The sequence below is a fragment of the Actinomadura sp. NPDC023710 genome, from assembly GCF_040639875.1.
Classification (GTDB): domain Bacteria; phylum Actinomycetota; class Actinomycetes; order Streptosporangiales; family Streptosporangiaceae; genus Spirillospora; species Spirillospora citrea.
On record NZ_JBFAGB010000018.1, the window covers coordinates 115344 to 171661 of the forward strand.

51 protein-coding genes (2 of these 51 cut by a window edge) are annotated in these 56318 nt (G+C 74.8%); 22 read left to right on the forward strand and 29 right to left on the reverse strand.

The window, feature by feature from the left end; genetic code table 11:
* The 4 genes in view from AB0H37_RS22020 to AB0H37_RS22035 are tightly spaced (at most 57 nt apart) and all read left to right on the forward strand, a layout consistent with a single transcriptional unit that may run on beyond the window.
* Positions 1-1206: the 3' portion of a fibronectin type III domain-containing protein gene (locus tag AB0H37_RS22020; RefSeq protein ID WP_360614754.1), read on the forward strand. The gene continues 936 nt to the left of window position 1, outside the view; only the last 1206 of its 2142 coding nucleotides appear in the window; its start codon lies off the left edge, out of view; it ends in the stop codon at positions 1204-1206.
* A gap of 57 nt (positions 1207-1263) precedes the next feature.
* Positions 1264-2247 carry a MoxR family ATPase gene (locus AB0H37_RS22025; protein WP_179836063.1) on the forward strand — a complete coding sequence of 328 codons (984 nt, stop codon included), beginning with the start codon at positions 1264-1266 and terminating at the stop codon, positions 2245-2247.
* Between the two features lies 1 nt (position 2248).
* Entirely contained in the window at positions 2249-3379 is a 1131-nt protein-coding gene (locus AB0H37_RS22030; protein ID WP_360614756.1) for a DUF58 domain-containing protein, read from the forward strand.
* Complete coding sequence (locus tag AB0H37_RS22035) at positions 3376-5562, forward strand: DUF3488 and transglutaminase-like domain-containing protein (RefSeq protein WP_360614758.1); 2187 nt, start codon at positions 3376-3378, stop codon at positions 5560-5562. The genes AB0H37_RS22030 and AB0H37_RS22035 overlap by 4 nt, the downstream gene beginning before the upstream one ends.
* Here the strand turns inward: AB0H37_RS22035 and AB0H37_RS22040 are convergent.
* Positions 5543-6181, reverse strand: a complete 639-nt coding sequence (locus AB0H37_RS22040) for a hypothetical protein (protein WP_179836060.1) — start codon at positions 6179-6181, stop codon at positions 5543-5545. The genes AB0H37_RS22035 and AB0H37_RS22040 overlap by 20 nt on opposite strands.
* Here AB0H37_RS22040 and AB0H37_RS22045 point away from each other — a divergent pair.
* From AB0H37_RS22045 to AB0H37_RS22060, 4 genes are all read left to right on the forward strand, one after another.
* The gene (locus AB0H37_RS22045) at positions 6171-6905 is read left to right on the forward strand and encodes a transposase (protein ID WP_360614760.1); all 735 of its coding nucleotides are present in this window, start codon (positions 6171-6173) and stop codon (positions 6903-6905) included. The genes AB0H37_RS22040 and AB0H37_RS22045 overlap by 11 nt on opposite strands.
* Positions 6906-6973: 68 nt before the next feature.
* Positions 6974-7144: a hypothetical protein gene (locus AB0H37_RS22050; RefSeq protein WP_360614762.1), complete on the forward strand. Its 171-nt coding sequence runs from the start codon at positions 6974-6976 to the stop codon at positions 7142-7144.
* A complete protein-coding gene (locus tag AB0H37_RS22055; RefSeq protein ID WP_360614764.1) occupies positions 7141-8076 on the forward strand; it encodes a pyridoxal-phosphate dependent enzyme in 936 nt (311 codons plus the stop codon). Before AB0H37_RS22050 ends, AB0H37_RS22055 begins: the two co-directional genes overlap by 4 nt.
* An 87-nt stretch (positions 8077-8163) precedes the next feature.
* Positions 8164-10248, forward strand: a complete 2085-nt coding sequence (locus AB0H37_RS22060) for a fibronectin type III domain-containing protein (protein WP_360614766.1) — start codon at positions 8164-8166, stop codon at positions 10246-10248.
* Between the two features lie 21 nt (positions 10249-10269).
* On the opposite strand, the gene AB0H37_RS22065 is transcribed toward AB0H37_RS22060, so the two are convergent.
* Positions 10270-11991, reverse strand: a complete 1722-nt coding sequence (locus tag AB0H37_RS22065) for a serine/threonine-protein kinase (protein WP_360614768.1) — start codon at positions 11989-11991, stop codon at positions 10270-10272.
* 374 nt (positions 11992-12365) lie between these two features.
* On the opposite strand from AB0H37_RS22065, the gene AB0H37_RS22070 reads away from it, so the two are divergent.
* Together AB0H37_RS22070 and AB0H37_RS22075 are read left to right on the forward strand one after the other, a co-directional pair.
* On the forward strand, positions 12366-13853 hold the full coding sequence (locus AB0H37_RS22070; RefSeq protein ID WP_360614770.1) for a hypothetical protein: 1488 nt from the start codon (positions 12366-12368) through the stop codon (positions 13851-13853).
* A 77-nt stretch (positions 13854-13930) separates the two neighbouring features.
* Positions 13931-15076 carry a CaiB/BaiF CoA-transferase family protein gene (locus AB0H37_RS22075; RefSeq protein WP_329088516.1) on the forward strand — a complete coding sequence of 382 codons (1146 nt, stop codon included), beginning with the start codon at positions 13931-13933 and terminating at the stop codon, positions 15074-15076.
* 47 nt (positions 15077-15123) lie between these two features.
* Here AB0H37_RS22075 and AB0H37_RS22080 read toward each other — a convergent pair whose 3' ends face one another.
* Together AB0H37_RS22080 and AB0H37_RS22085 are read right to left on the reverse strand one after the other, a co-directional pair.
* On the reverse strand, positions 15124-15504 hold the full coding sequence (locus tag AB0H37_RS22080; protein WP_360614772.1) for a cupin domain-containing protein: 381 nt from the start codon (positions 15502-15504) through the stop codon (positions 15124-15126).
* Positions 15501-16928, reverse strand: a complete 1428-nt coding sequence (locus tag AB0H37_RS22085) for an MFS transporter (protein ID WP_360614774.1) — start codon at positions 16926-16928, stop codon at positions 15501-15503. The genes AB0H37_RS22080 and AB0H37_RS22085 overlap by 4 nt, the downstream gene beginning before the upstream one ends.
* Before the next feature lie 70 nt (positions 16929-16998).
* On the opposite strand from AB0H37_RS22085, the gene AB0H37_RS22090 reads away from it, so the two are divergent.
* Both AB0H37_RS22090 and AB0H37_RS22095 read left to right on the forward strand, forming a co-directional pair.
* Positions 16999-17658: a TetR/AcrR family transcriptional regulator gene (locus AB0H37_RS22090; RefSeq protein ID WP_179836051.1), complete on the forward strand. Its 660-nt coding sequence runs from the start codon at positions 16999-17001 to the stop codon at positions 17656-17658.
* 193 nt (positions 17659-17851) lie between these two features.
* Positions 17852-18709, forward strand: coding sequence for an alpha/beta fold hydrolase (locus AB0H37_RS22095; RefSeq protein WP_360614776.1), 858 nt, complete (start codon positions 17852-17854; stop codon positions 18707-18709).
* A 66-nt stretch (positions 18710-18775) separates the two neighbouring features.
* On the opposite strand, the gene AB0H37_RS22100 is transcribed toward AB0H37_RS22095, so the two are convergent.
* Positions 18776-19915, reverse strand: a complete 1140-nt coding sequence (locus AB0H37_RS22100) for an acyl-CoA dehydrogenase family protein (protein ID WP_360614778.1) — start codon at positions 19913-19915, stop codon at positions 18776-18778.
* Positions 19916-19962: 47 nt separating this feature from the next.
* Complete coding sequence (locus AB0H37_RS22105) at positions 19963-20640, reverse strand: TetR family transcriptional regulator C-terminal domain-containing protein (RefSeq protein ID WP_360614780.1); 678 nt, start codon at positions 20638-20640, stop codon at positions 19963-19965.
* Positions 20641-20720: 80 nt separating this feature from the next.
* On the opposite strand from AB0H37_RS22105, the gene AB0H37_RS22110 reads away from it, so the two are divergent.
* Positions 20721-21032 carry a hypothetical protein gene (locus AB0H37_RS22110; RefSeq protein WP_329088533.1) on the forward strand — a complete coding sequence of 104 codons (312 nt, stop codon included), beginning with the start codon at positions 20721-20723 and terminating at the stop codon, positions 21030-21032.
* On the forward strand, positions 21029-21178 hold the full coding sequence (locus tag AB0H37_RS22115) for a hypothetical protein (RefSeq protein ID WP_329088535.1): 150 nt from the start codon (positions 21029-21031) through the stop codon (positions 21176-21178). Before AB0H37_RS22110 ends, AB0H37_RS22115 begins: the two co-directional genes overlap by 4 nt.
* 10 nt (positions 21179-21188) lie before the next feature.
* Here AB0H37_RS22115 and AB0H37_RS22120 read toward each other — a convergent pair whose 3' ends face one another.
* The 5 genes from AB0H37_RS22120 to AB0H37_RS22140 all read right to left on the reverse strand — a co-directional run bounded on the left by AB0H37_RS22120 (position 21189) and on the right by AB0H37_RS22140 (position 25287).
* Entirely contained in the window at positions 21189-22442 is a 1254-nt protein-coding gene (locus AB0H37_RS22120) for an aminotransferase class III-fold pyridoxal phosphate-dependent enzyme (RefSeq protein ID WP_179836045.1), read from the reverse strand.
* 94 nt (positions 22443-22536) lie between these two features.
* On the reverse strand, positions 22537-23196 hold the full coding sequence (locus AB0H37_RS22125) for a GntR family transcriptional regulator (RefSeq protein ID WP_329088538.1): 660 nt from the start codon (positions 23194-23196) through the stop codon (positions 22537-22539).
* A gap of 21 nt (positions 23197-23217) precedes the next feature.
* Positions 23218-23991 (reverse strand): aspartate/glutamate racemase family protein, encoded by a 774-nt coding sequence (locus AB0H37_RS22130; RefSeq protein ID WP_179836043.1) that lies wholly within the window; start codon positions 23989-23991, stop codon positions 23218-23220.
* 35 nt (positions 23992-24026) lie between these two features.
* A complete protein-coding gene (locus AB0H37_RS22135) occupies positions 24027-24788 on the reverse strand; it encodes an Asp/Glu racemase (RefSeq protein WP_179836042.1) in 762 nt (253 codons plus the stop codon).
* Positions 24789-24804: 16 nt separating this feature from the next.
* The gene (locus AB0H37_RS22140) at positions 24805-25287 is read right to left on the reverse strand and encodes a DUF3830 family protein (protein WP_218936144.1); all 483 of its coding nucleotides are present in this window, start codon (positions 25285-25287) and stop codon (positions 24805-24807) included.
* A gap of 380 nt (positions 25288-25667) precedes the next feature.
* Between AB0H37_RS22140 and AB0H37_RS22145 the strand changes: the two genes are divergently transcribed.
* Together AB0H37_RS22145 and AB0H37_RS22150 are read left to right on the forward strand one after the other, a co-directional pair.
* Complete coding sequence (locus tag AB0H37_RS22145) at positions 25668-26606, forward strand: D-2-hydroxyacid dehydrogenase (protein ID WP_360614822.1); 939 nt, start codon at positions 25668-25670, stop codon at positions 26604-26606.
* A 2-nt stretch (positions 26607-26608) separates the two neighbouring features.
* Positions 26609-28018: an amidase gene (locus AB0H37_RS22150; RefSeq protein WP_360614784.1), complete on the forward strand. Its 1410-nt coding sequence runs from the start codon at positions 26609-26611 to the stop codon at positions 28016-28018.
* Here AB0H37_RS22150 and AB0H37_RS22155 read toward each other — a convergent pair.
* Entirely contained in the window at positions 28005-29018 is a 1014-nt protein-coding gene (locus AB0H37_RS22155; RefSeq protein ID WP_329088544.1) for an alcohol dehydrogenase catalytic domain-containing protein, read from the reverse strand. The genes AB0H37_RS22150 and AB0H37_RS22155 overlap by 14 nt on opposite strands.
* 126 nt (positions 29019-29144) lie before the next feature.
* Here AB0H37_RS22155 and AB0H37_RS22160 point away from each other — a divergent pair, with 126 nt between their 5' ends.
* Positions 29145-29852 (forward strand): TetR/AcrR family transcriptional regulator, encoded by a 708-nt coding sequence (locus AB0H37_RS22160; protein WP_329088546.1) that lies wholly within the window; start codon positions 29145-29147, stop codon positions 29850-29852.
* 81 nt (positions 29853-29933) lie between these two features.
* Here AB0H37_RS22160 and AB0H37_RS22165 read toward each other — a convergent pair whose 3' ends face one another.
* From AB0H37_RS22165 to AB0H37_RS22185, 5 genes are all read right to left on the reverse strand, one after another.
* A complete protein-coding gene (locus AB0H37_RS22165) occupies positions 29934-30587 on the reverse strand; it encodes a DUF1707 domain-containing protein (protein WP_360614786.1) in 654 nt (217 codons plus the stop codon).
* Positions 30588-30695: 108 nt separating this feature from the next.
* Positions 30696-32150, reverse strand: a complete 1455-nt coding sequence (locus AB0H37_RS22170) for a DUF6882 domain-containing protein (RefSeq protein WP_360614787.1) — start codon at positions 32148-32150, stop codon at positions 30696-30698.
* 55 nt (positions 32151-32205) lie between these two features.
* Positions 32206-34500: an FdhF/YdeP family oxidoreductase gene (locus AB0H37_RS22175; protein ID WP_360614789.1), complete on the reverse strand. Its 2295-nt coding sequence runs from the start codon at positions 34498-34500 to the stop codon at positions 32206-32208.
* A gap of 62 nt (positions 34501-34562) precedes the next feature.
* The gene (locus AB0H37_RS22180) at positions 34563-35648 is read right to left on the reverse strand and encodes a trypsin-like peptidase domain-containing protein (RefSeq protein WP_360614791.1); all 1086 of its coding nucleotides are present in this window, start codon (positions 35646-35648) and stop codon (positions 34563-34565) included.
* Between the two features lie 106 nt (positions 35649-35754).
* Complete coding sequence (locus AB0H37_RS22185; protein WP_179836034.1) at positions 35755-36735, reverse strand: phosphotriesterase; 981 nt, start codon at positions 36733-36735, stop codon at positions 35755-35757.
* A 135-nt stretch (positions 36736-36870) separates the two neighbouring features.
* On the opposite strand from AB0H37_RS22185, the gene AB0H37_RS22190 reads away from it, so the two are divergent.
* Entirely contained in the window at positions 36871-37506 is a 636-nt protein-coding gene (locus AB0H37_RS22190) for a TetR/AcrR family transcriptional regulator (RefSeq protein WP_229810599.1), read from the forward strand.
* 21 nt (positions 37507-37527) lie between these two features.
* On the opposite strand, the gene AB0H37_RS22195 is transcribed toward AB0H37_RS22190, so the two are convergent.
* The 8 genes from AB0H37_RS22195 to grpE form a co-directional block, all read right to left on the reverse strand.
* Positions 37528-38772 carry a multidrug effflux MFS transporter gene (locus AB0H37_RS22195; RefSeq protein WP_360614794.1) on the reverse strand — a complete coding sequence of 415 codons (1245 nt, stop codon included), beginning with the start codon at positions 38770-38772 and terminating at the stop codon, positions 37528-37530.
* Between the two features lie 28 nt (positions 38773-38800).
* Complete coding sequence (locus AB0H37_RS22200) at positions 38801-39412, reverse strand: malonic semialdehyde reductase (RefSeq protein ID WP_179836032.1); 612 nt, start codon at positions 39410-39412, stop codon at positions 38801-38803.
* 116 nt (positions 39413-39528) lie between these two features.
* Positions 39529-41250, reverse strand: coding sequence for a hypothetical protein (locus AB0H37_RS22205; protein WP_179836031.1), 1722 nt, complete (start codon positions 41248-41250; stop codon positions 39529-39531).
* Complete coding sequence (locus AB0H37_RS22210; protein ID WP_360614797.1) at positions 41247-43469, reverse strand: hypothetical protein; 2223 nt, start codon at positions 43467-43469, stop codon at positions 41247-41249. The genes AB0H37_RS22205 and AB0H37_RS22210 overlap by 4 nt, the downstream gene beginning before the upstream one ends.
* A 2-nt stretch (positions 43470-43471) precedes the next feature.
* A complete protein-coding gene (locus AB0H37_RS22215; RefSeq protein ID WP_360614799.1) occupies positions 43472-44716 on the reverse strand; it encodes a hypothetical protein in 1245 nt (414 codons plus the stop codon).
* A complete protein-coding gene (locus tag AB0H37_RS22220) occupies positions 44716-47382 on the reverse strand; it encodes a hypothetical protein (protein WP_360614801.1) in 2667 nt (888 codons plus the stop codon). Before AB0H37_RS22220 ends, AB0H37_RS22215 begins: the two co-directional genes overlap by 1 nt.
* A gap of 28 nt (positions 47383-47410) precedes the next feature.
* Positions 47411-48994: an Hsp70 family protein gene (locus AB0H37_RS22225; RefSeq protein ID WP_360614803.1), complete on the reverse strand. Its 1584-nt coding sequence runs from the start codon at positions 48992-48994 to the stop codon at positions 47411-47413.
* A 5-nt stretch (positions 48995-48999) separates the two neighbouring features.
* On the reverse strand, positions 49000-49653 hold the full coding sequence (gene grpE, locus AB0H37_RS22230) for a nucleotide exchange factor GrpE (RefSeq protein WP_329088568.1): 654 nt from the start codon (positions 49651-49653) through the stop codon (positions 49000-49002).
* 194 nt (positions 49654-49847) lie between these two features.
* Here grpE and AB0H37_RS22235 point away from each other — a divergent pair, with 194 nt between their 5' ends.
* A complete protein-coding gene (locus AB0H37_RS22235) occupies positions 49848-50489 on the forward strand; it encodes an ACT domain-containing protein (protein ID WP_360614824.1) in 642 nt (213 codons plus the stop codon).
* A gap of 25 nt (positions 50490-50514) precedes the next feature.
* Here the strand turns inward: AB0H37_RS22235 and AB0H37_RS22240 are convergent, their stop codons facing one another.
* Complete coding sequence (locus AB0H37_RS22240) at positions 50515-51432, reverse strand: carbohydrate kinase family protein (RefSeq protein WP_360614805.1); 918 nt, start codon at positions 51430-51432, stop codon at positions 50515-50517.
* 71 nt (positions 51433-51503) lie between these two features.
* On the opposite strand from AB0H37_RS22240, the gene AB0H37_RS22245 reads away from it, so the two are divergent.
* Positions 51504-52148: a class II aldolase/adducin family protein gene (locus AB0H37_RS22245; protein ID WP_360614807.1), complete on the forward strand. Its 645-nt coding sequence runs from the start codon at positions 51504-51506 to the stop codon at positions 52146-52148.
* Positions 52149-52183: 35 nt separating this feature from the next.
* Entirely contained in the window at positions 52184-52987 is an 804-nt protein-coding gene (locus AB0H37_RS22250) for an enoyl-CoA hydratase (RefSeq protein WP_179836024.1), read from the forward strand.
* Here the strand turns inward: AB0H37_RS22250 and AB0H37_RS22255 are convergent.
* The gene (locus tag AB0H37_RS22255; protein ID WP_360614810.1) at positions 52944-54017 is read right to left on the reverse strand and encodes a hypothetical protein; all 1074 of its coding nucleotides are present in this window, start codon (positions 54015-54017) and stop codon (positions 52944-52946) included. The genes AB0H37_RS22250 and AB0H37_RS22255 overlap by 44 nt on opposite strands.
* A 93-nt stretch (positions 54018-54110) precedes the next feature.
* On the opposite strand from AB0H37_RS22255, the gene AB0H37_RS22260 reads away from it, so the two are divergent.
* On the forward strand, positions 54111-54530 hold the full coding sequence (locus tag AB0H37_RS22260; RefSeq protein ID WP_360614812.1) for a TIGR03668 family PPOX class F420-dependent oxidoreductase: 420 nt from the start codon (positions 54111-54113) through the stop codon (positions 54528-54530).
* Here the strand turns inward: AB0H37_RS22260 and AB0H37_RS22265 are convergent.
* On the reverse strand, positions 54527-55324 hold the full coding sequence (locus AB0H37_RS22265) for an alpha/beta hydrolase (protein ID WP_329088581.1): 798 nt from the start codon (positions 55322-55324) through the stop codon (positions 54527-54529). The two genes, AB0H37_RS22260 and AB0H37_RS22265, sit on opposite strands and share 4 nt — an antisense overlap.
* A gap of 85 nt (positions 55325-55409) precedes the next feature.
* Positions 55410-56318, reverse strand: partial view of an ADP-ribosylglycohydrolase family protein gene (locus AB0H37_RS22270; protein WP_360614814.1) — the 3' portion only. The gene runs 90 nt beyond the window's last position; the window shows 909 of its 999 coding nt (coding positions 91-999); its start codon lies off the right edge, out of view — the gene reads right to left on this strand; it ends in the stop codon at positions 55410-55412.

Sequence of the window (56318 nt, forward strand, 5' to 3'; positions counted from 1 at the left end):
TACCTGCCCGACCGGACGTCCGGCCGGCTGCTGGTCTTCAACACCGAGCGCAACGCCTGGGAGCGGCCCATCGCCGCCACCCGCCCCGGCGGCGCGATCGAGATGCTCGTCCGCGACCACATGCTGTGGGTGAACGATCCCGACGGCCCCACCGCCCTCGCCTTCGGCCCGGACGGCGGCGTCAAGCGCATCAAGAAGTACGAGGACAAGGTCCCCGGCGGCGCGCGGCGCCCCCTGCCCGTCCAAACCAACCCGGGGGGCCAGGGCAACCGCAACGGCGGCGGCGGGGGCACCGGCGGCTCCACCACCGTCACGCCGCCGGCCAGGCCCGCCAAGCCGCCGGTGAAGAGGGACCCCACCGCGCCCGACCCGCCGACGCCCGCCGCGTCCGGCGACAACGGCTCGATCAAGGTGCGGTTCACGGCGGCCGCGCAGCCGCAGGGCGTCTACCCGGTGGCCCGGTTCGTCCTGCTCGGCCGGGACGGCAAGCCCGTCGCCGGCGCGAGCCCCGCCCGGTTCCCGGGCGGCAGCCAGGGCGGGACGTTCTCCGTCGGCGGCCTGACCTGCGACACGACCACCCACATCTACAAGGTGGCCGCCGAGTACAAGAGGAAGAACGGAAAGCCCGCCTACAGCGAGTCCGGCGAGGTCGGCGCCACCGCCTGCACCGCCCCCGGCCCGCCGACCAGCCTCACCGCCACCGCCGTCAACCACGGCGCGGATCTCCGATGGGCCCCCTCGTCCGGCTTCGACGTCACCTATGTCGTGACCTCGCCCAGCGGGACGCTCACGACCAAGAGCACCTCGCAGGCGGTTCGCGGACTGGCCAACGCGACGACTCACCAGGTGACCGTCAGGGCCCGCAATGGCGCCGGTGACTCCACCGAGCTGACGAAGACCGTGGATCTGGCGTATCCGACCCAGCAGATCCGCAACCAGAACAACGGCCAGACCAACACGCTGATCCGGTCGGCTCCGAACACCTCCGGTCCCACCACAGGCAAGATCCCCCAGGGGGAGATCATCACGATGACCGTGGTGTGCCAGGTCCAGGGATCGCCGTACCACGACGATGAGAGCAACACGTCCAGCACCGTCTGGAACCAGGTCCGGACGCAGTACGGCAACGGTTACCTCAACGACACGCTGGTGGCCACCTCCAAGAACGGCTATCCGTCGGACGGGCTCTTCGAATGCCAGACGTGAGCGGCCGAGGCCGGCCGAGGGCGAACGAACCATGTCGAGCGCGCGGGGATGCAGATCATGAGTGAGAACGCGGCGGTGGACGCGGACGCGCTGGCCGGGCGGTTCGCGCAGATGTTCGCGGCGCTGGCGGGCAACATCGAGCGGGTCGTGCGCGGCAAGCGGGAGAAGGTCGAGCTGGCGCTGACCTGCCTGCTGGCCGAGGGGCACCTGCTGGTCGAGGACGTCCCGGGCGTCGGCAAGACGACCCTGGCACGGGCGCTGGCGGCGTCCGTCGAGGCGAAGTGGGCCCGCATCCAGTTCACGCCCGACCTGCTGCCCAGCGACATCACCGGCGTGTCGATCTTCAACCAGGGGACGAGCGCGTTCGAGTTCCACCCCGGGCCGATCTTCGCGAACCTGGCCGTCGCGGACGAGATCAACCGCGGCTCGCCCAAGACGCAGTCGGCGCTGCTGGAGGTCATGGAGGAGCGCCGGGTCACCGTGGAGGGCGTCCCGCATCCGGTGCCGCGCCCGTTCATGGTGATCGCCACGCAGAACCCGGTCGACATGGACGGCACCTACCCGCTGCCGGAGGCGCAGCTCGACCGGTTCCTGATGCGGATCTCGATGGGCTACCCCGACCACCAGGCCGAGGTGGCGTTGCTCGCCGGGACCCCGACCGGAGTGACGCTCGACCAGATGCCGCCGGTGATGAGCCGCGAGGACCTCGCCCGCATGATCGACTTCGCGCAGCGGCTGCACGTCGCGCCGCCGCTGTACGACTACCTCGTGCGCGTCGTCGCCGCCACCCGCGAGCACCCGGACCTGCGGCTCGGCGCGAGCCCCCGGGCCAGCATCGCGCTGCTGCGCGCCGCGCGCGTGCGGGCGGCGGCGGACGGCCGTTCCTACATCGTTCCCGAGGACGTGAAGGCGCTCGCGGTCCCGGTCATCGCGCACCGGCTCATCGTCACGCCGGAGGCGGAGCTGCGGGGGCGCTCGGGCGCCGACGTGGTCGCCGAGGCGCTGGGGAACGTGCCGACGCCGCAGGCCGCCGGGGTGTGACGTGCTGACGCCGCTCGGGTGGGGGACGGCGGCCGGTTCGGTGCCGCTGTACGCGGCGGGCTGGTGGCTCGGCTATCCCGAGCCCGCCGTGCTGGCCGTCGCGGGCCTCGTCGCGGTGGGGGCGGCGGCGCTGTGGACGCTGCCGCGCCCGAAGCTGGAGGTCCGCCGGGAGATCGCGCCGGCGCGGGTCGAGCGCGGCGAGCCCGCCGTCGGGGTCCTGCACGTGACGAACAAGGGGCGCGGCGTCCGCGGGCTCAGCGCCGAGGACGCGGCGGGCTCCACTCCGGTCGCGGTCGACATCCCGCGGCTGCGCCCGGGCGGCGGCCGCACCGTGACCTACCGGCTGCCGACGTCCCGGCGCGGCGAGATCCCCGTGGGGCCGCTGCGGCTGGTGCGCGCCGACCCCCTCCGGCTGGCGCGCCGGGTGCGGGAGTACGGGACGCCGCGGGTCCTGCTCGTCCGGCCGAGGACGGTGCCGCTGGCGCTGCTGCCGTCCGGCCGCGCCTACCACCTGGAGGGTCCGACCAGCGACCGGTCCCCGGCGGGGACCGCGACGTTCCACGCGCTGCGCGAGTACGTGATCGGGGACGAGCTGCGCCACATCCACTGGAAGTCGTCGGCCCGCACCGGGACGCTGATGGTCCGCCAGCTCGTGGACGCCAGCCTGCCGACGACGACGGTCGTGCTGGAGGCGCGCCCCGGCTCGTGGCCGGAGCCCGACGACTTCGAGCTGGCCGTGGACGCGGCGGCGTCGGTCGCGGCCGGGGCGGCGTCGGCGAGCTTCCCCGTCCGGATCCTCACCGGCGACGGCCAGGTGGCCGACACGCGGGGCGGGCCGGACGACGTCGAGGTCCTCCTCGACCGGCTCACCTCCGTCCAGACGCGGGAGGGGCCGCGCTCGGTCGTGGACGCGGTGCGCCGCGTGCGCGCGGGCGGGTCCCTCGTCGTCATCACCCCGGACGCCGCCGAGATCGGGCGCATCGCGGCCGTCCGCAGCCGCTTCGACCGCATCGTCGTGCTGCGGGTCCGCCCGGACGGGCCCGCGGCGGCGCCGCCCGGCGTCCAGCTCGTCGACTTCGCCGACCTGGAGGGGCTGGCGGAGGCGTGGCGGCGGCTCGGGAGCACCCGGTGACCCGGTACGCGTCGATCGCCGTGACGGCCTGCCTGGTCGCCGTCGCCGGGCTGGCGTTCCAGCGGGTCTTCGGGCTCGGGCCGGTCGTCCCCGTCGCCGCCGCCGCGGCGGTGGTGCCGACGCTGCTGTGCGGGCTGCTGTCGGGGCCGCGCAAGGACAAGGGCCCATGGCCGCTGTGGATCTCGCTGGTGCTGACCGTCGTCGCCTGGGCGGGGACGGTCTCGGTCACCGTCCTGCGCCCCGCCCTCGGGGACGGGACGCTGCCGCAGACGCTGCGCGAGGGCGTGCTCGGCGCGTGGAAGTCGATCCTGACCACGCTGCTGCCCGCCCCCGCGAAGCCGGAGTACCTCGTCCTGGTCCACGTGGTGGTGTGGCTGGCGGCGTTCGCGGCGGCGGAGCTGGCGCTGCGCACCTCGCTGCGCGCCCTGCCGTGCGTGCCGGCGCTCGGCGTGTGGGCGGTCGCGCTGCTGCTCGGGGTGGACGGCCCCGGATCCAACCTGCCGCTCGCCGCCGCGACCGTCGTGCTCACCGCCGTGCTGGTCCTCGTCCGCGCGGACGGGCCGGGCTCGGGCGTCGCGTGGCGGCCCCTCCTGATCGGCGTCCCCGCCGCGGCCGTCCTCGGGGCGCTGGCGTTCGCCGCCGGCCCCGTCGTCCCCGTCAGCGCGGACCCCTACGACCCGCGCGAGCAGGTGCAGGCGCCGCCGCCGCAGCAGCGCGACGGCGTCAGCCCGCTGGACCGCGTCGGCGGCTGGCTGCTCAGCCCCGACCAGGTGATGTTCACGGTCCAGTCGAAGCGGAACGAGATCGAGCGGCTCGCCGTCCTGGACCGGTTCGACGGCGTGACCTGGTCGTCCACGGCCCGCTTCGTCCCGACCGGGAGCCGCGTGCCGCAGGGGCCGGACCCGGGCCGCGAGCACGAGGTCGCGCAGCGCATCACCATCCACGACCTGCCGGGCGTGTGGGTGCCCGCCGCCGACCGCCCGCGGGAGGTCACCGGGCTCCCCGTCGTCGTCGACCCCGGCAGCGGCGCGCTGGCCGCCGCGCAGCCGCTGCGCCCCGGCCAGACCTACCGCGTCGGCTCCGTCGTCCCGGAATGGACGGCCGACGACCTCGCCGGGGCGGCCGTCGCCGGCGACGCCGAGGCCCGGGCCGCGCGGGAGCTGCCGTGGGGGCCCGGCGCGAAGGAGCCGCCCGTCCAGATCGCCGAGTTCCGCAGGTTCGCCCGGGCCGCGACGCAGGGCGCCGTGTCGCCCATCCAGAAGGCCGCGATGCTCGCCGAGTACCTCAAGCGCTACGCCAGGTACGACGTCACCGCCCCGCCGGGGCACGGCTACCGGCAGCTCGACTACTTCCTCGGCGAGGGCAGGCGCGGCACGCCCGAGCACTTCGCGACCGCCTACGCCCTGCTCGCCCGGACGATCGGCCTGCCGTCCCGCGTCATCGTGGGCTTCGACGGCGGCGACCGCGCGGGCGACACCGTCCAGGTCCGGTCCGGGGACGTGATGGTGTGGCCGGAGATCAAGTTCGACCGGCTCGGCTGGATCCGGTTCAACCCGCTCCCCGACAGCGCGCGGCGGTCCAAGAAGAACGACTCCGTCGCGGCGGGGGAGACCGAGCAGAAGCTGGAGCAGGCCCAGAAGAACGCGGCCTCGCAGCAGCGCGGCCAGGGCCCGGGCGACACGACGCAGAAGGGCTCGCAGAAGCCGGCCGCCGACGACGGCCGGCCCACGCCGTGGTGGGTGTTCGCCTCGATCGCGGTGGGCGCGCTCGTCATCGCCTACCTGGGCGCCGTCCTCCTCGCCCCCGCCCTGCGAAGACGGCGCCGGAGGGCGGGGCCGCCCGCCGCCCGCATCACCGGCGCATGGCACCAGGCGCTCGACCACCTCGCCGACGTCGGCCTGTCCACGGCCCGGACGCTGACCGCGCACGAGGTCGCCCGCTTCGGCGCGTCGGCCGTCGGAGACGACGCCCACGGCCATCTCGGGCCGCTCGCCGACCTCGTCAACCGCAGCCGCTTCGCCGCGTCCCACCCCGACCCCGGAGCCGCCGACCGGGCGTGGGGGCACACCGACGAGCTCGGCCGCCTCGTCACCGCCAGGGCCGGGCGGCTGCGCCGGTTCCGGCGGCGCCTGCACCCGCGGTCGCTGCGGGACCGCCGGGCCGTCAGGACGCGGGGACGCTGACCGCGATCTCGCCGCCGAGCACCGCGCCCGTCTCCAGCTCCAGGTCGTCCCCGCTCCAGAACCGCCCCGGGTCGAACCAGTTCGGGCGGCGCCCCTTCGGCAGCAGCCCCATCGACTGGTACGTCACCGCGACGATCTCCGCGCAGAACGCCGTCTCCAGGTTCGCGTCCCGCTCGGCCGGCCGCCGGATCGGCACCCGCCCGCGCAGCCACCGCGTCGCCAGCTTCGACGTCGAGGGGAACGGCGTGCCGTCCAGCCGCGCCACCGCGCGCAGCGCCGCGTCCTCCATCGCCCCGGTCGGCGGCGGGTCGAGCTGCCGCAGCCAGGCCCGCTGGCCGTAGCGGTTCCCCCAGGCCAGCACCGCGTCCCGCAGGTCGTGCAGCTGCGCGCCGCGGTGGTGCCCGCCGGTCCACATGTCCCGCAGCGAACGGCCGAGCTCGGCGTGCCACATCAGCGGCGGCAGGTCGTCGATCACCACCGCCATGCCGACGTGGTTGACGGGACTGTTGGTCGTCATCTGGATGGCGCGGTCGGCGACCGTCCGGCCGCGGAACAGCCACACGTCCCCGGTGCGGGTCAGCTCGACGGCCTCGGCGAGGGAGATGCTCGTGCCCGGCATAGCCCGCCAACTGTACCGTCGGCAAGGCTCCGGCCGTCAGGCTGGGAGTGAAGCCGACTCGCCCGCTTGCGCGCTGGCGCACTTCGCGGTGCTGTCGGACGGCACGAAGGTGACCGCGCCGAAGTTCCTGCGGCGTGCCGCCCGCAAACTCAAGCGGCTGCAGCAGGATCTGTCCCGCAAGCAGAAAGGCTCGGCCAACCGCGCCAAGGCCGTCAGGAAGGTGGCGCGCGCTCATGCGCGGGTGGCCGACACCCGGCGAGACTGGCAGCACAAGCTGTCCACGGCGATCATCCGCGACAGCCAAGCGGTGTACGTCGAGGACCTGTGCGTGGCCGGGCTTTCCCGGACGCGGCTGGCCAAGAGCCTCCATGACGCCGGGTGGGCCGGTTTCACCGCCATGCTGGAGTACAAGGCCGCCCGGTACGGGCGCACCTTTGGCCGGGTGGACCGGTTCTTCCCCTCCACCCGCAGGTGCTCGGCCTGCGGCCGCATCAACGCCGAGATGGCCCTCAACGTCCGGGCGTGGGACTGCCCCTGCGGAGCGGCCCATGACCGGGACCTCAACGCCGCCCTCAACATCCTGGCCGCCGGGCAGGCGGACAGGCTAAACGACCGTGGAGCGCAGGTAAGACCGGGCCTCGTCCCGGCGCCGCGCAGTGAAGCGGTAACCCACCCGGACGCCGCGCGGTCCACGCGCAGCGTGGAGGGAATCTGCGTCCTTTAGGGCGGAGAGGATGTCAAGGTAGCCGTATGCGCACGAGAACGTCCGACCGCCGGAAACCCGCTGATCTTTTGAAGGCACCGAACCTCTGGAAGGCGCTGGGCGTCGCCGGGTTCCTCGGCGTCGCCGCGACCGGGGCCGTGATCGTGCGCGCCGAGCGCCGCCGCCGCTCCTACACCCCCGACGAGATCCGCGAGCGCCTGCACGAGCGGCTGGACGGGTCGCCGGGGGAGCGTGGATGACGGTGCGCGCCGTCCGGCCGCCCGGCCCGGACGACCTGGACCGCGCCTGGCGGGCCGTGTCCGCCGAGCTCGCCCCCACGCCCCTGGTCCCCTCGGGCCTCGCGCCGGGTGCGCTGCTGAAGCTGGAGACGTTCCAGCCGATCGGCGCGTTCAAGGTGCGGGGCGCGCTCGCGGCCGTCGCCGCGCTCCCCGAGGGGGAGCCGGCGGTGACGGCGAGCGCGGGCAACCACGGCCTCGGCATGGGGTACGCCGCCGCGAAGGCGGGCGCGGACGTCACCGTCGTGGTCTCGACCCGGGCGTCGCAGGTCAAGGTCGACAGGATCCGCGCGTTCCCGGTGCGCCTCGTCCAGCACGGGACGACCTACGACGAGGCCGAGGCGCACGCGATGACGCTCCCGGGCCTCTACGTCTCGCCCTACAACGACCCGGCGGTCATCGCGGGGCAGGGCACCATCGGGCGTGAGCTCGACCGGCAGGCGGACGGTCCCCTCACGGTGGTCGCGCCGGTCGGGGGCGGCGGGCTCGTCGCCGGCCTGTGCCTGTGGGCGCGCGAGCGAGGCGACGTGCGGGTCGTGGGCGTGGAGTCGGCGGTGTCGCGCGGCGTCTCGGCGTCGGTGGCGGCAGGGCGGGTCACCCGGGTCGAGGTCGGCGAGACCTTCGCCGACGGCCTGCCCGGCAACCTCGAACCCGGCTGCGTCACCCCCGAGGTGATCGGGCGCACCGCCGAGCTGACGTCGGTCACCGACGACCAGATCCGGACGGCGCTGCGCCTGCTGTTCCACGAGCACGGCCTCGTCGCCGAGGGCGCGGGCGCCGCGGCGGTCGCCGCCGTCCTGGCCGGGAAGGTCGAGGCCGCCGGGCGCCTGGTGGTGGTCGTGTCCGGGCGCAACATCACCGTCCCGGCGTACACCGCCGCCCTCGGCGGAGGCTGAGCGCCGCCGTTTCCCGGGAAAAACCGGCACCGGCGGGACGTGAGCGGCTACGGTGTCCCCTGCGGAACGGGTGGGGGATTTCAGGACATGGCGGGCCTGGGCGGTTTCTTTCGGCGTGATCGGCTGACGGGGCAGGTGGCCGTCGGGCTCACCGGCGTGCTGATCATCGCCGCCGTCGTCTACGGGGTGGGCGTCGCGAGCGCCAAGTACCGGATCGCCGACGTCGGCGCCTGGCTCACCGCGCGGGACAAGGGCCTCGTCGTGCACGTCAACGGGCCCGCGGCCAAGGTGGACGGCAAGACCGGCGTGCCCCCGCAGATGCGCGGCCACGACATCAAGATCATTCAGGACGGCGCCACCGTGCTGATCGTCGACCGGGACACCGGCGTCGTCAGCCGCCTCGACCCCGCCCAGCTGGACGTCGGCGCGAGCCGCCCGCTGGGCCGCGGCATCCAGGTCCTCGCGGGTGCCGGCAAGGCCTACACGGTCGACTCCGTCAAGGGCGTCCTCCAGCAGATCGACCCGGTCGGCCTGACGCCGGTCGGCGCGCCCGCCACCCTCCCGCCCGTCCTCGGGCAGGCGGGCATCGACGCGCGGGGCGCCCTGTGGGTGCCGGTGGCGCGGGACGGGCAGGTCGCGGCGTTCGGGGACGGCCGTTCCCGGCCGCCGGTCCGCGTCGGCGGACCGGGGGACGACCTCGCGCTCACCATGGCCGCGGGCGACCCGGTCGTCGTGAACTCGACGAACGCCACCGCCACGGTCATCAAGCAGTCCGGGACGCGGCTGACCGTCGGACTGCCCGCGACCGTCCGGCAGGCGGGCCGCGGCGGCGTGCTCGCCCCGCCCGCCACCGAGGGCAAGACCGTCCCGCTGCTGGTGCCCGGCGCGGGGTCGCTGGTGACCGTCGACACCGACACCGGGCGGTACTCCAGCACGCGGCTCGCCATGCCGAAGCACCGGTACCGGCCGCCGCACATGCTCGGGTCCAGGGTCTACATCCCCGACGAGACGGCCGGGTCCCTGCTCGTGTACGACGCGGCGGGCAACCGGTTCGAGGCGCCGGTCCCGATCAGCGGGCGGCCCGCCAGGCTGGACGTCTTCGTCCGCGACGGCCTGCTGTGGGCGAACGACCCGGCCGGCCCGCGCGCCGTCGTGATCGACGGGCAGGGCGTCGGCAAGGGCATCGACAAGTACCGGGACAAGGTCGCGGGCGGCCCGGTGCGCCGCGCCATCCCGCAGCCCGGCGGCGGCGCCGCCCCGCCGCCGCGGACCGCCCCGCAGGACCCCCGCCGACCGCGCCCCGGCGAACCGCCCGGCGCGCCGCTGAACGTGTCGGTCACGCCCGGGGCGGGCACGATGCGGATCGACTTCCAGCCCTCGGACGGCGAGGGGATCATCGGGTACGCGCTGAAGGACGTCCCGCCCGGCCTCGCGGCGCGCCCGGCCGCGATCGCGCCGGGCGCCGGGCCCTTCACGTTCACCGTCACCGGCGGCGACTGCGCCCGCGAGTACCGCTTCCGCGTCGCCGTCCGCTACCGGGACGGCCGGGGACGGACCCGCGAGCAGGTGTCGGCGCCCAGTGATCCCGCCCGCCCGTGCGTGACGCCCGGCGCGCCGACCGGCCTCCAGGCGCAGGCCACCGCGTCCGGGACGAAGGTCTCCTGGACGGCCCCGCCCGGCGCGTCCGCCTACCGGATCGGCTGGGACGGCCCGGTCAGGGGGACCCGGACGGTGCCCGCCGCGACGGGCTCGGCCATGACCGCGACGCTCGGGGAGGTGTGGACGAACGGGCCCTACACCTTCACCGTCGCCGCCGTGAACGGCGCGGGCACGGGCGCGGACGCGACGCTCGACGCCAGGCTCACCGGACCCGCGACCAGGTACCCGGTGGAACGCAACGGGAACTCCAACGCCTACATCCGGGCCACGGCCGACGCCAACGGCGGCACGACCGTCGCCACCATGAACGACAACAACGGCGAACTCGTCGTCGTGCACTGCCAGAAGAAGGGCGTGTACTACAGGCACCCCAAGGACTCCAGCCTCGCCGGCGACATGTACGCCGACATCACGTGGAGCGGCAAGACCGGCTACCTCATCGGTTACCTGGTCAACACGCCGGGCGACTGGAGGAACTTCGCGGGGCCGGCGGTCTGGACGTGCGAGCCCTGACCCCCGGCCCCTCCACGAGGGTCACGGCTGGGTGCGCTTCTTCGCCTTGCCGACGCAGGCGGGCGCCGACCACGCCACGTCCGGCGCCTGGCCCTGGTTGAGGCGCAGCACCGCGCCGACCTTGAAGCAGTGGGTCGTGTTCGGCCGCAGGCCCGGCATGGTCGCCGACTGCGACCCCGCCTTCACCGACGTGATCGGCCGGGTCCCGGCGGGCTGCTGCTGGACGAGGAGCGGCAGCCCGCGCGCGGCGGGCGGCAGCGTCCAGAGGAGCGCCGCCGTCCGCCCGACCTGTCGCGCGACCACCTTGCGCGGCCGGGTCGCGGCGAGCTGCGAGGCCGGGATCGGCGCCTGCGGAGCCTGGGTGGCCTGCCCCTGCGGGACGGTCTGGGTCTGGGACGGCGGCGTCGACGTCGCGGCGGTCCCGCCCTTGCCGTCGCCGCCCCCCGACAGCGCGAGCGCCCCGATGCCGAGGGCCAGCCCGCCGGCGAGCACGATTCCGGCCACGACGATCAGGCCGCGCCGGGGCCCGTCGTGCGGCCGGTCCCAGGTGGTCTGGTGCGGGCCCGCCTGCGGCGTCGTGTGCGGCGTCGTGGAGGAGCCGCTCGCGCGCTGGTCGCCGGCCTGGGGCGCCGGGGCCGGGGGCCAGGCGGCCTCCGGGGCGGGCGGCGGGCCCTCCTGGGGGAGCACCGCTTCCGGGGCCTGCGACGGGAGGGCGTTGGGCGCCCACGGCGACGGCGGCGGCTTCGGCGCGGCGACGGGCGCCGGAGCCGGAGCCGGCGGTGCGACGGCGGGCGGGGAAGGCGCCTGCGCGGTCGGTGCCGGCGCGGGCACCGGCGGAGCGGAGGTGTCGGGGAACGTGAGGCGCGGGCCGGCGTCCGGCGCCGCCAGCGCGCCGCGGCTGCTGTGCGCGACGTCCGTCACCGGCAGCCCCAGCTCGGCCTGCACGCGCTGGAGCGCCTGCGCGAACTCCACGGCGCTCGCGAACCGCTCGTCGGGCGTCTTGGCCATCGAGCGCACGATGACGTCGGTGACCTGCCGCGGGACGTCGGGGCGCGGGATCGGCGGCGGCGGGTCGTTCAGGATCCGCAGCATCAGCGGCGCGATGCCCTCGCGGGGCGGACCCTTGAACGCGGGCCGCCCGGACAGCAGCTGGTAGAGCGTCGAGCCGAGCGAGTAGAGGTCGGACCCGATGCCCGGCGGCCTGCCCTCCAGCACCTCGGGGGCGGCGTGGTGCGGGGTGAAGGCCTGCGTGTGGGTGGCGTCGAAGCTGTCGACCAGGCGGGCGATGCCGAAGTCGGCGAGCGCGGGCTCCCCGTACCGCGACAGCAGCACGTTCTGCGGCTTGACGTCCCGGTGCAGGACGTCGGTCTCATGCGTGGCGGCGAGCGCGCCCGCCATCTTCACCCCGATCCGCAGCACCTCGGCGAACGCCAGAGGCCCCTCCCGCGCGAGCCGGTCGGTGAGCGCGCCGTGCTCGAAGTACTCCATCACGATGTAGGGGCGCCCGGACCGGGTGGTGCCGGTGTCGAGCACGGTCACGATGTTCGGGTGTCCGGAGAGCCGCCCGGTGATCTTGCACTCGCGCTGGAACCGCCGCATCGCCGCGTCGTCGACCGCGCTGATCGACAGGACCTTCAGCGCGACCATCCGGTCCAGGCGCTCCTGGTGGGCGCGGTAGACGACGCTGAAGCCGCCCTCGCCGACCTGCTCCAGCACCCGGTAGCCCGGAACGTCCTCGGTCATGGGTCGGGGGTTCCCTCTCGGTCGCTCGTCTCGTCCGGGGCGCGGCGGGGCGCGGTCATTCGATGCGGCGCGGCCCGGGGCGGTTCCCCGAGGGCAACAGCGTAGTACGGGGAGGAAACGGGCGTGGCTGCTCTCGCCGGGAAGGCCCGGCCCGACCGCCCCGGCGTCTCGTATGGAAATGAGATGACATTTCCATACGGCCGGTTAATCGTTGTGCCAATTGCGCTCCGGTGCCGCCCCTCTCCGTCCTAACCTCGGTGTTCGCGACGAAGGAACTGCCCCAGAGGGAGTGGCCCGCCGTGACGGACGATGTCATGACGAATCCGTACAAGGAAACACCGCCGGCAGAATCGGCTTATGGCGACCTTGTGCGGATGGCGTATTTCGTTCTACCGGGACGGGGAAAGCGCGTCTACCGGCTGGCGATCGCCCGCCGGATCGTGGACTCCACCGCGCGCGGCGCCCGCGACCGCTCCGCCGCCGGGCACGCCCGGCGCCGCACCCGCGTGCTGCGCCGGTCGCTGCGCCCGTCCCGCCGCCTGCAGATCGGCCTCGGCCCGTGGCTGCGCGCGCTCCCCGCCCGCCTGCCCGACCCGGCGCTGACCGCGGCGCTGTCCAGGCTCGACCCCCACGTCCGCGTCGCCTACGTCCTGCGGAACGTGGAGGGGATGCCCCGCTACGCCGTCCGCGACCAGCTGATCGAGCTGCGGGTGCGCGACCCCTGGCCGGTGATCCGCGCCGCCGAGGCCGTCGAGGTGCCCGTGCCCCGCCGCGCCGACCGGTTCGAGCCGGAGCTGCTGCGCCCCGTCCGCACCCGCTCGATGCTCCCGCTCGCGGCCGCGGCCTTCCTCACCGCCGCGCTGGTCGGCGCGCTCCTGGTGACCGAACGGGAGGGCCCGCGCGAGGCGTCGGCCCGCGGTCTCGGCCTCGTCGCGGCGGCGCCGGACGCCTGGACGCGCGGCGCCCGCTCCCTCGACGTCTGGCCCGCCCGCGGCGAGCTCGCCGGCGACCGGGCGTTCGGCCGGCGCGCCGCCGCCGCGTGGGCGGCCGCCCCCGGGGGCCGCCGCCCCGACAGCGGCGTCGCGCAGCTCCTGTACGCCGGCCGGGTGGACGGCGCGCCGCTCGCCGTGATGCGCAGCGGCGCACGCCTGGCCCGCTACGTCTCCGGCCGCGTGGACGTCGCCGCGATCGGCGCCGACCCGTCCGCGCCGATCGCCCTCGGCGGCGGCCGCTACCTCCTCGCGCCCTGGGACGCCCGGCCGGAATCCCTCGCCGGGGGGCGGCTCGCCACGTACGGCGGCGTGACGGCGCCCGTCCGCCCCGGCACCGACTGCGGCCGCGGCCCGCTCTTCCACCTCGGCCCGCGGACGGTCGGCGACCTCGGCGGCTCGCGGGCCGCCGTCCTCGGCTACCGCGCCCCGGACCGCAGGCCGGGCGGCCCCGACCGTCCGGCCGCGCTCGGCCGCACCGCCCGGTCGTTCTGGAAGAGGCTGGCCTGCGCCATCCCCGCGCCCTCGCGGCCCGTCTCCGCGGCGATGGCGTTCGACTTCTGGTCGGGGACGCTGCCGCACGGCGGGAAGAGCGCCGACTGGACCTGCACCCGGCTGGCGTACGCCGACGGCGGCGCCGCCGCCTTCGCGACCCTGCTCGGGGCGGAGAACCGCGCCACGGGCGCCTGCGACGTCCGGCGCCCGGTCAGCGGGACGTGGTGGCGCGCCCCGTCGGACCGCTGGTACTACCTGGCCGCGGCGGGACGCGGTCTCGTCCCGCACGCCGAGGGGGTTCAGGATCCGGCGACGCGCGACCGCCTCCTCACCGCCAGGGGCGCCCCCGGAACGCCCGTGATCCTCACCGCCCGTTAGGGCGGGTCTGGTCAGCACCCGCTTACCTCGATCGGGCACACTGGAGGGGGAACCGAACGAGATTCAGGGAGTCGCAGATGGGCAACGGGCCGCTCTCCGGAGTACGGGTGATCGAGCTGGCCGGGATCGGGCCGGGGCCGTTCGCGGCGATGCTGCTGGCCGACCTCGGCGCCGACGTGATCCGCGTCGACCGCGCCTCCGCCGTCCGCGACGGCGAGACCGCCGGCGGCACCGACTTCACCAACCGCGGCAAGCGGTCGATCGCCATCGACCTCAAGAGCGAGCGCGGCAAGGAGGTCGTCCTCCGCCTGGTGGAGAAGTCCGACGTCCTGCTCGAAGGTTTCCGCCCCGGCGTCACCGAGCGCCTCGGCATCGGCCCCGACGACTGCCTGGCCCGCAACCCCCGCCTGGTCTACGGGCGGATGACCGGCTGGGGGCAGCAGGGGCCGCTGGCGCACACCGCGGGCCACGACGTCGGGTACATCGCGATCACCGGCGCCCTGCACGCCATCGGCCGCGCGGGCGGGCCGCCCCAGGTCCCGATGAACCTGCTCGGCGACTTCGCGGGCGGCAGCATGTACCTCGTCACCGGCGTCCTCGCGGCGCTGCTCGAAACGCGGGCGAACGGGCGGGGCCAGGTCGTCGACGCCGCCATCGTGGACGGCACCGCCCACCTGTCCACCTTCATCCACGGCTTCCTCGCGGGCGGCATCTGGGAGGACCGCCGCGGCGTCAACATGCTCGACACCGGCGCCCCCTGGTACGACGTCTACGAGACCTCCGACGGCCGCCACATGGCCGTCGGCGCCATCGAGCCGCAGTTCTACGCCGAGTTCCTCCGCCGTCTCGGCCTCGACGGGGAGGACCTCCCCGCCCAGTACGACCGCGACCGGTGGCCGGCCATGCGCGAGCGCTTCGCCGCCGCCTTCCGCACGAGGACCCGCGACGAGTGGACGGAGGTCTTCGTCCCCAGCGACGCCTGCGTGGCCCCCGTCCTGTCGATGACCGAGGCCGCCGAGCATCCCTTCAACACATCCCGCGAGGTCTTCCCCGACCTCGCCGGCCACCGCCAGCCCGCCCCGGCCCCCCGCTTCTCCCGGACCCCGGCCGAGACCGACGGCGTCCCCGTCCTTCCCGGCGGCCAGACCAGGGCCGTCCTGGAGGACCTGGGCTTCGACGACGCCGAGACCCTCCTCAAGGAAGGCGCCGTGGCCCAGGCCTGACCGGGACGGGTGGCCGTGCCCGCCGCGGGCACGGCCACCGGAGCGCCTCAGACGGCGCGCTTCTCATGGCGGGTGCCGCGGCGGAGGGTGACGGACATGATGTCGCTCGGGGCGTCCAGTTCCAGGCGGTGCCAGCGGCCCCGGGGAACGACGACGGCCGTGCCTGCGGGCAGCGGCACCATCTCCTCCTCGCCGCCGGGCTCCTCGGCACGGAAGTAGATCCGCAGAGCGCCGGACAGGCAGCACACCGCCTCCTCCGCGGCCGGGTGCGCCTCCCAGTGGTCGGCGTGGACGTCCTCGTCGGTCTCGACGTGGAACGCCGCGATCTGCCAGCCGCCGTCGTCGTCGGTCATGCGGCGCTCGGCCGCGCGGACCGCGCCGTCCGGGTGGAAGGTGAGGGCGGAGGCGAACATGTCGATCGGGTTCATGAGGGTGTTCCTTCCAGTCGGTTTTCCCTGGGTGCGGGGGAGGGCGCGGCGGCCGTCCCGCGGCGGGGGAGGGCCACGGCGACCGCGGCCGCGATGAGGAAGAGGGCGGCGGAGACGGCGAGGCTCAGGGCGTAGCCGTCGTTCAGCGCGGGCCCGGTCGCGGCGCCGCCGGTGCGGTGGGCGGCGACGGTCGCCAGGGCCGCCAGGCCGATGCAGCCGCCGAGCTGGCGGGAGCTGTTGAGCAGGCCCGAGGCCGTGCCCGCCTCGCGGGGGGCGACGCCGGTGGTGGCGGCGACCGCGACCGGGGCGAGGACGAGGCCGGTACCGACGCTGCAGAGCAGGGACGGTCCGAGGACGTCGGTGAGGAAGCCCCCGCCGGGGCTGATGAGGGCGAACCAGCCGAGCCCCGCGGCGGCGAGCAGGCCGCCCGGGATGAGCGCCGCGCGCGGCGAGCGGGCCGAGGTGATCCGGGTGGCGGCCACGGTCCCGGCCACCAGCCCCGCGGAGAACGGCAGGAACGCGGCGCCCGTCTCGGCCGCCCCCATGTGCAGGACCTGCTGCATGTAGAGGGACACGAAGTAGAAGGCGGAGAACTGGCCCGCGGCGGCGAAGAACACGATCAGGTTCGCCCCGGCCACCCAGCGTCCGCGCAGCAGGCCGAGCCGGATGAGCGGGGCCGGCGACCTGGACTCGGCGAACACGAACGCCGCGAGGAGGACCGTCGCCGCGACCAGGGTGGCGAGGGTCGCCGTGGAGGTCCAGCCGCGGGTGTCGGTGCGGACGACGCCGAACACCAGGAGCCCGATGCCGCCGGTGGCGAGCACCGCGCCGAGCACGTCCGCCCGCTCCCGCACGGCGGCCCGCGCCGCGGGGACCCCCGCCGGGACGAGGGCCAGGGCGGCCGCGACGATCGGCAGGTTGACCAGCATCACCCAGCGCCAGCCCGCGTACTCGGTCAGGAGGCCGCCGGCGAGGACGCCGAGCGCGCCGCCCGCGGCGTTCACCGCGCTCCACACGCCGAGCGCCCGGACGCGGGCACGGCCCTCGAACGTGGTCGTCAGCAGCGCGAGCGCCGCCGGGGCGACGGCCGCGGCGCCGACGCCCTGCCCGGCCCGGGCGGCGACGAGCTGCCAGGGCGCCTGGGCCAGGCCGCCGCCGAGCGAGCAGAGGCCGAAGACCGCGAGCCCGAGGACGAACAGCCGGCGCCGCCCGTACAGGTCGCCGGCCCGGCCGCCGAGCAGCAGGAAGCCGCCGAAGGTGAGCGCGTAGACGTGCACGACCCAGGCCAGGTCGACCGGGGCGAAGCCGAGGGACGTGCGGATCGCGGGCAGCGCGACGTTGACCACCGCCATGTCCAGGGCGACGACGAACTGGGCGACGCACGCGGCCGCCAGCACCACCCCTGGTCTCGATTTTCTGTACATGTATAAAAACCTACTCGGAGTCGCGTCCGCCTGTCCAGCCGGGGGTGCGCGCATGCGCGATGATGGGGGGATGGCGTCCCCAGAGCGGCGGGGCGGCGGCAGGCCGCCCCGCATCTCCCGCGCGGAGATCATCGAGACCGCCCGCCGGATCGTGGACGAGGAGGGGGCCGGCAGGCTGACCATGCGGCGGCTGGCCAAGGAGGTCGGGAGCACGCCGATGGCGCTCTACCATCACGTGCGCGACAAGGAGGAACTCCTGCTCCTGCTGCTGGAGGACTTCGCCGCCCGGACGCTGCGCAGGCCCGAACTGCCCCGCGATCCCCGCGAGCGGGTCGTCGTGCTGGCCGCGACCCTCCGCGAGACGCTGGCCGCCTGCCCGTGGATCGTGGAGGTGCTCACCGCCGACGACCTGATGGCGGAGGAGGCGCTCTGGTACAACGAGCGGATCGTGGACGCCCTGATGGAATGCGGCCTCACCATCGAGCAGGCCGTCCACGGCTACCGGGCGGTCTGGTACTACACGGCGGGGGAGATGCTCGTGCGGGCCGCGTCCGCCCGCAGGCGCGCCGACGACGACCGGCCCACCTACCGCGACCGGGTCTTCGCCGACCTCGACCCGGCGGAGCTGCCGCGGCTGGCGTCCCTGTCGGGCCGCTGGGCGACGCTGACCGCGCAGGACACCTACCTCGACGGCCTGCGCGCGCTCGTCGACGGACTCACCCGCGCATGAGGCCGCAGGCCACGCGCCCGCGCGCCGAGCCGATTGTGAATCGGCTGACAATTCCCTCGCGGTAACCGGCGGCCATTCCACAAGACTGCGCCGGAAAGCGGTCGTACCTTGTGGGCACTCCACCCCGATCAACACGACGACCAGAAGGCCGGACACCGGCCCTGTTCGGCGTGCCCGCATTAGGGAGATGCCCATGCGTTCCAAACGACTCCGCTCTTGGGCGGTCATCGCCGCGGCGGTCCCCGTCGCTCTCGGCCTGGCCGGGACGGTCGCGCCCGCCGCGCACGCCGAGACGAGCCCGGAAGGGGCGAACGACTGGAACTGCAAGCCCTCGTTCTTCCACCCCCGCCCCGTGGTCCTCGTGCACGGGACGTTCGAGAACATGGCGTTCAACTGGCAGAAGCTCTCCCCGGCGCTGAAGAAGGCCGGGTACTGCGTCTACGCCCTCAACTACGGCGGGCCGAAGGACGGCCCCATTCAGGGGATCAACGACATTCCCACGTCGGCCGGTGAGCTGTCGGCCTTCGTCGACAAGGTCACGGCCTCCACCGGGGCGTCCAAGGTCGACATCGTCGGGCACTCGCAGGGCGGCATGATGCCCCGGTACTACATGAAGTTCCTCGGCGGGGCCGCGAAGGTCAACAAGCTGGTCGGCATCGTGCCGTCCAACCACGGCACCAACATGTCCGGGCTGGTGGAGCTGGGCAGCCTGCTCGGCATCACGCAGGCGGTCGTGAAGGCCGCGCCGTCGGCGGGCCAGCAGATCGTCGGCTCGGACTTCCTGAAGAAGCTGAACGAGGGCGGCGACACCGTGCCCGGCCCGACCTACATCGTGCTGTCCACCAAGTACGACGAGGTCGTCACGCCCTACACCTCGGAGTTCCTCAACGGCTCCAACGCGCAGAACGTCCTGCTGCAGGACAAGTGCGCGAACGACGCCAACGCGCACGTCGGCATCGCCTTCGACCCGGTGATGATCAAGTTCGTGCTGAACTCGCTCGACGTCTGGGGCCCGTACTGGCCCATCGACTGCGCGAAGCCCCTCGGCTGACCCGGAGACGGCGGCGCCCGGCGGCCTCCCCTTTCACCGCCGGGCGCCGCCGCGCGGCGGCCGGTCTCACAGCCCGAGGCGCTTGGCGGCGATCTCGTTCATGATCTCGTTGGTGCCGCCGCCGATGCCGAGGATGCGGGCGTCGCGGTAGTGGCGCTCCACCTCCGACTCGCGCATGTAGCCCATCCCGCCGTGCAGCTGGACGGCCTCGTGCACGACGTGCTCGCAGGCGAGGACGGCGGTGTTCTTGGCGTAGGCGGTCTCGGTGAGGACGTCCTCCCCGGCGGCGTGCCGTTCGGCGACCGCGCGGGTGTAGGTGCGGGCGACGTCGGTCCGCCGCGCCATCTCGGCGATCTTGTGCCGGACGAGCTGCCGGGAGGCCAGCGGGCGCCCGAACGTCTCCCGGTCCCGGACCCAGGCCAGGGTGAGGTCCAGGCAGCGCTGCGCCGTCGCATAGGCCTGGACGGCCAGGGAGAGCCGCTCGGTCACGAAGTTCTGGACGATCTGCAGGAACCCGCTGTTCTCCGCGCCGACCAGGTTCTGCGCGGGGACGCGGACGCCGTCGAACGACAGCTCGGCGGTGTCGGAGCAGAGCCAGCCCATCTTGCGCAGTGGCTTCGAGACGGTGAACCCGGGGGCGCCCTTCTCCACGACCAGCAGGGAGATGCCGTCGAAGCCGGGCCCGCCCGTCCGCACCGCCGTGGTGACGAAGTCGGCCCGCACCCCCGAGGTGATGAACATCTTGGCGCCGTCGACGACGTAGTGCCCGCCGTCGCGGACGGCGGTCGTGCGGAGGCCCGCGACGTCCGACCCGGTGCCGGGCTCGGTGACGCCGAGCGCGCCGATCAGCTCCCCGGCGAGCGCCGGCCGCGCGAACCGGTCGATCAGCGCCTCGTCCCCGGAGGCGATGATGTGGGGGAGCGCGATCCCGTGCGTGAACAGGGAGGCCACCACGCCGCCCGACCCGCCGGACTGAATGATCTCCTCGGCGACGATCAGCGCGTCGAACAGCTCCCCGCCGGACCCGCCCGCCTCCTCCGGGAACCCGGCCCCGAGCAGTCCCGCCTCGGCGGCCCGGGCGTGCAGGGAGCGGGGCAGCTCGCCCGCGTCCTCCCAGCCGGCGAGGAACGGGACGATCTCCCGCGCGGTGAAGTCGCGGACCAGGGCGCGCAGCGCCGCGCGCTCCGGGGTCTGCCAGGGGTTCACCGCGCCTCCTCGTACAGAACGAGGTTCGGAATCTAGCAGGCGGCGCGTCACTCCCCGGCGCGCGGGTCCTCCAGGCCGGGCGGTGCGGGCAGGTCGTCCGCGGGTACGCCGGACAGCTCGCTGACGTGCCGGCGCAGCACGGCCCGCAGCCCGGCCGGGTCGGTGCCTTCGGGCTGCAGGACGGCGTGCGAGGACAGGCCGTCCACCAGCGCGTGCACCCGCGCGGCCTCCACCTCGACGTCCAGATCGGGGCGCAGGGCGCCGGCAAGGCGGGCCGCCCGCAGGACCCGCGCCGCGATGGAGCGCAGGTCGTCGTGCATCTCCCGGGCCAGCGGACGCAGCTCGGGCCGGGTGCGGGCGCCGACCACGAAGGCCAGCCACACCTCGGCCTCCTCGCGCCGCTCGGCGTCCAGCGGCAGCAGTTCGGCGAACAGCGCCTCCATGGCCGCCGCATGCTCGGCGGGCGGTGCGGCGGGGTCGGGGACGGCGAGCCGGCCCGCGCGCTGCCGCAGCCGTTCGCCGGCCCGCTCGGCGAACGTGCGCATCGCGAAGATCATGATGTCGGCCTGGCCACCGAAGTAGTGCCGGACCGATCCGATCGCCAGGCCCGCCTCGGCGGCGACGGAGCGCAGCGACGCCTGCTCCAGGCCGTCCCGGTGCACGACGCGGAAAACGGCCTCGGCCACCTCGCGGCGGCGGGCCTCGGGATCGACGATCTTCGGCACCGTCCTTTTATAGCACGTCCGTGCTACAGTCTTTTTTGGCACGACCGTGCCAAAGAAACTCGACGGAGGGGAAGGTCGACATGGACGAGGTGATGAACATCCTGCTGATCCGCTTTGCGATCATCGTCGCCGGGATCGCGCTGCTGGTCGTCGCGGTGTTCAGCGTGGCGATCATGCTCAGGCGCCACGGCCGGCTCGGCCGGGCCCGCGGCCTGGTCGAGCCGGCCCTGCGCGCCTGGGCCGACCGCCCGGCGGCCGGACCGGGGGCGGGCCGCGGCGGCCTCGGCGCGCGGCGGGGCGGCGGCCGGTCCGAACTCGGCCGGCTCGCCGCCCGCGGCGCACTGCACTACCTCGACCGGGCCGAGACCCGCGGGACCGGAGGGGACCGGTGACCCTCGCCGCCGACGACGGCGATGTGATCATCGACCTGCTGGTGGACCGGCTGATCAAGGGCGGGATCGTCCTGGCGGCCCTGATCGTGGTCGTGGTCGCCCTCACGATCGTCTACCGCAGGACCGGCCCGAAGGACCCGCGCTGAGGCGCGGGCCCTAGCCGAGGGCGTCGGCGACGGCGTCCGCCCACAGGGCGAGCCCGTCGTCGATCTGCTCCCCGGTGACGATCAGCGGCGGGATCATCCGGACGACGTTGCCGTACGCGCCGCAGGTCAGCAGGAGGAGCCCGCGCTCGGCGGCGGCCCCGTGCGCCCGCGCCGCCGCGGCGGCGTCGGGTTCGCCGTCCGGCGTGGTGAACTCGCTGGCCTGCATCAGCCCGAGCCCGCGCACGTCGCCGATCGCCGGATGGTCGGCGGCGACCTTGCGGAGCCCGTCGTTCAGCCGCGCGCCCTGCACGGCGGCGTTGCCGACCAGGTCCTCGTCGGCGATGACCTGCAGGGTGGCGAGCGCGGCGGCGCACGCGACCGCGTTGCCCCCGTACGTGCCGCCCTGCGACCCCGGGCGGGCCTTCTCCATCAGCGCCGCCGGCGCCGCGATGGCCGACAGCGGGAACCCGCTCGCCAGGCCCTTGGCCGTGATCAGGACGTCGGGGCGCGCGGCCGCGTGCTCGTGGCCCCAGAACCGGCCGGTCCGCCCGAACCCGGTCTGCACCTCGTCCACGATCAGCAGGATGCCGTGCCGGTCGGCGCGCTCGCGCAGTCCCTCCAGGAAGGCGGGCGGCGCGGGGATGTAGCCGCCCTCGCCGAGAACGGGCTCGACCACGAACGCGGCCGTGTCGGACGCGGGGCTCGCGGTGACGAGCAGGTAGTCGAGTTCGCGCAGCGCGAACCGCGTCGCCTCCTCCTCCGACCACCCGTACCGGTAGGCCTGCGGGAACGGCGCGATCGCGGCCCCCGGCATCAGCGGGCCGATCCCGGCGCGGAACTTCGTGCCCGCCGTGGTGAGCGCGGCGGCGCCCATCGTCCGGCCGTGGAAGGAGCCGTGGAAGACGACGATGTTCTGCCGGCCGGTGGCGTGCCGGGCCAGCCGGATGGACGCCTCGACCGCCTCGCTGCCGCTGTTGAGGAAGAACAGCGAGTCCAGGCCCTCCGGCAGCACCTCGCCGAGCGCCTCGGTCAGCCGCAGCAGCGGCCGGTGCATGACGGTCGTGTACTGGCCGTGGATGAGCGTGCCCACCTGCCGCTGCGCGGCCTCGACCACGCGCGGGTGGCAGTGGCCGGTGTTGGTGACGCCGATGCCCGCGGTGAAGTCCAGGTGACGGCGGCCCTCGGCGTCGTAGAGGTAGACGCCCTCGCCGCGCTCGGCGAGGACGGGGGTGGCCTGCTTGAGCAGGGGAGACAGCGTCGCCATGGACGTCCCTCCGGTAGATTGTCGACAATCTGCAATTTAGGTGACCCCGGGTCCGTTGTCCAGGGCCGGTGCCCCTGTGTGGCGGGGCCGGAAGCTAGGACTCGCGGAGCCGGTGGATGGAGTCGGTCATGTGCTCCTCGATGAGGGTGAGCAGGTGCTCCTCCTCCCCGTCGCCGATCGCGTCGACGAGCCTCCGGTGCTCCTCGACGAGGTCGGCGGGCTCGGGATAGGTGTCCTGCAGCGCGTTCAGGCACATGCGCGTCTCCACCAGCAGCGTGTGCGCCATCCGCTCCAGCCGCGGGCTGCCCGACGAGCTGACCAGCACCTCGTGGAACGCCTGGTCGGCGTCGCTCATCGCGACCCGGTCGCGCTCGCGGGCGGCGGCCACGAGCGCCTCCAGGGCCTCGGTGAGCCGGGCCACCGCCTCGCCCCGGTTCCGGTCCATGATCAGCCGGCAGGCCTCGCGTTCGATCGCGAGCCGGGCGAGGTAGACGTCCTCGACGTCCCCCTCGTCCAGCGTGATCACGAAGAGCCCGCGGTGCGGCTCGCTGACCAGCAGCCCCTCCTGGACGAGGCGCTGCATGGCCTCGCGCAGCGGTCCGCGGCTGATGCCGAGGCGCGCGGCGAGCTCGGCCTCGCCGAGCTGTGCGCCGGGCTCCAGCGACCCGTACATGATCGCCGAACGCAGCTCGTCCGAGACGATCTCCACCGTCGACCTGCGGGGAACAGGCTCCAGCTCACCCAGTCGGCCCATGCGCGGTTCCCTTTCGGCTTCTCATATCTGCCAGGTATCTCGCCCCTGCAGGGGCACGGCGGCGGGGACGGCGAACAGCCGGCCCAGCCCGGTGCGCGGCGGGAGCCCCTCGGGGCCGGACGCGAGCCGCAGCCCCTCCCAGACGCTCACCTGGTTGGCGGTCAGCACGGGCTTGCCGACCCGCGCCTCCAGCTCGTCGAGCCAGGACACGGTGTGCAGCGCGGTGTCGGGCACCAGCACCGCCTCGGCGTCCGGATGGTCGTTGGCCGCGACGAACTCCAGCACCTCGTCGCGGCCGAGGGTGCCGACCTCGGCGGCGGTGACGATGCCCCGGCAGGACAGCGCCACCACCTCGATGCCGGCGTGGGCGAGGAACGCGACGAACCGTTCGGCGACGTCGGCCGGATAGGTCGCGGCGACCGCGACCCGGGTCACGCCGAGGGCCCGCGCCGCGTGCACGAACGCGAACGACGTGCTGGAGGCGGGCACGCCCGCCGCCTCGCGGACGCCCGCGACCTGCTGCGCGGCGCCGTCCCAGCCGAACACGAAGCTCCCGCTGGTGCAGGCCCACACGGCGGCTTTTACGCCGAGGTCGCGCAGCGTGCGGGCGCCCTCGCCGAGCACGTCGGCGCCGCCGATGTCCAGCAGTGCGTCGACGCGGTGGGCGTCCTCGCGCATCAGCGTGTGCACGACCGGGAGGCTGACCTCTCCCAGGGCGCGCTCGATGGCGGGGTAGTCGTCCTCGGCGCTGTAGCCGGGGTAGAGGAACCCCGCGCGCAACCCGTTCTGTCGCATGTGGTCGACAATCCTACCTTTGGGGATCATGGCGGCTAGGCCGCCGTGAAGGGAGCGAGACTGACCAGGGACTGCCCGGGGCCGGACGCCGCTCGGCCCATGGCGCGCAGGGCCGAGCACATCGTCACCTGGTTGGCGGTCAGCACCGGCTTTCCGATCATCTGCTCCAGCGGGGCGATGATGTCGTAGGTCGGGACGTTCGTGCAGCTGATGAAGACGGCCTCGGCCTCGGGGCAGTCCACCGCCGACACCGCCGACACGATCTCGCCGTAGCCGACCTTCCAGATGTGGCTGAGCAGCCCCAGCCCGACCGAGGTGACCACCTCGATGCCGTGCTCGCCGAGGAACGACACGAGCCGCTCGGTGACGGCGTCGATGTAGGGCGTGACGACCGCGATGCGCCGGGCGCCGAGCAGCCCCAGCGACTCCACCAGCGCGCCCGAGGTCGTCGTCGAGACCGGCGCGCCGGCCTGCAGCATCGACTGGTGCAGCTGGAGCTCGCCCGCCCTGCCGCGGATGAAGCTGCCCGACGCGCACGCGTAGGCGACCGCCAGCGGCTCGGGGGCCAGGACGTCGCGGGTCGCCTGCCGGACGATCGACTGGTCCGACAGCGCGGAGGCCATCTCCACCGTGACCGGGACCGGCACGTACGGCAGCCGGGTCATGAACAGCGACACGTCGTCGGGCGTCCAGCGCCACAGTTCCCGGTCGAGGGCGAAGTCGAACGGAGCGACCACCCCGATGCCGTGCTGGGCGAGCAGCTCTGGTCCGACGACCAGCGAGGGGTCGAATGTCATCTGCGCGGCCGCCACTCTAGGACTCTGCGCGTGCGTAGAGGAGGCGCTCGCCGACGCCGCCGGACCGCCACACGTCGTTGCACGCCTCGGCCATCCGGTCCAGGCCGTCGACGATCGTCGCGTAGACGTTGCCGGGGACCCAGCCGACGTCCCCGTTCAGCAGCAGGTTGTTGCGGCCGTAGAAGATCGCGAGGTCGATGACGCCGGGCAGCGCGTGGATGTTCTTCTCCTCCTTGAACTTCCGGTCGAGCATCCCGCCCGGGAAGGAGAAGTAGACGACGTCACCCGGGATGGGGGTGACGGTGGGGTTCTCCAGACCGACCTCATCGTCGGAGAACCGCTCGACCATCGTGTACACCTCGTTGCGGGCGTACTTGGCGTGGTACGCCTCGCCTCCGAGCGGTAGAGCGTTCCAGACCGCTTCGCAGGTCCTCGGCGCGTCCTTCTCGAGAAGCTCCGCGACGCAGGTCACGCCGCGGCGCTCCAGAGTGATGGTCATGAGCTTGGGCATGCTGACCTCCCCGTGAACAGGGGTGGGCGAGAGCGTCGCCACCCGAAGGACTCTCCATGTTCGTGGGAGGACGTCCCCCCACACCCCCGACGGGGGCTGTTAGAGCGCTCTGGGATCCGTCCTGGCCCTGCTGGGCACGGGTTGCGACGGTCTTGCAGCACATATCCCATCGCGGTGGCCGGGGCCGCGGTCCACCGCGTTGATTGTTGACAATCCTACGAACGGTTCCTAGCGTGTCAATGCCTCCCGCCGTTGCCTTCTCGTAAACTCCGCACACCCCGGAAGTGACGCCGATGCACCCTGCTCAGCACGCATCCGCTGGCCCGCCTGACGTGGTGGTCCTGCTGGGCGACGTCGATCCGCGCGGTATGGAGGCGGCGGAGGGCCTCGCGCGCGTCCGTTACGTACGTGAAACAGAGCTGGCCCAGGCGCTTCCCGGCGCCGACGTCCTGTTCATGTGGGACTTCCTGTCGGACGCCCTGGCCGGCGCGTGGCCGGAGGCCGGCGGCCCCCGCTGGGTCCACATCGCCAGTGCCGGCGTCGACCGGCTCATGTTCCCCGGGCTCATCCACAGTGACACGGTTGTCACCAACTCGCGCGGCGTCTTCGACGAGCCGATCGCAGAATACGTCCTCGGGCTCGTGCTGGCCTTCGCCAAGGACCTGCACACCACCCTCCGGCTCCAGGGCGAGCGGCGCTGGCGGCACCGCGAGACCGAGCGGATCACCGGCGCCCGCGCGCTGGTCGTCGGCACCGGTCCGATCGGCCGCGCGATCGGCCGGCGGCTGTCGGCGGCGGGCCTGGCCGTCTCCGGCGCCGGGCGCACCGCCCGCGAGGCCGACCCCGACCTCGGCGTCGTCCACCCGATGGAGCGGCTGGCCGAGGCGCTCGCCGCCGCCGACTACGTCGTGCTGGCCGCGCCCCTCACCCCGCAGACCCGGGGCATGATCGACGCCGCTGCGCTGAAGCGGATGCGGCCGTCCGCGCGGCTGGTCAACGTCGGGCGCGGCGGACTGGTGGCCGAGGACGATCTCGTCGAGGCGCTGCGCGCGGGCCGGATCGCGGGCGCCGCGCTCGACGTCTTCGAGGACGAGCCGCTGAAGGCGTCCTCGCCGCTGTGGGAGATGCCGGGCGTCATCGTCTCCCCGCACATGTCCGGCGACGTGATCGGCTGGCGGGACGAGCTGGTCCGGCTGTTCGCCGACAACCTCGGCCGCTACGTGTCCGGCCGCCCCCTGCGCAACGTCGTGGACAAGCGCCTCGGGTACGTGGGCTCGGAGCGGGCGGCATCACACCAGAGGGGGTAGCCATGGCCGATGCGGCCGATCTGACCGCGACCGAACTGCTCGCGGAGTACCGGGCCGGGGCGCTGTCCCCGGTCGAGGCCGCCGGGGCCGTCCTCGCCCGGATCGAGCGGGACGACCCGGAGCTCAACGCGTTCTGCCTCCTCGACGAGGAGACCACCCTCGACATGGCGCGCGCCGCGACCGAGCGGTGGCGGCGCGGCGCGACGCTCGGGCCGCTGGACGGCGTGCCGGTCTCCATCAAGGACGTCCTGCTCACCCGCGGCTGGCCGACGCTGCGCGGCTCCAGGACGATCGACCCCGCCCGCCCCTGGGACGAGGACGCGCCGTCCGTCGCCCGCCTGCGCGAGCAGGGCGCGGTGTTCGTCGGCAAGACGACGACGCCGGAGTTCGCGTGGAAGGGCGTGACCGACAACCCGCTGACCGGCGTCACCCGCAACCCGTGGGACCCCTCCCGCACGCCGGGCGGGTCGAGCGGCGGCGCGGCGGCGGCGGTGGCGGCGGGCATGGCGCCGCTCGCCCTCGGCACCGACGGCGGCGGCTCGGTGCGCATCCCCGCCGCGTTCACCGGCACCTTCACGATCAAGCCGACGTACGGCCGCATCCCGCACTACCCGGCGAGCCCGTTCGGGACGCTCGCGCACACCGGCCCCATGACCAACACCGTGGCGGACGCGGCCCTGCTGCTCGACGCCGTCTGCGGGGCCGACGGCCGCGACTGGTCGGCGCTGCCGCCGCCGGACGTCGCGTTCGCCGAGGCCGGGGCCGCCGGCGCCGGGCGGGACGACCTGACCGGCCTGCGCGTCGCGTTCAGCCCCGACCTCGGGTTCGCGAAGGTCGATCCGGAGGTCGCGGCGCCGGTCGCGGCCGCCGTCGAGGTCTTCGCCGAGCTCGGCGCGAAGGTCGAGCGGGTCGACCCCGGCTTCGGGGACCCGGTCGAGGCGTTCGAGGTCCTGTGGTTCGCGGGCGCCGCCAAGGTCGTCGAGCACCTGTCGCCCGAGGAGCGCGGCCTGCTCGACCCGGGCCTGCGGGAGATCTGCGAGCAGGGCGCGCGGTACTCGGCGCTGGACTATCTGACGGCCACGGCCCGCCGCATGGAGCTCGGCCGGGTGATGGGCCTGTTCCACGAGCGCTACGACCTGCTGCTCACCCCGACGATGCCGATCGCCGCGTTCGAGGCCGGCCTGGAGGTCCCGCCGGGCTCGCCCTCCCCGCGCTGGACGGGCTGGACCCCGTTCACCTACCCGTTCAACATGACCCAGCAGCCCGCGGCGAGCCTGCCGTGCGGCTTCACCTCCCGCGGCCTGCCCGTCGGTCTCCAGGTCGTCGGCGCCCGGCACGCCGACGCCCTGGTGATGGCCGCGTGCGCCGCCTACGAGCGGGCGCGGCCGTGGAGGCGGTTCACGCGAAGGTGATGACCGCGCGGCCCCGGTGGGCGCCCTCGTCCATCGCCGCGAGGACGCCCGGGGCCTCGTCCAGCGTGACGGGGGTGACCTCGGGGACGATCCCGTGCGCCACCGCGAACGCGAGGGTGTCGCGCAGGTCGTGCGGGGAGCCCGACGGCACGCCCATCACGCGCAGCCGGCCGGCGACCAGGGCCATCGGCGGCACGCTCACGTTCTCGGCGCCCATGCCGAGGTAGAGCAGGGTCCCGTCCGGGCGCAGGCCGCCGAACGCGGCGAGCCCCGTCGCGGTGTCGGGCGCGGTGTTGACCACCAGGTCGGCGCCGCCCCATGCCCGCAGCGCCTCGGCCGGGTCCTGCTCGTCGGTCGCGACGAACAGGTCGGCGCCGAGGCCGAGGGCCTCCTTCTCGGCACGGCGCGACCGCGACACCACGGCGACGCGGGCGCCCATCGCGGCGGCGAACCGCTGGGCCATCGTCCCGACGCCGCCGGTGCCGAGCACGGCCACCTTCGACCCGGCGGCGGCCCCGGCCTGCCGGAGCCCGTTGAACGCGGTGAGGCCGGCGCACATCAGCGGCGCGCCGGCGACCGGGTCCAGGCCGTCCGGCAGCGGGGTGACGAACCCGGCGCGGCCGACGAAGTACTCGGTGTACCCGCCGTCGCGGTTGACGCCGGTGACCTGCTTCGGCGCGCCCGTGCACAGGATCTGGTCGCCGCGGGCGCACTGGTCGCAGTGGCCGCAGGACCCGTGCAGCCAGGCGGCGCCGACCGCGGTGCCGACCTCCGGCCAGCCGACGCCCTCGCCGAGCGCCGCGACGACGCCGCTGATCTCGTGTCCGGGGACGACGGGGAACGTTCCGAACGGGTAGTGGCCCCGCAGGTGGTTGACCTCGGAGAAGCACATCCCGCAGGCGGTGACCCGCACCAGGATCTCGCCGGGGCCGGGCCGGGGCTCCTCGCGCTCGACGATCTCCAGCGGCCCGCCCGGGGCAGTGAGCACGGCGCTGCGCATGGCGGCGCCCCCTCTCGTGTCGTGACGGCCGCACGGCCGTCCATAGCGTTGATATAAGAAAGATTATAGTCACGCTACAGGGCTCATGCTTAGCAACGATCCGGAAGTATCTGTAACATCGTTGTTGTGACTGCTCAGAAGGACCGCGCCACGCGGGACCGGATCGTGCGCGCGGCGGCGCGGCTGCTCACCGAGTCGGACGGCGAGCCCGTCTCGACGCGGGCCGTCTGCACCGCCGCCGGGGTCGGGGCGCCGACCCTCTACCACCACTTCGGCGACAAGCAGGGCCTGTTCGACGCCGTCGCGGCGCACGGGTTCGAGGAGTACCTGGCGAGCAAGCGCGCGCAGGGCAGCACCGGCGACCCCATCGAGGACCTGCGCCGCGGATGGGACCTGCACGTCGAGTACGGCGTCACCCACCCGGCGTTCTACACCCTGATGTACGGGACGTCCCGCACCCCCGCCGCCGCGGACGAGGCGCACCGCATCCTGCTCGGCCTGATCGAGGCCATCGCGCGCGCGGGACGGCTCCGGGTCCCCGTCGAGACCGCCGCGCGCGTCATCCACTCCGCCGGCGTCGGGGTGACCCTCACACTGATCGCGAGCCCCGCCGGCGAGGACGCGGACCGGGACACGTCCGTCCGGACGCGCGAGGCGGTCCTCGCGGCCGTCACCGTCGAGGACGCCGCCCAGGCCGACGCGCCCCCGCCCTCCCACGCGGTGGCCCCGAAGGCGGTGGCCTTGAAGGCCGCGCTGGCCGCCGCCCCGCCGCCCGCCCTGACCCCCTCGGAGGCGGCCCTGCTCAGCGAATGGCTGGACCGCGTCGCGGGCTAGCCGTGGCTCTGCGAGCGTCCTGCGGCGCGGTTCCGCCAGCGGTCGTCCGGTCGTACTCGGGGTGGTGGAAGGTCCAGGGGCCTAGTCGGTTTCGAGTTCCCTCCGGCGCTTCTTCTTCTGCCGGTCGGCCTTGCGGCGCTTGACGCCGACGCCGCCCCAGAACGCCAGGCCCTTGACGACGACCGTGGGGGAGCCGGGCACGCCGGGGCCGCTCGCCCGCTGGTCGAAGCCGCCCATGATGCCGAGGCCCTTGACGTGCACGGTGATGTCGTCCGGCACGATGATCTCGAACCCGCCCATGATCGCCAGGGCCCGGATCGTCACGGTGCCCTCGTCGAACCGGGCCTCGCGCAGGTCGATCTTGCCGCCGCCCCAGAACGCGAACGCGGTGAACGTGCGCGGGACGTTCCACACGCCGGAGCGCAGGAACCCGCTCATGATCCCGATGCCGATCTTCCAGGTCGGCGCGCCCTCCACCGGCCGCCAGTCCGCCCCGGACAGCGGCAGCGGCGGCATGGCCCCGCCCGGCCCCGGCAGGTCACGGGTGATCGGCGCCAGCTCCCCGTACGTCTTGGCCGAGTAGACCGCGTCCAGCCGCTCCTCCAGCTCGTCGAGCGTCAGGCGCCCGTCGCCGGCCGCGTCGCGCAGCACCTGCGCGACCCGCTCGCGGTCGGCGTCGCCGGCCCGCATCTCCGGCGGCCCGGGCGTTCCGGCATGCTCGGGGAGGTTCGTCATGCGATGAGCCTAGACCAGCGTGCACGCCACGACCACGTCAGCGCGACGACGCCGCCAGGGGCGGCCGGAGCCTCGCGGCGCCGGACGTGAGCCCGCGCACGTGGTGGCCTAGGCGAGGGTGCCCTGGAGGCCGTGGGTCGCGTGGTTCACCGTGCCGTCGTGGCTGAGAGCGACTCGCAGCTCGTGCAGTCCTCGCACCCCGACGAGAAGCCGCGGCTCGCCCCAGTGGTACGGAGTGAAGCCGTAGGCGTCGAGGTACTGGAGCACCATGGCCCGCATCGTCGCGTACCGGACCCGGTGGGGGGTCAGTTCCTGAAGGAAGTGGGCCGAAGAGAGCACGACCTCGCGGATGACGTCCAGCGGGCTGGCGGGTTCGGGGACGCGGGTGTCGGTGATGGCGACATAGCGCTGGCCGCCTTCGGCGGTGGGGATGCGCGCCAGGCCGCGGGCCCGTCCCAGGTGGACCGCCGAGCGGGCCAGCAGGATGGCGATGTAGATCTGGACCTCGCTGTCGGGCAGGGCGACCCGGTCGGCGGCGAGCCGGTCTGCGCCGTGCTCGCGGGCGGCCGAGCGCAGGCGGGCCACCCCGTCCCAGTCGTCCTCGCTCCACTGCCAGGTACCGGGGCCGGGGAGGTAGACGCCGATCTCGCGGGCCCGAGCGGCGAAGAGATCGCCGTATCTGGCGACTCCGTCGTCCCAGACCGGCGGGACGCCCGGCTCCCAGCCCAGCTCGGCGAGGTGGTCGCCGAGGGCCGCCGAGCCGCGGTCCAGAGCCGAGGCGTGGTGGCGGGCGAGTTCGGCGAACAGTCCGGCGGGGATGAACGTGGCGGCCGGATCGTCGGCGATCGGCGGAGGGGACGGCGGCGCGGGATCGACCGGCCCGTCCGGGCCCCTGACGGCCACGTCGGTCATCCGGCCGTCCTCGATGCGGGCCAGAACCCGATGATCACCGGGCAGGTCCAGCTCCAGGCCCGCCGCGACCGGCCGCGCCGCCAGGCCGTGGTGCGTGGCGTACCCGTTCACCACCTCGGCCGCGCGGGCCCCGGGCAGCATGTCGGCGCCGGTCCGCAACGCCCGTGCGACTCTGGCGGGGTCGGGCCCGGTGACCGGGAGATCGGAGTCATCGGTGGCCAGGAATGTCAGTGATCTGCCGCCATGGGAGTAGTGCAGTTCCCCTCGCGCGCCCAGCAGCCCCGCGGCGACGAGGCCCAGGTGCTGCGCGGACAGCCGGGGGTCCGGGGAGTGGCCGAGATCGACCATCGCGCGGGTCAGCTCCGGAACCGAGTTCAGCTCACCGATCTCCCTCAGCCGCAGGGAGGCGGCGATCGCGGGACTTCCGGTCATGTCCTGCTTGGCCCAGGCCCACTGGAAGGTGGCGTCCTCGGCATAGGTTCCCAGCAGGTCGGCGCGCAGCTCCAGGTCCCCGACGCGGGCGACGCCGGTGCCGGCGTCGATCCGGACGGCCCCCTCCGGGAGGACGGAACAGAAGACGTCGAACTGTTCGATGGCCCAGCCCAGGTGCGGAGCGCACAGATCGAGCAGGGCGTCACTGAAGGCGTCCATCCGGCGACCCTAGGACATGTGCGGCCGGGCTACGTCGCGTTCAGGAGAAGCATGATCACGCGCCTGGGCCTCCGGACGCCGGCTCCAGGCGGACGACGACGGACTTGGACGTGGGGGTGTTGCTGATCTCGGCGGTGCTGTCGAGCGGGACCAGGACGTTCGTCTCCGGGAAGTAGGCCGCCGCGCAGCCCGGCGCGGTCGGGTAGGAGACGGCCCGGAAGGCGGGGGCGCGGCGCTCGGCGCGGTCCGGCCACTCCGAGACGAGGTCGACGGTCGCGCCGTCGGTGATTCCGAGGCGGGCCAGGTCGGCGGGGTTGACGAGGACGACGCGGCGTCCCGCCTTGATGCCCCGGTAGCGGTCGTCCAGGCCGTAGACGGTGGTGTTGTACTGGTCGTGGCTGCGGATCGTCTGCAGCAGCAGCCGCCCCTCGGGGACCCGCAGGACCTCCAGTTCGTTCACCGTGAGGTTGGCCTTGCCCGTCGCCGTCGGGAACCTGCGCTCGTCGCGGGGCGCGTGGGGGAGGGTGAAGCCGCCGGGCTCGCGGAGGCGGGCGTTGAAGCCCTCGAAGCCGGGGACGACCCGGGAGACGTGGTCGCGGATCACGTCGTAGTCGCGCTCCATCGCCTCCCAGCCGATGCCCGAGCCGGGCAGCGCCGCCCTGGCGAGCCGGCAGACGATCGCCACCTCCGAGAGCAGGTGCCTCGACGCCGGGGCCAGGCGGCCGCGCGAGGCGTGCACCATGCCCATCGAGTCCTCGACGGAGACGATCTGCGGCCCCGTCTCCCGCACGTCGCGCTCGGTGCGGCCGAGCGTCGGGAGGATCAGCGCCACCTCGCCGGTCACCGCGTGCGAGCGGTTGAGCTTGGTCGACACCTGCGCGGTCAGCCGGCAGCCGCGCAGGGCCGCCTCCGTCACGGCCGAGTCGGGGGTGGCGCGGACGAAGTTGCCGCCCATGCCGAGGAACACCTTCGCCCTGCCGTCGCGCATGGCGCGGATCGCCTCGACGGTGTCCAGCCCATGCTCGCGGGGCGGCTCGAACCCGAACTCGGCGGCGAGGGCGTCCAGGAAGGCGGGCTTCGGCCGCTCCCAGATGCCCATCGTCCGGTCGCCCTGCACGTTGGAGTGGCCGCGCACCGGGCAGACGCCCGCGCCGGGCCGGCCGATGTTGCCGCGCAGCAGCAGGAAGTTGACGATCTCGCGGATCGTCGGCACGGAGTTGCGGTGCTGGGTGAGGCCCATCGCCCAGCAGACGACGATCCGCTCGGCGGCGAGGACGTCGCCCAGCGTCGCGGTGATCTCCTCGCGGGTGAGGCCGGTCGCCTCCAGCACGTCGTCCCAGTCCAGGCCGAGGGCGTGCTCGCGGAACGCCGCGAAGCCGTGCGCGTGAGCGTCGAGGAACTCCCGGTCGAGGGCGCCCGGCGCGTCCGACTCCAGCAGCATCCGGTTGAGGGCCTGGAACAGCGCGAGGTCGCCGTTCAGCCGGATCTGCAGGAACCGGTCGGCGAGCACCGTGCCCCGCCCGGCCATGCCGGAGGCGCGCTGCGGGTTCTTGAACCGCATCAGCCCCGCCTCGGGCAGCGGGTTGACGGCGATGACGCGGGCGCCCTCCTCCTTCGCCCGCTCCAGCGCCGACAGCATCCGCGGGTGGTTCGTCCCCGGGTTCTGGCCGACGACGAAGACGAGGTCGGCCCGGTAGAGGTCCTCCAGCAGGACCGAGCCCTTGCCGATGCCGATCGTCTCGGTCAGCGCGGACCCGGACGACTCGTGGCACATGTTGCTGCAGTCGGGCATGTTGTTCGTGCCGAACGCCCGCGCGAACAGCTGGTACGCGAACGCGGCCTCGTTGCTCGTCCGACCGGAGGTGTAGAAGACGGCCTCGTCCGGCGAGTCCAGGGCGTTCAGCTCGGACGCCAGCAGGCCGAACGCCTCGTCCCACGTCACCGGCTCGTAGTGCCCGGACCCGGCGCGCTTCACCATCGGCTCGGTCAGCCGCCCCTGCTGCCCGAGCCAGTGGTCGGACCGCCCGGCCAGTTCCTCGACGCCGTGCTCGGCGAAGAACTCCCGGGTGACGCGCCGCGCCGTCGCCTCCTCCGCGACGGCCTTCGCGCCGTTCTCGCAGAACTCGGCCGCGTGCCGGTGGTCGCCCTCCGGCCAGGCGCAGCCCGGGCAGTCGAACCCCTGCTTCTGGTTGACGCGCAGCAGCGTCAGCGCCGTCCGCCGCACGCCCATCTGCGCGTAGGAGTGGCGCAGCGCGGCCGTCACACCGGGAACGCCCGCCGCCCAGGTCTTCGGCTTCGAGACCTCCAGATCGGCGTCGTCGGAGTCGTCGGCGGGCGCCTTGCGCGTCATAGGGCACATCCTCGTGGTCGGGCGGCGATCCCACTGTCGCACGCCGGCGCCGGTCCGGCGCGTTACTGGGGCGGGCCTTCCGTCAGGTGGACGGTGCCCGTCCTGCGGTCGCCCTGGCTCGTCGTCCACTCGATCCGGACGGCGTCGCCCGGATGGCGGGCCAGCATCAGGGTCGTGAGGGCGGACGGGGTGTCGACCGCGGCGTCGCCGAAGGCGACGATGACGCCGCCGACGGGGACCCCGGCGGCCTCGGCGGGGGAGCCGGGCACGAGCTCGGCGACCAGCGCGCCGGGGGAGCGGCCGTTCGGGCGGACCTTGACGCCGAGCATCGCGGTGCGGCCGATGTGCACGGTCGAGGACGCCTCGCCGCGCTGGATCTGCCGCGCGGTCTCCAGCGCCCGGTCGGACGGGATGGCGTAGCCCCGGTGGTCCTTGCGCTTCTCGGCGCCTTTCACCGAGAAACCGGCGGACGCCGCGGTGTTGATGCCGATGACCTTGCCGGAGGTGGCGAGCAGCGGCCCGCCGGAGTCGCCCGGCCGGATCGGCGCGTTCGTCTCGATCAGCCCGGTGAGCCGTTCGGAGGTGCCGTTGCTGTCGTCGCGCGCGGTGACGGACTGCCCCAGCGCGGTGACCTTGCCGGTGACGACCGACGGCATGCCGCCCTTGCCGCCCGCGTTGCCGACGGCGGTGACCGCGTCGCCGACCGCGACGCCGCCCGCGGAGGCGAACGCGGCGGTCTTCAGCCGGGTCGCGCCGGAGAGCCGGATCACCGCGATGTCGCCCGCCCGGTCGTAGCCCACGACCTCCGCGGTGTAGCCGCGGCGGTTGTCGACGTCCGTCCCCTTGATCGCGGTGGCGCCCTGGATGACGTGGTTGTTGGTCAGCACGAGGCCGGACGCGGTGAGCACGATGCCCGTCCCGGCGGCGCGGGTGCCGTTCAGCGTCTGCTCGGTCTCGATGTTGACCACGCCGGGCCGGCGCCCGCTGGGCTTGGCGTGCTTGTGGCGGCTCGCCGTGACGGACGGCGGGACGTCCTGCGGGGTGCCGCTCTCCACGACCCGGCAGCCGGGGGCGAGGAGGGCCAGGAGCGCCACCAGCAGCAACGGGATCGCGGCGCGGGCGCGGCGGCGCCCGGAGTCCTCGCTCACCTGGATGCCTCCTCCCGCAGGTTCCTCCCATGATTCCCGATTTCGGGGGATTAGTCCGACGTAAGGGAGGACATCGCGCCGCCGTCGGGCCGGCGCCGGCCGGGGCTCAGCGGGTGAAGTAGCGGCGGGGGTTCTCCACGAGCATCTGGTCGATCCGCGCGTCGGAGACGCCGGCGGCGCGCAGGGCGGGCAGGACGTCCTCGCTGATGTGCCGGTAGTGCCAGTTCGGCTGCATCGCGGGCACCGTCGCGGGGTCGGGGCCGAACCAGTCGATGAAGCAGGACGCGTCGTGGCTGAGGACCATCCGGTCGGCGTAGCCCCGCTCGCACAGGGCCGCCACGGTGGCGACCCGCTCCGCGGTCGGGTTGATGATGTCCAGGCCGAAGCGGTCCATGCCGAGGATCGCGCCGGTGTCGGCCAGCTCCATCAGGTAGTCCAGGTCGTTGCTGTCGCCCGCGTGCCCCACGACGACCTTGGCGAGGTCCACGCCCTCCTTGCCGAGCAGGTCCACGACCGTCCGGCCCGCGTGGATCGAGCTCTCGGTGTGCACGGTGACCGGCGCGCCCGTCTCCCGGTGCGTCGCGGCGACGGCCCGCAGCACCCGCTCGACGCCGGGGGTGAGGCCCGGGGCGTCCACGGCGCACTTGAGGAAGGCGGCCCTGACCCCCGTCCCGGCGACGCCCTCGGTCAGGTCGCGGGTGAAGTCGGCGATCATGGGGTCGGGGCCCTCGTCCACCAGCGTGCCGGGACCCCGGTGGTGGAACTGGAACGGCACGTCGTTGTAGGTGTAGATGCCCGTCGCCACGATGATGTTGAGCTCCGGCACCTGCTCGTTGACCCGCTGGATCCGCGGGAGGTAGCGGCCGAGCCCCCACACCGTGGGGTCGGCGATGGTGGTGACGCCGAGCCCGGCCAGCTCGCGCAGCTTGCCGACCGCGTCGGCGACCTTCTCCTCCTCGTCCCACCAGTCGCCCGCGCCGTAGTTCTGGACGTTCTCGGTGCCGAGCACGAAGACGTGCTCGTGCATCAGCGTGCGCCCGAGGGCGGTGGCGTCGACGGGGCCGCGGACGGTCTCAACTGCGGGCATCGATTCTCCTGCGGTGCGCGGTGCTGCTGCGGGTGCGATACTGGCCCGTCGGGGGGCATACCGACCGGTCGGTTTCTGGCAAGCTAGAGCGCGGGGCACACCGGAGTCAATGCGGCTCGCGAAGGAGGTGCGCAGGTGACGCAGGCCGAGTCGATGCCCGGCCCGGTGCCGGAGTCCACGGCGCCCGTCCGGCAGAGCGAGGTCGAGCGGCGGATCCTGGACGCGGCGCTGCGGCTGTTCGCCGAGCGCGGCTTCGACGGGACGCCCGTGCAGAGCGTCGTGGAGGCCGCCGAGGTCACCAAGGGCGCGCTGTACCACTACTTCGACTCCAAGGACGACCTGCTCTACGAGATCTACCATTCGCTGATCGCCCGCCAGCTCGCCGACCTCGGCGCCGTGCTGGCGCGGGGGCTGCCGCCGCGCGAGGCCGTCCACGCGGTGCTGACCGGCCTGATCCGCAGCACCGCCGAGCACATCGACGAGGCGAAGGTGTTCGCCCGCGAGATGCACCGGCTGGACCACGCCCGGATGCGCTCGGTCCGCGCCGACCGCCGCCGCTACCACGTGACGTTCCGGGGCCTCATCGAGCAGGGCCAGCGGGACGGCGTGTTCGGCACCGGGACCCCCGCCGAGACGATCACGATCGTCGCGCTCGGCATGGTCAACCAGATGCCGTCCTGGTACCGCGCGAACGGCCCCAAGCCCGCCGCCCGGCTCGCCGACGAGGTCGCCGGGTTCATCCTCGACGCCCTGGACCGGCCCACGGCCTGACGGTGCCGGCGGGACGCGGCGTCAGGGCCGCGCCACGCCCTCCGGGGCCCGGGCGGCGACCGCGGTGACGGCCGCGGCGAGGACCGCCAGCGCGGCGATGGTCACGGCCATCGGGACGGCGGTGCCCGGCCCCGCGACGCCGGCCAGCGGGGCGGCGGCGCCGCCCAGCGCGAACTGGGCCACCCCGAGCAGCGCCGACGCCGTCCCGGCCATCCGCGGCGGGCGTCCCGCCAGCGCCAGGGCGGTGGCGTTCGGGCCGATCAGCCCCTGCCCGGACGCGACCAGGAACAGGCCCGGCAGCACCCCTCCGAGCCCCCACCCGGCCAGGACCGCGGCCACCAGGACCGCCCCGCCCGCGGCGACGACGGCGAGCCCGGCGGCCAGCAGCCGGGTCAGCGCGACCCGCCCGGCGAGCGCCGCGCCCGCCTGCCCCGCCGCCACGATGCCGAGGGAGTTGACGCCGAAGGCGATGCCGAACCCCTGCGGCGACATCCCGTAGATGTCCTGCAGCACGAACGGCGATCCCGAGATGTAGGTGAACAGCGCCGCGAACGAGAAGCCGATCGCCAGCCCGTATCCGGTGAAGGCGCGGTCCCGGACGAGCGTCCGGCATACGGCGGCCGTCGCGCGCAGCCCGCCCGTCTCGCGCCGTCCGGGCGGCAGCGTCTCCGCCAGCCCGAGCAGCGACCCGAGGAACAGCGCCACGCCGATCGCCGCGAGGACGGCGAACACGCCCGGCCACGGCACGACCCGCAGCAACTGGCCGCCGAGGACGGGCGCCAGGATCGGCGCCGACCCGTTCACCAGCATCAGCACCGAGAAGAACCGGGCCGCGGCGACGCCGTCGTACAGGTCCCGGACGATCGCCCGCGCGATCACGATCCCGGCCGCCCCCGCGGCGCCCTGCACCAGCCGCAGCGCGATGAGGGTCTCCACGCTCGGCGCCGCGACGCACAGCAGCGACGCCGCGGTGTAGGCGGCGAGACCGGCCAGCAGCGGGCGGCGGCGGCCGAGCCTGTCGCTCAGCGGCCCGGCGACCGCCTGCCCGACGGCGAGGCCGACGACGCACGCGGTCAGCGTGAGCTGCGCCTGCACGGCGCCCGTGGACAGGTCCGCCGACAACCGGGGCAGCGCCGGCAGGTACATGTCGATCGACAGCGGCGCCATCGCCGTCAGCGCGCCCAGCACGAGGACCAGCACCGGCCTGCGGCCGGCCGGAGGGGGCGCGCACAGCTCGGAGCCGGCGGAGGAGGCCGCCTCGGTCATGGGGGGACTCCAGCGGGGGCGGGGAGGCTCAGACGGTGGTGATGACCTGCGCGGGGTCGAGGCGCGGGTTGCGGGGCCGGAAGGCGTCCGGGGCGGGCCGGCCCGCGTTGATCACGGCGATGGGGCGGACGTTGCCCTCCGGGAAGAACTCCTTCTCGACGGCGTCCGCGTCGAAGCCGCTCATCGGTCCCGCGGCGAGACCGGCGGCGCGGATCCCGAGGATCAGGTAGCCGAGCTGGAGGGAGGCGTTGAACCGGGCCATCTGCGGCCTGGCGGGGCTGTCCCGCAGGGACTCGCGGGCGCCCTCCCGGTGCGGGAACGTGACCGGCAGGTGCTCGTGGAAGTCCTCGTCGGCGGCGGCGATGAGGGTCAGCGGGGCCGTCGCGGTCTTGGCGCGGTTGCCCTCGCTCATCAGCGGGACCAGCCGCTCGCGCGCCCCCCGGCTGCGCACGTCCACGATCCGCAGCGGCTGGGCGTTCATGGCGGTCGGGGCCCACCTGACCAGGTCGTAGATCGCCCGGACCTGCTCCTCGCCGACCGGCTCGCCGGTGAAGGCGTTGGCGGTGCGGGCCTCGCGGAACAACAGCTCCTGGGCGGCGGGGTCCAGGACCAGTGGGCTCTGGGTCGTGGTCGTCGTCATGGGGCGCCTCTCGGACGGGGAAGCTTTCCGAAGAGGTCAATGCGATGACGGTCCGTTATCTTCCACGTCAGGTAGTGGCCTGCCTCACACCCCGGGAGCGGCGTCCGGGCGGCCGATCAGAACGGGAGGCGTTCGGCCGCCGCGACGACTGCGCCCGCGATCGTGACGACGGTCAGGACCGACACACCGGCGAGCACGGCCCAGCGTCCCACCTGGTAACCGGCGGGCACACGGCCGGCGTCCCGGCCGCGCACCGGCCACGGGGCGCGCAGCGGCGCCGTCCCCGGCGGCTCCGGGGGGACGTCTGCGGGCGCGCGTTCGCCGTCCGGCGCGCCCGCGGCGGGCAGTCCGGTCACCCAGCCGAGCAGGTCGGCGACGGCGGCGGGCTCGGTGCCGAGACCGGAGGCGAAGTACCGCACCTGGGCGGCGACCTGGTCGAGGGTGCGCACGGTGTTGCCCAGCCCGACGCGGTCGAGCCACTCGCGCGGGTCGGCGCCCGGGTCCAGGCTGCGGCCGATCTCCGTGCGCAGCAGCAGGTCCGTCTTGGTGACGACGACGGCGACGCGCTTCTGCCGCCCCTGGTCGGGACGCGAGCGCAGCTCGTTCAGCACCCGCTGGAGGGTGTCGGCCGGGTCCTCCTCCGACGAGGCGGCGGCCTCGTCGACGAACTCCCTCTCGTCCCCGGTCAGGGACCGGCGTAGCTGGGGGAGCGCGAACGGGTCCACGACGAACAGCAGCGCCTCGCTGTGGTCCAGGTAGCGCAGCGACTCGACCTCCGTCGCGCCCGTGTAGTGCTCGCCCGCGGGGTCGAACAGGTAGAGGATGCGCCGCGCGCGGCCGGGCAGTTCCACGTCCACCATGGTGGCCAGGGGCAGCTCGGGGCCGGTCTTGGCGAGGCGCCCGCCGCGCTGGAACTCGCGTATCGCGCCCGCGTACGCCTGCGCGTGCCGCTGCTCGACGAACGACAGCCGCCCGTGCACGGCTCGGGCCCGCGCGTGCAGGGCCCGGATGCCGAGGACCATGAAGGTGGTCTTGCCGGCGGCCGGTCCGCCCACGAACGGCAGGGGCTCCACGCGGACGCGCCCGATGCGCTCGGGCAGCCGCCCGCCGCAGTGCGGGCAGTACGCGGCCAGGCGGAACCGCCCGAGCGGGACGGTCGTGGGAAGCCGCGCCCCGCAGCGGCACACGTGCCGGAACGCGCCGCCCGCCCCCGGCGACAGGCGCCGGTGCCGCGCGCCGCAGCTCGGGCACGCGTACTCCGGCAGCCCGATCCGCTCGTAGCAGAAGGGGTGCGGGCACGTCTGCAGGATGCGGCCGTACCCCATGAAGACGCGCTCGACCGCCGCCAGGACGAGCACGCACGCCAGCCACGCCGCGAGCCCGACCGAGGCGACCAGCCCGTACAGGACCGTCAGCGCGAGGACGAACACCGACGCGGGAACGGCGGCGGCGACGATGCCCGCGCACAGCGCCAGCCAGACCGGGAAGACGAAGAACCCCCACGGACCGCCGAGAAGCGTCCGCGTCAGGCTCAGCACCACGCTCCGGGCCGTCCGGTACACCTGCGGGACGACCGTGCGGCTGATCGTCCACCAGTCGCGCCACACCTGGCCGAGCAGGTAGTGCCGGTAGGCGACGGCGGGCTCGGCGACCGGTGAGGGCCCCTCCAGCGTGGACGGCGCGAGCGTCCGGCACGCGTGCAGGTAGTACACGCCGAGCGCGGCGGCCCCGGCGACGACCAGCGTCGCGGCGAACAGCACGGGGAACACGTACATGAACCCGAGCCACATGGCGCCCAGCCACACGGCGATCAGCAGCAGCACGATCACGGGGTTCACGGGGCGCCCTCCGCGAGAAGGGCCCGCAGTTCGGCCCGCAGCTCGGGGCGGCGCGCCAGATGGGAGTCGAGCTGTTTGGCCGCGAGCCACCGCCGGGCCGCCGCCCGCGCCCACGCCTCCAGGGACGGCTCGGCCGCGCCGCGACCGCGCAGCCGCAGCACGACCTCGACCAGCTCGTTGCGCCGCTCGACCTCGCCGCCGCGCAGCGGCGCGCGGCCGGCGCGGACGCGGCCGGGCAGCTCGGCCGTCCACCGCTCCGCGAGCCGCGCCCTGACGGAGGCGGGCACGGCCGCCAGCAGCTCCGCCCGGAACCCGGGCGGCCGGGGGGACAGCCGCCGCGCCGCGTCGGCGAACGCCTCGCGGGCGAGGCGCTCGGTGGCGCCGCCGGGTTCGGCGAGGCGCTCCAGCGCCCGCGCGGCCCGCGGCGCGCCCGCGGTGATGGCCATCCCGTACGCCTGGACGAGGGCGGCGTCGCGCCCGGCGCGCCCGTCCGGCATGAGCTCGCGGACCCGCTCGGCGAGCCGCAGGGCCGCCGGGTCCGTGAGGCCGTCGCCGCCGGTGGACGCGAGCCGCGCGAAGGTCCGGGACGGCAGTTCGGCCAGCGCCGGGGGCGGCGGCGCCGGCCCGCAGGCGTCCAGCAGGTCGAGGCATGCGGAGGCGGACGGGGGCGTCGCCCAGATCTCCCGGAGCGCCCCGCCGATGTCGAGGGAGCCGCCGCCGTCCAGGCGCAGCAGTTCGCCCGTCACCGCGACCCGGCGGCCGGGATGCCTCCGCCCGACCGACGCCAGAACGGCGGCCGCGACCCCGGGCGCGGCGCGCAGCCGTCCGACGTGCTCGTGGAGCAGGTCGCAGGTCTCGGGGGTGAGGACGGACGCCCGGTCGCCGGATCCGGCGAGCCCGGCGACGACCCCGTCCAGCAGCGCGTCCCGCAGTCCCACCGGGCAGCCGGCGAGCGCGTCCTTCAGCTCGGGGAGGCCGCGCCGGACGCAACGCGCCGCCGACGCCGTCACCTCGCGAGGATCGGCCGGGACGCCGGTCCGCTCCGCCACACCGGCCGCCTCCGCGACCTCCGCCAGGCGGGACGCCCCGGAGAGCCTCTCGGAGACCAGCTCGCCGACGCGGCGCGCGCAGCGGGGGGCGAGGTCCGCCGCTCCCGCCGCCCGCGCCCGCTCGTGCACGGTGAGCGCGAGATCGAGGCCCATGGACGGGACGCCGTGCGCGAGGTCGCGCCACACCCAGGCGGGGACGGCGGTCCCGCGCCGGGCCAGCAGCTCCGCCGCCGCGCCCTCCTCGTCCGGCGTGACGCTCCCGTCGCCCCGGCACAGCGCCAGCAGCGCGGCGGCGCCCTCCCGTGCGGGGTCGTCCGGCGGCGCCAGCTCGGCGAGGGCGTCCAGGCCGCCGAAGTCGCGGGCGCGCCAGCAGCCGGCGACGGTCCTGGCGAAACGGCCGGCCCGGCCGTCCGGGACGGCGTCGCGGAGGTCGAAGGCGGACGCGTGCGAGGCGTGGTTCTGGGCGGTCGCCCAGACGGCGGGCGTCGTGCCGACCACGCGCTGCGCGGCGCCTTCCGGGTCGGCGGTGTAGGTGACGAACGACAGCCGGGCCGCGGCCGCGACCGGCAGCGAGTACGACACGACCGCGATCCAGCGTGCGATCGCCTCCACGTCGTCGGCGACGAGGACGACCCGCCCGTGACCCCGCCCCAGCACGCCCGCGACGGCGTCCACCAGCCGGGCGAGCAGCGCGTACGGGTCGCCCGGCCCGGCGCCGGCGAGCCACTCGGCGAGGGCCTCCGGGTCGAGCGCGGAGCCCGGCGTCAGCTCCTCCAGCGGGTCGAGGACGGCCCCGGGCGCGGGCAGCGGCGTCCAGTGCGCGGCCTGCCACAGCTCGGCGGGCCGCAGCCCTTCCAGCTCCTCGGGCTCGGCCACCACCGCGTGCGCGAAGAAGTTGCCGTAGCGGCCCGAGTAGTCGCGGCCGAGGTAGCGGCAGCGCAGCAGCAGGGGCCGGCCGTCCACCTCGTCGTACAGCAGCGAGACGGGGAACAGGTCCAGCTCGGCGTCGCCCGGCGACAGCGGCGCGTCCGGCGGCGGGCGGTACGACAGGTACGGCGTGACCGCGGCCCGCGTCCCGTCCGGCAGGCCGGGCGTCTCGGCGACGAACTGGAACCCGGCCCGGCCGGTGGGCCCGCTCCGGGCGGAGGTGTAATGCAGCTGCCAGGCCACCGCTACGCCCCTTCCGGGCGGACGCCGTCGAGCATCCCGAACCGGTACAGCAGCCACAGCAGCGGATCCTCCGCCCGGTACGGCCGGACGCCGCCCGCGCCGACGCGCCCCTCCTCCGGGACGCCGCCGAGCGCCGACAGGCCGAACAGCGCGTGGTCGGCGTACTGCTGCCCGAGGTAGGTGTCGAGCCGCCCGGCCTGCCAGTCGTGCAGGAGCGCGCGGACCTGCTCGTTCACCGCGTCCCTGTCGTCGAGGTCGAGGACGCCCTGCCCGGACCGCGACCGGTGCAGCGCCGACTGGCGCAGCAGCCCCGGCCGCAGCACGTCGATCTTGGTGAGCGCGACCGCGACCGGGACGGGCAGCGGCTCGCCCGGACGGGTGCCGTGCCGCAGCCGCAGCGCCTCGGTGACGCGCGCGATGACGTCCAGCGGTTCCCCGCCCGGATCGTCCCCGCCCGCACGCGGGCCCGGCACCGCGTCCAGCACGCCCGGCCGTGCGCCGGGCAGCTCCAGCGGGTCGACCAGGAAGATGATCGCGTCGGCGGCCTCCAGGTACCGCAGGTGCAGGTCGGTGGCCTCGCGGCTGCGCAGGTCCTCGCCCGCGGTGTCGAACAGCACCAGCGCGAGCGAGTCGTTGCGGGACCGGGAGAAGCGGCCCTTGCGCGCCCGGGTCCGGGTGAGCAGGTAAACCAGCGGCTCCCGCGGGCCGGTCGCGGCGCTCGGCGTCGTCGGCAGCAGCCGCCGCTCCTCCAGCAGGGGCCGGGCGAAGTCGCGCTTGTAGCGCTCGATCGTCCGGTCGTCGCACGCGACCAGCGACGCGTCCAGCTCCGTCCCGACCCGGTTCATCAACTCGTGCAGCAGGACGGCGATGTAGGTGCTCTTCCCGGCGTTCTTCGCCCCGACGAGCGCGACGATGCGGCCGGGGGAGTCGCAGTACGCCGACGGCAGCGGGTTGTGGCACTCGGGGCAGGCGCGGTTCCCGGTCGGCAGCCCGCACCCGGGGCAGTCGGCCCGGCCCTTGCGCCCGGGCGCGGCGAACGCCGGCGGCAGCGACGCCCCCGCCGTCGACCCGGTGTACTCGGCCAGCCGCTCGTCCAGGACGGGGACGCAGCCCTGCCGCCGTCCGGACTGCCCCCGGCACCGGAACAGGATCCGCTGCGGCGCGACGGAGGCGAAGCAGTAGGGGCAGGTGATGCCCTGCCGGGACGGCACGCCGGGGATTCCCACCCGGGCCAGGGGTCTCGTCATCAGGGGACCTGGAGTCGGCGGACGGGGGGATCGCTCAGCTCGACGGCGCCGTCGTCGGCGAAGCAGCGCAGCCAGTACGGCCCGGACGCGGACGGCGCGCCGAGCGACAGTTCGCCCGGCACGGGCACCCCGTCCCACGCGCCGAGGACCTCGCCGTCGGCGGCGCGCTGCGGCATGACGCGCCCGGCGCGCAGCACCAGCGACAGCCGCGCCACCCGCAGCGGGCGGGACGAGGTGAGCCGGAGGGTCAGCGTCCGCCGCCACGGCGGACCCGACCGCAGCACGTCGTAATGGACGATCGTGCGCGCCGCGACCTCGGCCGTCGCCGGCGGGCCGGTCATCCGCGCACCGCCCACCGTCCCGGCCGCGGCCACCGACAGCTCGACGGGCGCGTCCTCGGGGACGGGCAACCGGATCCCGCCCTGGGTGTCGTAGGCGGCCCGGGTGACGCTCTGCGCGGCCTGGACCGGGACGTGCGCGGAGCCACCGGACCGCGCGGCCTCCGTTCCGGTGTCGCGCCCGATCCGGTAGGCGACGTCGACCTCCGCGACGTCCTGCGGCCAGTCGAACCCGACGTGCACGTACGCGCCCCGCCGCTCGGCGACCAGCCGGCGCGGCGGCGGCAGGTTCACGTGCCGGTGGTAGGCGCCGATCGCGGCCGTGCCCTCCGCGACCGTCACCGCGAGCAGCCACCCCCCGGTGCCCGGCCGCACCGCGAGCCCGCCCTCCGCCTGCGCGCACGCCAGCCGCCGCGTCTCCCGCCGCACCTCCTCCAGCGGGACGAGCGCGCTGCGCGGCCACGGCGGCGGGCCCTGGCAGAGCACCAGCTCCACCGTCCCGTGCGCGGGCGCCGCGAACCGGGCCCGCACCAGCCCGGGGTCGGACGCGTCGGTCTCGGCGGTCAGCTCGAACACCGGCTCGGGCGGCGCGCTCGGCGTCGCCGACGCCCGCACCCCGTCCGTCACGACCTCGTGCCCGGACGCGTCGAGGTAGACGGCGGCGATCCGGTAGTGGTGCGTCCGCCCGTTCGGGACGCGCTCCCGGAACCCGTCCCGGCCCGCCGCGACGGTCCGGCCCTCCCGCGCCACGACGATCCGCACCGCCTCCGCCGGGCACCGCCAGCGTCCCGTGACCTGCCCGTCGCCGGCGGTCAGCTCGACCTCGGCCGGCTCGGGCCGCACGACCACGGGCCCGGCCACCGCCGGCGCCGCGGCGGCCTCGCCGCGCACCGCGACCACCCCGTAGTACAGCGGCACGTTGACCGGGGGACGGGTGTCCAGCGCCCCGCCGACGGCCGTGCCGTCCCGCGCGTCGCGCGGCGCCCTGCCCTCCCGACGCACGACGTGGTGGACCACCTCGCCCCCGGTGGACGGCGAATCCTCCCAGGACAGCCGCACCGACGCGCCGTCGACGTCGAGGTGCACCGCCGGCACCGGGCGCGGCGGCAGGCGCCGCTGGTGGGCCGCGGCGTCCGGGAGGTCCCGGACGAGGCGCAGCGCGTCGGCGAGCAGGCGGTGGGCGCGGTCCGGGTCGGGCTCGCCGGACGCGGCCTCGCGCAGGCGCAGCGCGGTGCCGAGGCGGTGCCGGGCCTCGGCGGCGAGCACCTCCTCCTCCGGCGGCTCGGCGCCGGGGGAGGGGTGCGGGACCCGCGCGGCGTCGGCCAGCCCGGTCGCCGCGTGCACGTCGCCGGCGTCCAGCAGCGCCCGGAGCCGTCCCGCGAGGCCGCCGCCCGGGTCGGTCTCGCGCACGACGGCGAACACCAGGCGGCGGGCGTCGCCCTGCTCGACGCCCAGCTCCTCGGCGGCGTACCGGAGCAGGGCGCGCTCGGACGCCCGCTGCCGCAGGCGTTCGCGGAGCCGGTCGGCGATGTCGAACAGCAGCAGCCCGGGCAGGTCGGCGCCCGAGCGCAGCGCCGCCAGCACGGTGTCGGCGTGGGTGGTGGTGGTGTCGCGGCTGCGGCGGGCCCACTCGGCTCCGGCGGCCGCGACCGCGTCCGCGTCCGGGCGCGGCTCGCCGCCCGCAACGGCGAAGCCGTCCAGGACGCGGATCGGGCCGGTGAGGCGGGCGCCGAACAGGAAGTCGGCGAGGTGCCGGTTGCCGAGGATCTCCAGCGACTCGCGCACCTTCCGGTACGCGGGATAGGGCGCGGCGGACGGCAGCGGGTCGGGCTCGCGGATCTCGACGCCGTCGGCGGCGGCGAGATCCGTCAGCTCGGCGCCCCGCACCCCGGTGGTGCGGGCGATGGCCTCGACCTCCGCGGGCGTGGCCATCCGCAGCGTCCCGGCCGCGTCGGCGAGGCGGGCGCGGGCCTCGCCGAGGCGGCGCTCGGCGCGCTCGCGGCCGCCGCGCAGCCGCGCCTCCAGCGGGCGCGGGTCGCCGCGCTCGGCGGCGGAGAACAGCGGCGCCAGCTCGCGGTGCTCGGCCTCCAGCCGGTCGATGAGCTTGCGGTACTTCAGCTGCCCGCGCGCCCGCCGCCAGCACTGCCGGACCTGCCTGACCCGCGCCGTGACGGCCGCCCCAGTGAGTCCGTCGAGCGGCGGTGGGTGGGGGCTGGAGGACGGTCGGCCCCCCAGCGCGTACCGGACGCGCAGGTCCTCGGGGGGCCGGTCGCCCGCGGCCCGCGCGGGTTCCAGCACCTCCCGCAGGTAGTCCTCGTCGAACGCCACGGGCGCCTCCAGGGGATCCGCGGCCCGTTCAGCTGACCTGGACCCGGGAGAGGGCCTTGCGGGAGCGCTCGACCTCCTCCTCCGACATGCCGCCGACGTCCACCTTCAGCTCCAGCCGCTCGCCGGTCTCCTTCTCCATGGCCGTGACGTTCAGCAGGCCGGAGGAGTCGAGCGCGAACGTCACCCCGATCGGCCAGCCCGCCTTCTTGCCCGGCGGGACGCGGATCTCCCCGGTCGCGATCTCGGTGTTGTCGATCAGGTCGGCGGACTCCACCACGCCGGCCTGCTCCATCACCCGGATGTCGGCCGAGGCCTGGTCGTCGTAGACGGTGAAGAAGTCCTCGGTCTTGGCGGCGGGCAGCTCGTCGTTGGCGTGCACCAGGTGCGCGACGCTCTCGGCGCCGGTGTCCCGGTCGACGACCACGATCCCGAACGCGTGCGAGGCGACCGTCCTGATCTGCCGCCCGGCGATCTGCCGCTGCTGCTCGGCCGACAGGCCCGCCCGGTTCGCCATCTCCTCGGCGCGCTCGGCGGCGCCCTCCCGGACGAGCCGCCGGTAGGTCTCCTCGAACGCGTACAGGGCGGCGCCCTTGGCGACCGCGAGGTCGGGGTCCTGGAGGCGGGGGGCGAGGCCGAGCTCGGTCTGCAGCCGCGCCACGACGACCGGCATCTTCGTGGAGCCGCCGACGAGGACGAGGTCGTCGTAGTCCTCCACGCCCTTCTCGGCGGCGGTCGCCAGCGTCCGGCCGGTGATCTCCACGGTGCGGTCGAGGAGGTCCTTGGTCAGTTCCTCCAGCTTCTCCCGCGTCACCTCGACCGAGGCGACCCGCCCGCCGTGCATCACCCGGACGGTGTGGGACGTGCGGGTGGTGAGGGCCTTCTTGGCGTCCTCGGCGTCGCGGCGCAGCTGCTGCTCGGTCTGCCGGTCGTCCAGCGGGTCGCCGGCGCCCGGGTGCTCGGCGCGGAACCGCTCGGCCAGGTGCTCCACGAGCCGGGCGTCCCAGTCGGCGCCGCCGAGCTCGTGGTCGCCGTCGGTGCACACCACCTCGATGTGGCCCTCGCGCAGCGCGATGACCGTGGTGTCGAACGTCCCGCCGCCGAGGTCGTACACCAGGATCGTGCGGTCGCTCTCGGGGTTGAGGACGCCGTAGGTGATCGCGGCGGCGATCGGCTCGGACACGATGTCGATGACGTTCAGCCCCGCGATGCGGCCCGCCTTGCGGGTCGCGTCGCGCTCGGCCACGCCGAAGTAGGCCGGGACGGTGATGACCACGTCGCGGGCCTCCTCGCCCGTCGTGGTGCGCGCGTCCGTCGCCAGCTTCAGCAGGATGAACGCCGACACCTCCTCGGGAGTGAAGTCGATCCCGTGGACGGGGCGCGTGACGTCCCGGCCCATGTCCCGCTTGATCAGGCTGACGACGTTGTCGGGCTCCAGGACCGCGGTGTCCTTCGCGGTCTGGCCGACGACGACGTTCTCGCCGCTCTCGAAGAACACGACGGACGGGGTGGTGTCGGTGCCCTCCAGGTTCCGCTGGACGGCGGGCCGGCCCACATCGTCGATGGAGGCAATGCAGGAGTACGTCGTTCCCAGGTCGATCCCGTAGACGGCCATGTCCCTCACCCGCTGTTCGTCGTCTGTCCGTTGTGCGCCGCCTCGCCGGCGGGCGCCGGCTCGGCGAGCCTGCCGACGCTGACCGCCGCCTTGCGCAGCACCTTCCCGCTCTGCTCGAACCCGTCGGACTGCACGGTCGTGACGGTGCCGTCCGCCACGGGGTCGTCGACCGGCGTGACCGCGACCGGACGGTGCCGGGACGCGTCGTAGGGGGCGCCCGGCTCGACGGTGAACCGCTCGACGCCGAGCCGCGCGAGCGCGTCGGCGACGTCGTCGGCCACCGCGGCCAGCAGCACCGCCGTCCGCCGCGGGTCGGGCGCCTCGGTGAGATCGGGTGCGCGGAGCCGGTCGGACTCGCGGCGCGCCTGGTCGTGCAGCCGGTACAGCGCCGTGCGGACGGGCTCCAGCATCGCCTGCAGCTCCCCGCGCCGCAGCCGCTGGTTCTCCTCGTGCAGCCGGTCGATGACGGCCTCGCGGTGCTCCGCGCGCTCCCGCTCGCGGTCGAGGCGGGCGGTGAGCCCGGCGAGGGCGTCCCGCACCTCGGCGTGCAGCACCGCGCCGGCGTCTCCCGCCCCGGCGTTCCCGGCGTCGCCGGCGCGCCCCGGCTCGGGCCCGGCACCGGAGGCTTCGCTGACTGGGGGTTCCCCGTCCCTCGACACGTAGAGTCACCTTAATGCTGGGCGGCAGGAGACGTCAGGCCAACCGATGACCTCCACCGGACTCTAGTTTGACCCGTGCCCGCCGTTCCAGCACCGAGTTTGCGTGCCGCTTTCTTGGGACGACACGTCTGGGTAACACGGGGGAAACGGGTGTCGCCGAAGCTGGGGACCTCGCACGGAGACTGGAGGTGGCGATGTTGCTGCGGATAAGGGTGCGGCTGCCGGACCGTCCCGGTTCGCTGGGACAGGTCGCGCGCACTCTGGGCGCGGCGGGCGCGGACGTCGTCCAGATGGCGGTGCTGGAGCGCGACAACGGCCGGGCGATGGACGACTTCACCGTCGCGTGGCCCGCGGGGGCCGACTCCGAGCGGCTGGCCGGGGGGCTCGGAACGGTGCCGGGGGTGGAGGTCGTCGGGATCTGGCCGACCGCCGAGCCGCAGGGCGCCTTCCCCGACGCGGCCGTGATCGGCCAGGTCGCCGCCGTCCCGGAGCGCGGCCTGGAGATCCTCGCCGACGCGGTCCCGGCCATCCTGAGCGCCGACTGGGCGGGCCTCGCCGAGCTGAAGGGGCAGGACGAGGCGGTCCTGGCGCACGCCAGCGCCGGCGGCGAGCCGGGCGCCGTCCTGCCGGAGCTGCGGCCGCTGCGGCCGCGCGCGTTCACGGCGCAGGACGGCACGCGGTTCGCGGTCTGCCCGCTCGCCGCCGGCGGGGTCGCGCTGGTGGTCGCCCGGACGGGCGCGCCGCCGTTCCACCGGACGGAGGTGTTCCGGCTGGAGCAGCTCGCCGGCGCCGCGAACGCCGTCCTGCACCGTGTCCGCGGCGCGGCCCCGCTCTGAGCGCCCGTGCCGCTTCGGCTCCGGGTCAGTCCAGCAGGGCGAGGACCGCGTCCAGGTCGGTGAGGCCGGCGTCGGAGCCGAGCCCTTGGGCGACGGTGGCCGCCGCCGCGGTGCCCCAGCGCGCGGCCTCCAGCACGTCCTTGCCGTGCGTGAGGCCGGTGATGAACCCCGCGCAGTACGCGTCGCCGCAGCCGGTCGTGTCGACCACCTCGACGGGCAGCGCCGGCAGCCGGTGCGCGCCCTCGGCGGTGGCGACGAGGCTGCCGTCCCCGCCGAGCGTGACGACGACCGTGCCCGGCCCCCGCGCGAGCAGCGCGGCGGCGGCCTTCTCCGGGTCGGCCTCGCCGGTCATGAGGGCGGCCTGCTCGCCGTTCGGCAGGAAGTGGTCGACGTGGGGGAGGAACGCGGCGGCGCCGTCCAGCAGGTCGGGCATGTTGGACAGCAGGTCCATCGTCACGACGGTGCCGGCCTCGCGGGCGGCGGCGAGCACGGCGAAGAAGGCCGGGTCGTTGAGGCCGAAGGTGACGTCGGGGCCGCCGAGGTGCACGGCGCTCGCCGCGGCCGGCAGTCCCGGCGCGACCGCGTCCGCGGTGAGGGTCAGGTTCGCGCCGGGGACGTGGAAGCTCGGCCGCCCGCCGTCCGGCCGGATCGGCAGGATCGACGCGCTGGTCTGGTCGGCCGTCCGCCGGACGAGCCCGCGCACGTCCACGCCCTCGCGCGTCATGATCGTGACCAGCAGGTCGCCGAGGTCGTCGTCGCCGATCGCGCCGACCGAGACGACCTCGTTGCCGAGGCGGGCCAGGGCGACGGCGGTCCCGGCGGCGGCGCCCGCCGCGGTCACCCGGATCTGCTCGACGACGACGGTGTCCTGGCCGTCCGGGATGCCCTCGACCGGGCGGGCGAGCACGTCCAGGATGTGCGCGCCGAGAGTGACGACGGTCATGACGGGCCCCTTCGTGATCGCCAGGGCCGTAGCGTACGCCGTGCAGGCCACGAAATGTGAGAGGTATTCGCATGTTGCTGAGGGACGAGCGGGACGCGTTGTGCGGGATCGGGCGGCGGCTGGCGGGGACCGGGCTCGTGACGGGCGCGTCCGGCAACATCAGCGTCCGGTCGGGCGACCTGGTCGCGGTCACGCCGGGCGGGATGATGCTCGACCGGATGGAGCCGGCCGACTGCCCGGTCGTGAACATGGCGGGACACTGGGTCGACGGGGACAAGGCGCCGTCGTCCGAGACGCCCATGCACCTCGCCCTCTACGAGACGACCCCGGCCGCCGCCATCGTGCACACGCACTCCACCTATGGCGCCGTGGTGGCGACGACCATGTCCGAGCTGCCGCCGATCCACTACAACACGCTGCTGCTCGGCGGCGTGGTGAAGGTCGCCGAGTACGCCACCTACGGGACGCCCGAACTGGCGGAGAACGTCCGGGCGGCCATGGCGGGCGGCAAGCGCGCCGCGCTGATGGCCAACCACGGGGGCGTCACGATCGGCCGCGACCTGGAGGAGGCGTACGAGAACGCGCGCCTCCTGGAGTGGCTCTGCGGCGTGTACGTCCGCGCCAGGACGATCGGGGAGCCGCGCGTCCTGACGGAGGAGGAACTGGCGAAGGTGGTCGAGCGGGGGCTCGCGCCGCCCGACTTCCCCCGCGTGTAACCTAACGCTTGTTAGGTCACTCTGGGAGGCCCGCCTTGCCCTTCGTCCTGGTCGACAGGCCGCGCCCGAACGTCGCCCTCATCACCCTCAACCGGCCCGAGCGCATGAACGCGATGGCGTTCGACGTGATGGTCCCCTTCCGGGAGGCCCTGGAGGAGGTCAGCCGCGACAACGGCACCCGCGTCGTCGTCATCACCGGCGCCGGGCGGGGATTCTGCTCCGGGGCCGACCTGGAGAACCCGGGGAACATCCCGGGCATCGACGGGCTGACGCTCCCGACGATCGCGCTGCGCTCGATGGAGCTGCTGGACGACGTGGTGCGGGCGATGCGGCGCGTCCACCAGCCGGTCATCGCGGCGGTCAACGGCCCGGCGATCGGCGGCGGCCTGTGCCTGTCGCTCGCCGCCGACATCCGGCTGGGCGCGGAGACGGCCCTGTTCCGCGCGGCCGGGATCAACAACGGGCTGACCGCGAGCGAGCTCGGCCTCAGCTACCTGCTGCCGCGCGCGATCGGCGCGTCCCGCGCGTTCGAGCTGATGCTGTCCGGACGCGACGTGGAGGCCGCCGAGGCCGAGCGGATCGGCCTGCTGTCCCGCGTCGTCCCCGGCGACAAGCTCCTCGACGCCTGCTACGAGCTGGCCGAGCGGATCGCCGGGTTCAGCCGCCCCGGCACCGAGCTGACGAAGCGGATGCTGTGGTCGAGCCTGGACGCCGCGAGCCTGGACGCCCACATGGGGCAGGAGGGCCTCGCCCAGCTGTACGTCCGCCTCACCACCCACAACTTCGAAGAGGCGATCAGGGCGCGGAGGGAGCACCGGCCGCCGGACTTCCAGGACTGACGCACACCGGCCGGGTCCGCCGCTGGTACGACCACGCCGCGGCGCCCAGCGCCACGCCGTAGGCGGCGAACGCGCCGATCCCGCACGCCGCCACCGTCCAGCCGGGCCATCCGCTGATGAGCCCGTCGTGGGGGAGGCCGCCCAGCCCGAGGACGGGCGGCAGCAGGTACGCGACGGACCCGACGACCCCGTAGGGGCCGAGCGTCAGGGCGCCGAGCCAGGCCGGCGTGAGCGGCAGCCAGCGCGGCACCCTGCGCCCCGCCAGCGGCGGCGCCCACCGGGGGAAGACCTGCCCCCATGCGTGTGTGAGCCCCATCAGCAGGAAGACGCCGGCGAGCGCCGAGAGGGTGGTGAAGTCCAGCCCGTACCTCTCCAGCGTGAGGACGAGCCCGGACGCGCCGTTGCGCTCGAACTCGGCGACGACCTGCTCGCCCTCGATCCCCGCGAAGGAGCCCCCGAACGCCCACGTCGTCTTCATGGCGACGTAGGGCGCGAACCCGAGCGCCCCGCCATAGGCGGCCCACCGAACCGCACGCGGTGCGGGGGACACCGGCGCCGGGGCCTTGACCGCCCCCGCCTCGGCGTGCGCCCGGCCGCACCGCGCGCACGTCCCCGCCGTGGCGCGCTGGTAGGCAAGGGCCGTCCCCGCGAGCAGGGCCGCGCCCACCGCGCACAGGGCCTCGACGCCGAACCTCGGCCAGTCGTCGACCGTTCCGTCGAAGACGAGCTGCAGTGCGTTCATCACGAAGCCGAAGGTTCCGGCCCCCGCCAGCGCGCACGCCGTCCAGAGCCCGGTGAGCGGCCACCACCGGGGCATCTGCCGCCCCACGCCGCGCACACTCGACACCGCCATGATCCCGCCGACGCCGAGGCAGGCGGCGATCACCCACGCCGCCGCCCGCGCTCCGGCCAGCGGCGACCCGGCGTCCCCGCCGCCCGCCCAGTAGAGGACCACCCCCACCGCGCCCAACGTCCACGCCCCGGCCGCGTACCCCGCCCAGCGCGGCCACAGCCTCCCGACCGATTCCATGGGACGAGCCTCTCCGCGCCGCAGCCGCCGGGCCTCCCGCCGCGGAGCGATCGCCCTACCCCGCGCGGGGGAGCGGCGTGGCAGGCTGAGGGGGTGCCCAAGCTTGCGCCGGACGAGGCGCGCCGCCTGCTGACCACCGTCCCGGTCGCGCGCCTCGCGACCGTGGGGGAGGACGCCCGCCCGCATCTCGTCCCCGTGACGTTCGCCGTCCACCGGGGCGCCGTCTACACAGCGGTCGACCACAAGCCCAAGACCAGCCGGGATCTGCGGCGCCTCGCCAACATCCGGGCCAATCCCCGCGTCGCGCTCCTGGCCGACCACTACGAGGACGACTGGGACCGGCTCTGGTGGGTCCGCGTGGACGGCCACGCGACCGTCGTCGACGACCCCGCACGCATGGCCGACCCCGTCCGCCTCCTGGCGGACCGCTACCCCCAGTACCGCGAACACCCGCCCGAGGGCCCGGTCATCGCCATGACGATCGAGGCCTGGACCGGCTGGTCCGCGTCCTAGAGGGAGCGCTGGAAGGTCGTGACGGCCTCGGCGATCTTCTCGGGGAACTCCACGTGCGGGTGGTGGCCGGCGCCGTCCAGCAGGACGACCTGGCCGTCCAGCCTCTGGCCGACCCACGCGGCCTCGGCGGCGGGGTCGGGCCAGTCGATGTCGCCCGTGCCCATGATGACGAGCGTGGGCGCCTGCACCCGGTCGAGCCGCGCCTCGGACTCGGCGTGGGACATGCTCAGGTACTCGGCGATGACCTTGTCGCGGCCCGGCTCCTTGAAGTTCGCCTTCAGCTTCGCCTTGTGCTCGGCGAAGTCGGCCGGGGGCTTCGGCTCCCACTTGGGGTAGTAGGACAGGTAGAGCGGCAGGGCCAGGCCGGGGACCCGCATGAGGGCGACGGTCAGCTTCTGCGCGAACCCGGCCTTGCCGTCCCGGACGAACGGCGCCGCCAGCACGAGTCCCTTGACCAGCTCGGGTGCCTCGGCCGCGACCCACACCGCCGCGGCGGCGCCGTTGGAGCACCCGTAGACCAGCGCCGGCCCCGCGTCCAGGTGCTTGAGAAGGGCCAGCAGGTCGTGGGCCAGCGGCGTGCTCCCGTACTCGGGCCACCGCGCGCTGGTCTCGCCCATCCCGCGCTGGTCGACGGTCACGACGCGGTACCCGGCGTCCAGGAGCAGCGGCCGGAGGAACCGGTACTGCGACCGCAGGTCGAGCATCGAGGGCAGGCACACGATGAGCGGGCCGTCGCCGCTGTCGTCGTAGGCCAGCCGTCCGCCGGGAAGGTCGAGGAACCGGGTCTCGCTCATCGCGTACTCCTTAAACTCTGTAGCCCTATAGCTAAGAAGATTAGCTTTTGGGCGGAGAGAAGTCAAGAGCGGTGCTCTCGCCGGGTCAGTCCCAGGCCCCGCCGAGCCTCGCGAGGTCGGCGGCGTACTCGATGCGGGCGGACCACTCGCCCGGCCAGGCGTCCATGCCGAGGTGAGCGCCCGCGAACGCGCCGGCCAGGCACGCGATCGAGTCGGAGTCGCCCGAGCTGGCGGCGCCGCGCCGGATCGCCCCGACCGGCTCCTCCGGGAGGAGCAGGAAGCACAGCAGGCCGGTGGCGAGGGCCTCCTCGGCGACCCAGCCCGCGCCCGTGGCCGCGCAGGGGTCGGACGTCCGGTCCCCGCGCGCGACGGCCTCGTCCAGTCGGTCGAGGACGGCCAGGCACTCGTCCCAGCCCCGGGCGATGAACGTCTCGGGGGTGTCCATGCCGGGCTGCTGCCACAGGGCGCCGAGCCAGCGCTCGTGGTAGACGGCGCGCTGGTCGCGGCAGCGGGCCCGGAGCGCGGCGGGCAGGTCGGACGGGGCCATGCCGTCGGCCAGCCACCGGACGGCGAACGCCGTCAGCTCGCTCGCCGCGAGCCCGGTCGGATGCCCGTGCGTGAGAGCGGCCTGGAGCTGCGACGCCCCGGCGCGCGTCTCGTCCGACAAGCCCGGGGCCAGGCCGACCGGCGCGACGCGCATGTTCGCGCCGCAGCCCTTGGAGCCCGCCACGGTGGCCTCCACCCAGGACTCCCCGGCGGCCAGGTTCCGGCACGCGCGCAGGCAGGTGTTCCCCGGCGCGCGGTTGTTGTCGGGGCTGTTGAGCCAGTCGACGAAGCGCCGCCGCCACATGGGCGTGATCAGATCGGGGGTGAACGGAGGATTCTCCAGGGCGTCCAGCAGTCCGAGCCCGACCGCGATCGCCATCTGGGTGTCGTCGGTGACGAGCGCAGGGTCGCCGTCGGGCTGCGTGGGGCCGTGCTCACCGAACCGCCG

Coding starts and splice junctions, on each gene's coding strand:
- AB0H37_RS22085 (WP_360614774.1), bottom strand. CDS start 16,928: ATGTACAGAAAATCGAGACCAGGGGTGGTGCTGGCGGCCGCGTGCGTC.
- AB0H37_RS22165 (WP_360614786.1), bottom strand. CDS start 30,587: ATGACGAACCTCCCCGAGCATGCCGGAACGCCCGGGCCGCCGGAGATG.
- AB0H37_RS22065 (WP_360614768.1), bottom strand. CDS start 11,991: ATGACCGAGGACGTTCCGGGCTACCGGGTGCTGGAGCAGGTCGGCGAG.
- AB0H37_RS22240 (WP_360614805.1), bottom strand. CDS start 51,432: ATGACCGTCGTCACTCTCGGCGCGCACATCCTGGACGTGCTCGCCCGC.
- AB0H37_RS22025 (WP_179836063.1), top strand. CDS start 1,264: ATGAGTGAGAACGCGGCGGTGGACGCGGACGCGCTGGCCGGGCGGTTC.
- AB0H37_RS22055 (WP_360614764.1), top strand. CDS start 7,141: ATGACGGTGCGCGCCGTCCGGCCGCCCGGCCCGGACGACCTGGACCGC.
- AB0H37_RS22110 (WP_329088533.1), top strand. CDS start 20,721: ATGGACGAGGTGATGAACATCCTGCTGATCCGCTTTGCGATCATCGTC.
- AB0H37_RS22235 (WP_360614824.1), top strand. CDS start 49,848: ATGTTGCTGCGGATAAGGGTGCGGCTGCCGGACCGTCCCGGTTCGCTG.
- AB0H37_RS22245 (WP_360614807.1), top strand. CDS start 51,504: ATGTTGCTGAGGGACGAGCGGGACGCGTTGTGCGGGATCGGGCGGCGG.
- AB0H37_RS22225 (WP_360614803.1), bottom strand. CDS start 48,994: ATGGCCGTCTACGGGATCGACCTGGGAACGACGTACTCCTGCATTGCC.
- AB0H37_RS22120 (WP_179836045.1), bottom strand. CDS start 22,442: ATGGCGACGCTGTCTCCCCTGCTCAAGCAGGCCACCCCCGTCCTCGCC.
- AB0H37_RS22095 (WP_360614776.1), top strand. CDS start 17,852: ATGCGTTCCAAACGACTCCGCTCTTGGGCGGTCATCGCCGCGGCGGTC.
- AB0H37_RS22070 (WP_360614770.1), top strand. CDS start 12,366: ATGGCGTATTTCGTTCTACCGGGACGGGGAAAGCGCGTCTACCGGCTG.
- AB0H37_RS22175 (WP_360614789.1), bottom strand. CDS start 34,500: ATGACGCGCAAGGCGCCCGCCGACGACTCCGACGACGCCGATCTGGAG.
- AB0H37_RS22265 (WP_329088581.1), bottom strand. CDS start 55,324: ATGAGCGAGACCCGGTTCCTCGACCTTCCCGGCGGACGGCTGGCCTAC.
- AB0H37_RS22090 (WP_179836051.1), top strand. CDS start 16,999: ATGGCGTCCCCAGAGCGGCGGGGCGGCGGCAGGCCGCCCCGCATCTCC.
- AB0H37_RS22150 (WP_360614784.1), top strand. CDS start 26,609: ATGGCCGATGCGGCCGATCTGACCGCGACCGAACTGCTCGCGGAGTAC.
- AB0H37_RS22185 (WP_179836034.1), bottom strand. CDS start 36,735: ATGCCCGCAGTTGAGACCGTCCGCGGCCCCGTCGACGCCACCGCCCTC.
- AB0H37_RS22195 (WP_360614794.1), bottom strand. CDS start 38,772: ATGACCGAGGCGGCCTCCTCCGCCGGCTCCGAGCTGTGCGCGCCCCCT.
- AB0H37_RS22145 (WP_360614822.1), top strand. CDS start 25,668: ATGGAGGCGGCGGAGGGCCTCGCGCGCGTCCGTTACGTACGTGAAACA.
- AB0H37_RS22170 (WP_360614787.1), bottom strand. CDS start 32,150: ATGGACGCCTTCAGTGACGCCCTGCTCGATCTGTGCGCTCCGCACCTG.
- AB0H37_RS22040 (WP_179836060.1), bottom strand. CDS start 6,181: ATGCCGGGCACGAGCATCTCCCTCGCCGAGGCCGTCGAGCTGACCCGC.
- AB0H37_RS22075 (WP_329088516.1), top strand. CDS start 13,931: ATGGGCAACGGGCCGCTCTCCGGAGTACGGGTGATCGAGCTGGCCGGG.
- AB0H37_RS22155 (WP_329088544.1), bottom strand. CDS start 29,018: ATGCGCAGCGCCGTGCTCACTGCCCCGGGCGGGCCGCTGGAGATCGTC.
- AB0H37_RS22125 (WP_329088538.1), bottom strand. CDS start 23,196: ATGGGCCGACTGGGTGAGCTGGAGCCTGTTCCCCGCAGGTCGACGGTG.
- AB0H37_RS22130 (WP_179836043.1), bottom strand. CDS start 23,991: ATGCGACAGAACGGGTTGCGCGCGGGGTTCCTCTACCCCGGCTACAGC.
- AB0H37_RS22060 (WP_360614766.1), top strand. CDS start 8,164: ATGGCGGGCCTGGGCGGTTTCTTTCGGCGTGATCGGCTGACGGGGCAG.
- AB0H37_RS22215 (WP_360614799.1), bottom strand. CDS start 44,716: ATGACGAGACCCCTGGCCCGGGTGGGAATCCCCGGCGTGCCGTCCCGG.
- AB0H37_RS22080 (WP_360614772.1), bottom strand. CDS start 15,504: ATGAACCCGATCGACATGTTCGCCTCCGCCCTCACCTTCCACCCGGAC.
- AB0H37_RS22200 (WP_179836032.1), bottom strand. CDS start 39,412: ATGACGACGACCACGACCCAGAGCCCACTGGTCCTGGACCCCGCCGCC.
- AB0H37_RS22140 (WP_218936144.1), bottom strand. CDS start 25,287: ATGACCATCACTCTGGAGCGCCGCGGCGTGACCTGCGTCGCGGAGCTT.
- AB0H37_RS22255 (WP_360614810.1), bottom strand. CDS start 54,017: ATGGAATCGGTCGGGAGGCTGTGGCCGCGCTGGGCGGGGTACGCGGCC.
- AB0H37_RS22135 (WP_179836042.1), bottom strand. CDS start 24,788: ATGACATTCGACCCCTCGCTGGTCGTCGGACCAGAGCTGCTCGCCCAG.